This is a genomic window from Halobacillus sp. B23F22_5, assembly GCF_043497085.1.
Lineage (GTDB): Bacteria > Bacillota > Bacilli > Bacillales > Halobacillaceae > Thalassobacillus.
In genome coordinates, this window is the sequence record NZ_JBIEKI010000016.1 from 1 (window position 1) to 57,671 (window position 57,671).

Annotated in this window: 61 protein-coding genes (1 of these 61 running past the window's edge); 17 read left to right on the forward strand and 44 right to left on the reverse strand. The window is 42.7% G+C overall.

Annotated elements, in window-relative coordinates; translation table 11 throughout:
- Positions 1-563: 563 nt before the first annotated feature.
- Complete coding sequence (locus ACGTN9_RS16645; RefSeq protein WP_093046601.1) at positions 564-839, reverse strand: YlbG family protein; 276 nt, start codon at positions 837-839, stop codon at positions 564-566.
- A gap of 148 nt (positions 840-987) precedes the next feature.
- On the opposite strand from ACGTN9_RS16645, the gene ACGTN9_RS16650 reads away from it, so the two are divergent.
- Positions 988-1,317 carry a hypothetical protein gene (locus tag ACGTN9_RS16650; RefSeq protein WP_499594798.1) on the forward strand — a complete coding sequence of 110 codons (330 nt, stop codon included), beginning with the start codon at positions 988-990 and terminating at the stop codon, positions 1,315-1,317.
- Between the two features lies 1 nt (position 1,318).
- Here ACGTN9_RS16650 and ACGTN9_RS16655 read toward each other — a convergent pair whose 3' ends face one another.
- From ACGTN9_RS16655 to ylbD, 3 genes are read right to left on the reverse strand one after another with little or no spacing between them, the layout of a single operon-like run.
- Complete coding sequence (locus ACGTN9_RS16655; RefSeq protein WP_499594800.1) at positions 1,319-1,756, reverse strand: YlbF/YmcA family competence regulator; 438 nt, start codon at positions 1,754-1,756, stop codon at positions 1,319-1,321.
- 58 nt (positions 1,757-1,814) lie between these two features.
- A complete protein-coding gene (locus ACGTN9_RS16660) occupies positions 1,815-2,051 on the reverse strand; it encodes a YlbE-like family protein (protein ID WP_499594803.1) in 237 nt (78 codons plus the stop codon).
- Positions 2,052-2,057: 6 nt separating this feature from the next.
- Positions 2,058-2,447 (reverse strand): spore coat protein YlbD, encoded by a 390-nt coding sequence (gene ylbD, locus ACGTN9_RS16665; protein WP_499594806.1) that lies wholly within the window; start codon positions 2,445-2,447, stop codon positions 2,058-2,060.
- An 85-nt stretch (positions 2,448-2,532) separates the two neighbouring features.
- Between ylbD and ACGTN9_RS16670 the strand changes: the two genes are divergently transcribed.
- The gene (locus ACGTN9_RS16670) at positions 2,533-2,901 is read left to right on the forward strand and encodes a hypothetical protein (protein WP_499594809.1); all 369 of its coding nucleotides are present in this window, start codon (positions 2,533-2,535) and stop codon (positions 2,899-2,901) included.
- Here ACGTN9_RS16670 and ACGTN9_RS16675 read toward each other — a convergent pair.
- Together ACGTN9_RS16675 and ACGTN9_RS16680 are read right to left on the reverse strand one after the other, a co-directional pair.
- Positions 2,887-3,969 carry a CAP domain-containing protein gene (locus ACGTN9_RS16675; protein ID WP_499594812.1) on the reverse strand — a complete coding sequence of 361 codons (1,083 nt, stop codon included), beginning with the start codon at positions 3,967-3,969 and terminating at the stop codon, positions 2,887-2,889. The genes ACGTN9_RS16670 and ACGTN9_RS16675 overlap by 15 nt on opposite strands.
- Positions 3,970-4,156: 187 nt before the next feature.
- The gene (locus ACGTN9_RS16680) at positions 4,157-4,585 is read right to left on the reverse strand and encodes a CBS domain-containing protein (RefSeq protein WP_499594814.1); all 429 of its coding nucleotides are present in this window, start codon (positions 4,583-4,585) and stop codon (positions 4,157-4,159) included.
- 184 nt (positions 4,586-4,769) lie between these two features.
- On the opposite strand from ACGTN9_RS16680, the gene ACGTN9_RS16685 reads away from it, so the two are divergent.
- Positions 4,770-5,141, forward strand: coding sequence for a YugN family protein (locus ACGTN9_RS16685; RefSeq protein ID WP_499594816.1), 372 nt, complete (start codon positions 4,770-4,772; stop codon positions 5,139-5,141).
- A 137-nt stretch (positions 5,142-5,278) separates the two neighbouring features.
- Positions 5,279-6,337: a sporulation integral membrane protein YtvI gene (gene ytvI, locus ACGTN9_RS16690; protein WP_499594818.1), complete on the forward strand. Its 1,059-nt coding sequence runs from the start codon at positions 5,279-5,281 to the stop codon at positions 6,335-6,337.
- Positions 6,338-6,393: 56 nt separating this feature from the next.
- Here the strand turns inward: ytvI and ACGTN9_RS16695 are convergent, their stop codons facing one another.
- The 14 genes from ACGTN9_RS16695 to glsA all read right to left on the reverse strand — a co-directional run bounded on the left by ACGTN9_RS16695 (position 6,394) and on the right by glsA (position 22,474).
- Positions 6,394-6,777, reverse strand: coding sequence for a hypothetical protein (locus tag ACGTN9_RS16695; protein WP_499594821.1), 384 nt, complete (start codon positions 6,775-6,777; stop codon positions 6,394-6,396).
- Positions 6,778-7,533: 756 nt separating this feature from the next.
- A complete protein-coding gene (locus ACGTN9_RS16700; RefSeq protein WP_499594824.1) occupies positions 7,534-8,700 on the reverse strand; it encodes a GNAT family N-acetyltransferase in 1,167 nt (388 codons plus the stop codon).
- A gap of 1 nt (position 8,701) precedes the next feature.
- Positions 8,702-9,202, reverse strand: a complete 501-nt coding sequence (locus ACGTN9_RS16705) for a GNAT family N-acetyltransferase (RefSeq protein WP_499594827.1) — start codon at positions 9,200-9,202, stop codon at positions 8,702-8,704.
- Between the two features lie 78 nt (positions 9,203-9,280).
- Positions 9,281-9,736 (reverse strand): DUF420 domain-containing protein, encoded by a 456-nt coding sequence (locus ACGTN9_RS16710; RefSeq protein ID WP_499594830.1) that lies wholly within the window; start codon positions 9,734-9,736, stop codon positions 9,281-9,283.
- A gap of 124 nt (positions 9,737-9,860) precedes the next feature.
- Positions 9,861-10,769, reverse strand: a complete 909-nt coding sequence (gene ctaG, locus ACGTN9_RS16715; protein ID WP_499594832.1) for a cytochrome c oxidase assembly factor CtaG — start codon at positions 10,767-10,769, stop codon at positions 9,861-9,863.
- 167 nt (positions 10,770-10,936) lie between these two features.
- Complete coding sequence (ctaF, locus tag ACGTN9_RS16720) at positions 10,937-11,260, reverse strand: cytochrome c oxidase subunit IVB (protein ID WP_499594834.1); 324 nt, start codon at positions 11,258-11,260, stop codon at positions 10,937-10,939.
- A gap of 3 nt (positions 11,261-11,263) precedes the next feature.
- Positions 11,264-11,887, reverse strand: a complete 624-nt coding sequence (locus ACGTN9_RS16725; RefSeq protein WP_093046212.1) for a cytochrome (ubi)quinol oxidase subunit III — start codon at positions 11,885-11,887, stop codon at positions 11,264-11,266.
- The gene (ctaD, locus tag ACGTN9_RS16730; protein ID WP_499594838.1) at positions 11,884-13,743 is read right to left on the reverse strand and encodes a cytochrome c oxidase subunit I; all 1,860 of its coding nucleotides are present in this window, start codon (positions 13,741-13,743) and stop codon (positions 11,884-11,886) included. Before ctaD ends, ACGTN9_RS16725 begins: the two co-directional genes overlap by 4 nt.
- Positions 13,744-13,791: 48 nt before the next feature.
- Complete coding sequence (gene coxB, locus ACGTN9_RS16735) at positions 13,792-14,835, reverse strand: cytochrome c oxidase subunit II (RefSeq protein WP_499594840.1); 1,044 nt, start codon at positions 14,833-14,835, stop codon at positions 13,792-13,794.
- Between the two features lie 82 nt (positions 14,836-14,917).
- Positions 14,918-15,850: a heme o synthase gene (gene cyoE / locus ACGTN9_RS16740; protein ID WP_499594843.1), complete on the reverse strand. Its 933-nt coding sequence runs from the start codon at positions 15,848-15,850 to the stop codon at positions 14,918-14,920.
- Positions 15,851-16,351: 501 nt separating this feature from the next.
- Positions 16,352-19,795 carry a pyruvate carboxylase gene (pyc, locus tag ACGTN9_RS16745; protein WP_499594846.1) on the reverse strand — a complete coding sequence of 1,148 codons (3,444 nt, stop codon included), beginning with the start codon at positions 19,793-19,795 and terminating at the stop codon, positions 16,352-16,354.
- Positions 19,792-20,991 carry a putative lipid II flippase FtsW gene (gene ftsW, locus ACGTN9_RS16750; RefSeq protein WP_499594849.1) on the reverse strand — a complete coding sequence of 400 codons (1,200 nt, stop codon included), beginning with the start codon at positions 20,989-20,991 and terminating at the stop codon, positions 19,792-19,794. The genes pyc and ftsW overlap by 4 nt, the downstream gene beginning before the upstream one ends.
- 153 nt (positions 20,992-21,144) lie before the next feature.
- A complete protein-coding gene (locus ACGTN9_RS16755; RefSeq protein ID WP_499594851.1) occupies positions 21,145-21,426 on the reverse strand; it encodes an Fpa/YlaN family protein in 282 nt (93 codons plus the stop codon).
- 115 nt (positions 21,427-21,541) lie between these two features.
- Positions 21,542-22,474 (reverse strand): glutaminase A, encoded by a 933-nt coding sequence (gene glsA / locus ACGTN9_RS16760; protein ID WP_499594853.1) that lies wholly within the window; start codon positions 22,472-22,474, stop codon positions 21,542-21,544.
- A gap of 86 nt (positions 22,475-22,560) precedes the next feature.
- Between glsA and ACGTN9_RS16765 the strand changes: the two genes are divergently transcribed.
- Entirely contained in the window at positions 22,561-23,049 is a 489-nt protein-coding gene (locus ACGTN9_RS16765; protein WP_499594855.1) for a hypothetical protein, read from the forward strand.
- 276 nt (positions 23,050-23,325) lie between these two features.
- Here ACGTN9_RS16765 and ACGTN9_RS16770 read toward each other — a convergent pair whose 3' ends face one another.
- Positions 23,326-24,648 carry a PhoH family protein gene (locus ACGTN9_RS16770; RefSeq protein ID WP_499594858.1) on the reverse strand — a complete coding sequence of 441 codons (1,323 nt, stop codon included), beginning with the start codon at positions 24,646-24,648 and terminating at the stop codon, positions 23,326-23,328.
- 119 nt (positions 24,649-24,767) lie between these two features.
- Between ACGTN9_RS16770 and ACGTN9_RS16775 the strand changes: the two genes are divergently transcribed.
- A complete protein-coding gene (locus tag ACGTN9_RS16775; RefSeq protein WP_499594860.1) occupies positions 24,768-25,379 on the forward strand; it encodes a YhcN/YlaJ family sporulation lipoprotein in 612 nt (203 codons plus the stop codon).
- 14 nt (positions 25,380-25,393) lie between these two features.
- Here ACGTN9_RS16775 and ACGTN9_RS16780 read toward each other — a convergent pair whose 3' ends face one another.
- Both ACGTN9_RS16780 and ACGTN9_RS16785 read right to left on the reverse strand, forming a co-directional pair.
- Complete coding sequence (locus ACGTN9_RS16780; protein WP_499594862.1) at positions 25,394-25,675, reverse strand: YbyB family protein; 282 nt, start codon at positions 25,673-25,675, stop codon at positions 25,394-25,396.
- Between the two features lie 73 nt (positions 25,676-25,748).
- On the reverse strand, positions 25,749-26,201 hold the full coding sequence (locus ACGTN9_RS16785; RefSeq protein WP_499594865.1) for a pyridoxamine 5'-phosphate oxidase family protein: 453 nt from the start codon (positions 26,199-26,201) through the stop codon (positions 25,749-25,751).
- A gap of 128 nt (positions 26,202-26,329) precedes the next feature.
- Between ACGTN9_RS16785 and ACGTN9_RS16790 the strand changes: the two genes are divergently transcribed.
- Positions 26,330-26,533 carry a YlaI family protein gene (locus ACGTN9_RS16790; protein WP_499594868.1) on the forward strand — a complete coding sequence of 68 codons (204 nt, stop codon included), beginning with the start codon at positions 26,330-26,332 and terminating at the stop codon, positions 26,531-26,533.
- A gap of 59 nt (positions 26,534-26,592) precedes the next feature.
- Here the strand turns inward: ACGTN9_RS16790 and ACGTN9_RS16795 are convergent, their stop codons facing one another.
- Positions 26,593-26,877, reverse strand: coding sequence for a hypothetical protein (locus tag ACGTN9_RS16795; protein WP_499594871.1), 285 nt, complete (start codon positions 26,875-26,877; stop codon positions 26,593-26,595).
- An 18-nt stretch (positions 26,878-26,895) separates the two neighbouring features.
- Positions 26,896-27,270 carry a YlaH-like family protein gene (locus tag ACGTN9_RS16800; protein ID WP_499594874.1) on the reverse strand — a complete coding sequence of 125 codons (375 nt, stop codon included), beginning with the start codon at positions 27,268-27,270 and terminating at the stop codon, positions 26,896-26,898.
- Between the two features lie 154 nt (positions 27,271-27,424).
- Here ACGTN9_RS16800 and ACGTN9_RS16805 point away from each other — a divergent pair, with 154 nt between their 5' ends.
- A complete protein-coding gene (locus ACGTN9_RS16805) occupies positions 27,425-27,595 on the forward strand; it encodes a DUF5325 family protein (protein WP_499594877.1) in 171 nt (56 codons plus the stop codon).
- A gap of 723 nt (positions 27,596-28,318) precedes the next feature.
- Here the strand turns inward: ACGTN9_RS16805 and ACGTN9_RS16810 are convergent.
- Positions 28,319-29,125, reverse strand: coding sequence for an inositol monophosphatase family protein (locus ACGTN9_RS16810; RefSeq protein ID WP_499594879.1), 807 nt, complete (start codon positions 29,123-29,125; stop codon positions 28,319-28,321).
- A 146-nt stretch (positions 29,126-29,271) separates the two neighbouring features.
- Positions 29,272-29,460: a YkzI domain-containing protein gene (locus ACGTN9_RS16815; protein ID WP_499594882.1), complete on the reverse strand. Its 189-nt coding sequence runs from the start codon at positions 29,458-29,460 to the stop codon at positions 29,272-29,274.
- A gap of 191 nt (positions 29,461-29,651) precedes the next feature.
- On the opposite strand from ACGTN9_RS16815, the gene ACGTN9_RS16820 reads away from it, so the two are divergent.
- Positions 29,652-30,284, forward strand: a complete 633-nt coding sequence (locus ACGTN9_RS16820; RefSeq protein ID WP_499594885.1) for a YktB family protein — start codon at positions 29,652-29,654, stop codon at positions 30,282-30,284.
- Positions 30,285-30,546: 262 nt separating this feature from the next.
- Here the strand turns inward: ACGTN9_RS16820 and ACGTN9_RS16825 are convergent, their stop codons facing one another.
- Together ACGTN9_RS16825 and ACGTN9_RS16830 are read right to left on the reverse strand one after the other, a co-directional pair.
- Positions 30,547-30,816: a UPF0223 family protein gene (locus tag ACGTN9_RS16825; protein ID WP_499594887.1), complete on the reverse strand. Its 270-nt coding sequence runs from the start codon at positions 30,814-30,816 to the stop codon at positions 30,547-30,549.
- A gap of 18 nt (positions 30,817-30,834) precedes the next feature.
- Positions 30,835-31,794 (reverse strand): NAD(P)H-dependent flavin oxidoreductase, encoded by a 960-nt coding sequence (locus tag ACGTN9_RS16830; protein ID WP_499594890.1) that lies wholly within the window; start codon positions 31,792-31,794, stop codon positions 30,835-30,837.
- 144 nt (positions 31,795-31,938) lie between these two features.
- Between ACGTN9_RS16830 and ACGTN9_RS16835 the strand changes: the two genes are divergently transcribed.
- On the forward strand, positions 31,939-33,408 hold the full coding sequence (locus ACGTN9_RS16835; RefSeq protein ID WP_499594892.1) for an aminotransferase class I/II-fold pyridoxal phosphate-dependent enzyme: 1,470 nt from the start codon (positions 31,939-31,941) through the stop codon (positions 33,406-33,408).
- Between the two features lie 62 nt (positions 33,409-33,470).
- On the opposite strand, the gene ACGTN9_RS16840 is transcribed toward ACGTN9_RS16835, so the two are convergent.
- Positions 33,471-33,584: a GapA-binding peptide SR1P gene (locus ACGTN9_RS16840; RefSeq protein WP_084315628.1), complete on the reverse strand. Its 114-nt coding sequence runs from the start codon at positions 33,582-33,584 to the stop codon at positions 33,471-33,473.
- A gap of 155 nt (positions 33,585-33,739) precedes the next feature.
- Positions 33,740-34,039: a DUF3055 domain-containing protein gene (locus ACGTN9_RS16845; RefSeq protein ID WP_499594895.1), complete on the reverse strand. Its 300-nt coding sequence runs from the start codon at positions 34,037-34,039 to the stop codon at positions 33,740-33,742.
- 135 nt (positions 34,040-34,174) lie between these two features.
- On the opposite strand from ACGTN9_RS16845, the gene ACGTN9_RS16850 reads away from it, so the two are divergent.
- Positions 34,175-34,606, forward strand: coding sequence for a DUF1885 family protein (locus ACGTN9_RS16850; protein ID WP_499594898.1), 432 nt, complete (start codon positions 34,175-34,177; stop codon positions 34,604-34,606).
- Between the two features lie 180 nt (positions 34,607-34,786).
- Here the strand turns inward: ACGTN9_RS16850 and ACGTN9_RS16855 are convergent, their stop codons facing one another.
- Complete coding sequence (locus ACGTN9_RS16855) at positions 34,787-35,665, reverse strand: polysaccharide deacetylase family protein (RefSeq protein WP_499594900.1); 879 nt, start codon at positions 35,663-35,665, stop codon at positions 34,787-34,789.
- Between the two features lie 150 nt (positions 35,666-35,815).
- Here ACGTN9_RS16855 and ACGTN9_RS16860 point away from each other — a divergent pair, with 150 nt between their 5' ends.
- The 3 genes from ACGTN9_RS16860 to ACGTN9_RS16870 all read left to right on the forward strand — a co-directional run bounded on the left by ACGTN9_RS16860 (position 35,816) and on the right by ACGTN9_RS16870 (position 39,038).
- Complete coding sequence (locus ACGTN9_RS16860; protein WP_499594903.1) at positions 35,816-36,901, forward strand: FUSC family protein; 1,086 nt, start codon at positions 35,816-35,818, stop codon at positions 36,899-36,901.
- Between the two features lie 43 nt (positions 36,902-36,944).
- Positions 36,945-38,474, forward strand: coding sequence for a glycine betaine uptake BCCT transporter (locus tag ACGTN9_RS16865; RefSeq protein ID WP_499594906.1), 1,530 nt, complete (start codon positions 36,945-36,947; stop codon positions 38,472-38,474).
- A gap of 201 nt (positions 38,475-38,675) precedes the next feature.
- Entirely contained in the window at positions 38,676-39,038 is a 363-nt protein-coding gene (locus tag ACGTN9_RS16870; protein WP_499594908.1) for a hypothetical protein, read from the forward strand.
- Positions 39,039-39,365: 327 nt separating this feature from the next.
- Here ACGTN9_RS16870 and lpdA read toward each other — a convergent pair whose 3' ends face one another.
- From lpdA to ACGTN9_RS16895, 5 genes are all read right to left on the reverse strand, one after another.
- Entirely contained in the window at positions 39,366-40,772 is a 1,407-nt protein-coding gene (gene lpdA / locus ACGTN9_RS16875) for a dihydrolipoyl dehydrogenase (RefSeq protein ID WP_499594911.1), read from the reverse strand.
- 3 nt (positions 40,773-40,775) lie between these two features.
- Positions 40,776-42,101, reverse strand: a complete 1,326-nt coding sequence (locus ACGTN9_RS16880; RefSeq protein WP_499594913.1) for a dihydrolipoamide acetyltransferase family protein — start codon at positions 42,099-42,101, stop codon at positions 40,776-40,778.
- 29 nt (positions 42,102-42,130) lie between these two features.
- Positions 42,131-43,108, reverse strand: a complete 978-nt coding sequence (locus tag ACGTN9_RS16885; protein WP_499594914.1) for an alpha-ketoacid dehydrogenase subunit beta — start codon at positions 43,106-43,108, stop codon at positions 42,131-42,133.
- Between the two features lie 3 nt (positions 43,109-43,111).
- Complete coding sequence (gene pdhA, locus ACGTN9_RS16890; RefSeq protein WP_499594916.1) at positions 43,112-44,194, reverse strand: pyruvate dehydrogenase (acetyl-transferring) E1 component subunit alpha; 1,083 nt, start codon at positions 44,192-44,194, stop codon at positions 43,112-43,114.
- A gap of 379 nt (positions 44,195-44,573) precedes the next feature.
- Positions 44,574-45,326, reverse strand: a complete 753-nt coding sequence (locus ACGTN9_RS16895) for a YkyA family protein (protein WP_499594919.1) — start codon at positions 45,324-45,326, stop codon at positions 44,574-44,576.
- A gap of 199 nt (positions 45,327-45,525) precedes the next feature.
- Between ACGTN9_RS16895 and def the strand changes: the two genes are divergently transcribed.
- A complete protein-coding gene (def, locus tag ACGTN9_RS16900; protein WP_499594921.1) occupies positions 45,526-46,080 on the forward strand; it encodes a peptide deformylase in 555 nt (184 codons plus the stop codon).
- An 83-nt stretch (positions 46,081-46,163) separates the two neighbouring features.
- Here the strand turns inward: def and ACGTN9_RS16905 are convergent, their stop codons facing one another.
- Positions 46,164-46,943 carry a Cof-type HAD-IIB family hydrolase gene (locus ACGTN9_RS16905; RefSeq protein ID WP_499594924.1) on the reverse strand — a complete coding sequence of 260 codons (780 nt, stop codon included), beginning with the start codon at positions 46,941-46,943 and terminating at the stop codon, positions 46,164-46,166.
- Positions 46,944-47,425: 482 nt separating this feature from the next.
- Here ACGTN9_RS16905 and ACGTN9_RS16910 point away from each other — a divergent pair, with 482 nt between their 5' ends.
- Both ACGTN9_RS16910 and rnjA read left to right on the forward strand, forming a co-directional pair.
- The gene (locus ACGTN9_RS16910; protein WP_499594927.1) at positions 47,426-47,638 is read left to right on the forward strand and encodes a DNA-dependent RNA polymerase subunit epsilon; all 213 of its coding nucleotides are present in this window, start codon (positions 47,426-47,428) and stop codon (positions 47,636-47,638) included.
- A gap of 2 nt (positions 47,639-47,640) precedes the next feature.
- Positions 47,641-49,308 (forward strand): ribonuclease J1, encoded by a 1,668-nt coding sequence (gene rnjA, locus ACGTN9_RS16915; protein ID WP_028782615.1) that lies wholly within the window; start codon positions 47,641-47,643, stop codon positions 49,306-49,308.
- Positions 49,309-49,496: 188 nt separating this feature from the next.
- Here the strand turns inward: rnjA and ACGTN9_RS16920 are convergent, their stop codons facing one another.
- The 6 genes from ACGTN9_RS16920 to ACGTN9_RS16945 form a co-directional block, all read right to left on the reverse strand.
- Positions 49,497-51,218: a pyruvate oxidase gene (locus tag ACGTN9_RS16920; RefSeq protein WP_499595008.1), complete on the reverse strand. Its 1,722-nt coding sequence runs from the start codon at positions 51,216-51,218 to the stop codon at positions 49,497-49,499.
- A 316-nt stretch (positions 51,219-51,534) separates the two neighbouring features.
- Complete coding sequence (locus tag ACGTN9_RS16925; RefSeq protein WP_093046178.1) at positions 51,535-52,203, reverse strand: potassium channel family protein; 669 nt, start codon at positions 52,201-52,203, stop codon at positions 51,535-51,537.
- Positions 52,204-52,381: 178 nt separating this feature from the next.
- Positions 52,382-53,395 (reverse strand): cytochrome d ubiquinol oxidase subunit II, encoded by a 1,014-nt coding sequence (locus ACGTN9_RS16930; RefSeq protein WP_499594930.1) that lies wholly within the window; start codon positions 53,393-53,395, stop codon positions 52,382-52,384.
- A complete protein-coding gene (locus ACGTN9_RS16935) occupies positions 53,395-54,750 on the reverse strand; it encodes a cytochrome ubiquinol oxidase subunit I (RefSeq protein ID WP_499594932.1) in 1,356 nt (451 codons plus the stop codon). Before ACGTN9_RS16935 ends, ACGTN9_RS16930 begins: the two co-directional genes overlap by 1 nt.
- A 360-nt stretch (positions 54,751-55,110) precedes the next feature.
- Positions 55,111-56,955 carry an ABC transporter ATP-binding protein gene (locus ACGTN9_RS16940; protein ID WP_499594934.1) on the reverse strand — a complete coding sequence of 615 codons (1,845 nt, stop codon included), beginning with the start codon at positions 56,953-56,955 and terminating at the stop codon, positions 55,111-55,113.
- Between the two features lie 22 nt (positions 56,956-56,977).
- On the reverse strand, positions 56,978-57,671 hold the end of the coding sequence (locus ACGTN9_RS16945; protein ID WP_499594936.1) for an ABC transporter ATP-binding protein. Its footprint extends 1,061 nt past the window's final position; 694 of the gene's 1,755 nt are visible here — the last part of the coding sequence; the start codon falls outside the window, past its right edge; it ends in the stop codon at positions 56,978-56,980.

Consider the following 57,671-nt stretch of genomic DNA (forward strand, 5'->3'; position numbering starts at 1 on the left):
TGAGCCATGGACCGAATGTGTTTCATTAGTTTCATAAAATCATCCTTCCTTAGAAAATTCTTGAAGGAAGGATAACGTATATAAGGGGAGATACAAAAATTTTAGAGCTTAGCTTGACGGCTATGCACCGTTTCCCCGCCACCCTATCCTTTTTTTGATGAACGAACCCTACGTTGTAAGAAGATATCTTCCACATTCACTGCATGACAAGGTTGAATAAATCAGGAAGCAAGCCCTCTTTGTAGCTGTTACTATGGTTGAATGATTCTACCTACCCATGTTTCCGTTTCTCTTATAAACGCAAGGAGGGCCGGGAAATTGCGAGACTCCAATGGGAGGATAGTACATGGTGAGATCCCGCAGGGCTTTAGCCCGAGGAAGCTCACCGTACGCCCATGGAAAGCGAGTGATTTCCCGGACCTCCAAACGCTCACAACCGTAACGGACACAGTTTCTCTCGAAACTGTGTCTTCAAGTAAAGGGAGCTTAACTGTAAGATCAAAACTAAGATTTTAACAGAACCAAAATAAAAAGAAGCCAGTCCGTCTTTGGACTGGCTTCTTTCATATTCCCATTTTATAGTCGTATTGCTTTGCTTTATCCGGTTTTGCGTTTTCGTAGTCTGTTTTGACTTCTGGTTTATAGGAAGGGACGACTTTCGAGACGAATGGGAACCGCTCGAGTTTTTCCATTGTTTCCTCATGCCGCTCCTTGTCTACATAAAGGATCGCATACTTGCTTTTTTTTGAGGCATAGATTAAATGGCCATGCTTTTTTATTTGTCTTAAATTTTTCATGTGCTGAAAATAAATGACCATACCTTGTCGTTGCACGTTCATATTTGCTTCCTCGCTTTTATAGGCATTTACAGCAAGTGTATCAGAATTATAATTTTCAGGCAATTGTTCTAAATATCTGCTCTCCATTGAAAATGTCTCTACAGAGAGATAGGATAGAATAAAAGTGGCTATCCAGAGGAGGGACGGTATGACAGATCATGAACGAGCATGGGAGAAATTCATCGCATTTATGGAACAGGCAGAAATCATTGAAAAATTTACCGTAAAAACTTATACCGGTCTCCCATTTGTATATATAAAGCCTCTGAAAGAGACTTCCCGCCTCGAAATCGAAGACCTTTTGAAACGGGCTGCAGCATCTGCCATGAAAGGAAAACGCCTGACCCTTGCGATGAGTTACGTTCGCAAAAGCCAGGCGCTCTATGTGTATAGGGTCCGTTTTTTGGTCCCTCAGCGTAAAATGTTCTGTTGCGGGAATCTATGTGATGACTGTATAAGGTTCACAGATCCTTTTTGAATCAGGAAGCGCACCCACAACCGCCGCCAGTACCACAGCCACAGCCACTGTCAGTCAGGGCCATGCCATCACGAGGTACTTTGATATTTTCGGAAACACTGAAGGCCACATGTTGACTCACTTCATCAAGAAGTTTTTGAAGATCCCGCTCTCTTAATTTGAAGGCGGCAACCTTTTCATTCATGTCCATTTCCCGTTTAACGGAACGAACTTCTTTCATTATCCGATAATAGTCAGGATGGTAACGGCCAAACCGCTGTACATCTTCGTATTGATCTTTGATTTTCTGGAAATCACGGATCAAGCGTTGTGCCTCTTCATCTTCTTCCAACTGCTTCTTAGCAGTTTGATACGCATCCATGACATCAGATTGTAATATCATTTGCCCGATATGTTCAGATGAATCCAACACATCGACAATTTCTATCGTGGCCAGCATTTGTTTCACCTCCACCTTTATCATAACAAATGTGGAAAGATAAAGAAATGCACGATGATTATTCTTCTTTCATCACCTTGGCCATTTGAATCAGCATATTTACCATTTGCAGCTGGTTTCCGACTTTTTCCATACGCTGGATCGGCGTTTTACCAAAGAAACGTTTCATTTCTTTATCGAACTGTACTTGCTGACCGGGTTCACGGGCAAGTTTCCGATACCATTCCGGGTTAAGCCGTATGAAAGCCAGCCGCTCTTCATTAGCTTTTAAAAATTGATAATTTTCAGGTTGCATGGTTCCTCAGTCCTTTAAAAACGGAAAATTATTGGAATGATTGCCTTTCGAAGAGCTTTTCATTTCCTGGAATTGCTTCACCAGTGTCTGCAGGTTTCCCAGCGCACCGTTCAAGTGGTGAATATGGCCATTGATATTATCCCAGTTGACTTGATCGACCATTTGCACAAATTGGTTCATCCATTCTTTTTTATCGGTACTTTTTGTTTCCCTTTGTTGATCATCATCAGTTCGATAATCATCAAAAATCGGATCGTCTTCACCAAGTAAAAGCCATTTTTCATAATACTCCTGAAGCTTCTTTCTGTCATTGCGCAACTCACTTTTCAATTTCGGATGGTCATTGACAAAGTTACGGAACTGTTCAACACTTGGATGAAGCTTGTTTCTATCCATATGCTGCACCCCTTTACTTCAAGTATTCCCCGGTATTAGCCTATGCCCGGGTAGTGAATTTGTGCCTAAAGCAAGGAGGAATTTCATGTTCATCGCATCGATCGTCATCCCTATCCTGATCTTCTATTTCTACCACCGTACAAAAAAAGAACGGCAAAGCTATTATAATGAATGGGTTGATATGGGAAAGACTAATGAATCAGCCGTGCTGGAAGGTACAGTAGTCCGTGCAGCGGTATATCAAGAAAAACACTATCAGGATCTTTACTTATCAGTTACTGAACTATGGGTGGATAGTAAAAGAGGCAGAATAAAAGCAATAAAAAAAGAACCCGCCTGCCCAACTCATGAGCAAGCGAAGTTCGAAACTGGTCAATATGCCCGGCTTTCCGGCGAATGGCATCACTCGATTTTTTATTTTTCCTGCATCCTGGAGTCATCACCTGGGCACTAGGAAATTCTGCGTGTAATAATCCTTATACACCCCTACACCAAGGTGGGAATAACGATCATGCAGTAATGCCTCCCTGTGTCCTTCACTATTGAGCCATCCTTCCATGGCAGCAGCAGCATCCGGGTATTGAGCCGCTATATTTTCACCCGCGCTTGAATAGGTGACTCCATCTGCTTTCAGCCGTTCCTGGAGACCAATGCCTTCTGGCGTATAATGGGAAAAATAATTATTTTCTCGCATATCTTTACTATGCTTGAAGGCTACCTCGGCAACTGGCTGATACCATTCCAGCCGCTCTTTACCGAAGCGGATTCTGTAGCGGTTGGTAATATCCAATATTTGTTTTTCTCTCGCCGTTTCGATCGCTTCCCACTCTTCTTCTATAACTGCAGACTTCGGCAGCTTTCCTCGATAAGAAACCTGATAAGGCTGTTGTTTTAACAACACTTCATAATTCATTACCCTGATAGAGGAAAGCCGATCTGTAAATGTATCAAAATACAACTGGGCATAGACGCTGTCACTCAATTGAACTAAAGGTCTCGATGCAAGGTCGTCCTCTGACAAGATAAATGTATAGTGTTCAATACCCTTTTTATAAGTGACCTCTTTCGTAAAATCATGCTGTGATTTTACCGTTTGATAATCATCTCCAATGGTAAGGGGATCCGCTTCAGCGGCAGCACCGGTTAAAAACCAGGTAGAAATCTTTCCGTCTTCTATGCCGAACTGAAGGTATTTTTCCGGATCCGTATTATACACCCACCACGTATAGCCATAGGCGCTCGGATCTTTTCGCTGTGGTTGCCCATAAGTATCAAGGAGTGCTTGTTTATCTTTGCCGATCCATTTATACATATCCCCTTCCAATGATAAACTTTCTTCTTTGGTCATATCATCAGGGGGAGGTGCCTCTTCTTCCTGTTCAAGCATTTCTGCTATTTTCCCGGCTGCATCCATCCCTTTTTCCAGGCCTTCCTCCAACGTGTTGTCAGCGAAATCCCCTGTTATAACCAGGTAGACACCAGCAGCCAACATAATCAGTACAATGAAGCGAATAAAGTTCATGGCTTCTCTCCCTTATTTAATATCGTGCTGTTTCTAGTCGATGCTACTCTATTTTTATCATCAGTATAGTCTAAGCCGCAACTATTTATGACTATGTAATACGAGCATAAGGGGCTTTCTGCGTCAGGGGATTGGATTGAAACAGAAGAAAAACGATCCTGCCGTAGCAGAACCGTTTTCACTTGTACTAGTGCAATTCCGGACGTTCAGATATTTCTTCCAAAGCTCTTCCTGCTGCTTCATCAGACATATCTTCTACAGATAGATCTCCTAGTGAAAGGATGCCAACAAGCTTGCCTTGTTCGACGACTGGAAGACGACGAACCTGGTGTTCAGCCATCACATTACTAGCTTCCTGCAAAGTTGCATCAGGAGCTACGTGATAGAGCTTGTCACTCATTACCTCCTGGATTGGAGTAGAGCCTGGCTTTTTATTCGCGTATCCACGGATAACCAAATCACGGTCTGTCACCATTCCGAGTAATTCCTGGTTGCTTCCGCATACCGGCACAGCACCAACATTTCTTTCCTTCATCATTGTGGCAGCATCGAATAAATGATCATCCGTTGTACAGGCAGAAACCTCTCCAGTCATGATCTCACGTACTGTTTTCATTATTGTGTACCCTCCTTTATACTTAAAAAAGACAGACAATCCTGTCCATTCAACAGGTAGTTTATCCAAAAAGGGAGAAAGTTTGCATGCAACAGGTGAGGATTTATAGTATAATAAATTGCATCATGCTTGATTTCATACTATGATAAGCTTAACTACATACAATTTTTGCGAGGTGTTTGAAATGAAACTGGAAGCTACAGGGATTGAAGGATTAGTCATCAAACAAAAGCCGCTCCATCATATTTTGAACAAAGCGGGATTCATCCGTGGAGGCCAATGGGACTATGAGCGCGTTACTTACGATTACAAAATCGGCTCACCTGAAAAGAACATTACTTATTATGTACGTATCCAGGGGTATGCGATCGAAGGGGAAGTTGATTCTGGTACAGGTGTCTTCAAAATGCTTCCTCCCCTTCTAGGACGTCATTATTATCCACACGGAGTTGAATATGGCGAACAGGAAGGTTTCTCTCAAAACCTGATCGATCGTGCCAATAAATTAGTCGCAAAAGCTGCAGAAGACATCAAAAAGCATCAGGAAGTAGTCTGAACCTCTGCCGCTGCCGCATCCTAGTTGATAGGTTGCGGTTTTTTATTACATTCTAACCTGCATGACTGTTCAAAAGGCCTCTGTTTTGCTATATTTTGAAGTATAGGTGTTATTAGGAAAGGAGATACATAACTAAATTGTTCCGCTACCTTACAAAACGACAATGGATTCTGATTATTATATCTGTACTATTTATTATTGCGGCTTATTTTCTGCTGCCCGTATCCGTTCCTTTGATCGCAGCTTTCGTTACAGCATTATTTCTTAACCCAGCAATTCGTATGCTGCAATTTCGATTTCGGATGAAACGAAAACTTTCCGTTATCATAACCTTTTTACTTTTTTTGCTGCTTATCAGCATACTGGGTACATTCATCATCACAAAAACCGTCACACAAGTGGCTCATTTGACGGAAAATGCTCCTACTTACGTGAAAGAAATAAATCTAATCGTGCAGGATTGGGAAGAAAGCATCGATCGATATGCCCAGGATCTTCCGGATGAATTTGTGACAGAGATTACAGCAGGAATGCAAAGTAATGTGAAGAACCTGAGCGAAACGATCACGAATAATTTAACGATCGAAAACATTACGAAAGTGTTTGCTAAAATCCCGGAATATTTGGTCAGCTTTTTAGTATACTTGATCGCACTTTTTCTATTTATGCTGGAAATGCCACGCTTGAAAGAAAACGCATATGATCATATGACGGAGGAAACTTCAGAAAAAGTCAAGTTCATGAATGCCCGTTTGTCTTATGTCGTATTCGGATTTTTAAAAGCGCAATTCCTGGTAAGTATCATCATTTTCATTGTAACCTTGATCGGTTTGCTGTTCATATCACCTGAAGTTGCGGTGATCATGTCATTGATCATCTGGGCGATAGACTTCATCCCTATCATCGGATCAATCGTCATTTTAGCTCCCTGGTCGTTATATATGTACCTGGCGGGTGATATTGTAACTGGAACAAAATTAGCGATTTTAGCAGTCCTTCTCCTTGCTATCCGCCGTACTGTGGAGCCGAAAGTGATGGGACGACATATCGGACTTTCTCCGCTGGCAACTTTGATTGCGATGTTCCTCGGATTGCAATTAATGGGTATCATGGGATTTATTTTAGGGCCTTTGATCTTAATCGCCTTCAATTCCGCTAAAGAAGCAGGAATCATCCGATGGAACTACAAAATTTAATAGGATTAAAAAAGCTCAGAGTATTTAGCTCTGAGCTTTTCTTTCCTTCAGGGGTTTCAGTGACTAAAGTTTTTAACGAAAAACGCTTCCATAGCTCTGATGTCATTAGTACGATAGGTTATCCCTTCGGTGTCAAAAACAATAAATTCAGGTAACTGAGTGATATTCAATGCTTGTCCATAATGATAAGGTTCGGTTGGAATCTCTTCTAAAATTTCAAACGAATTAATGGTAGCTTCCCATACCTCTTCTTGTTCTATGGTAAAGGTTTCATTGATAAGTGACTGGAACGCTTCAGGTGGCATATCATCTTTAAATGCAACCACATTATATTTTCCTTCTACATTTGACTTCAGCTCATTCACAAGCTTCTCTTCCTCAGAAGTACAACCGGCCAGCAAAATACTAAATAAAACCGCTGTCAAAAGGACTTTTCTCATCATACTCCCCCTGTTATATATAATAATGTTGATTTACAGTTAAAGCTCCCTTTAATTGAGGACTCAGTTTCAAGATAGTTGGGGCCGTTACCATGAAAAAAATGAGATGGTCCGGGAAACGACTCGCTTTCCTGCGGGGGACCTGGCAAGCTTCCTCGGGCTAAAAGCCCTGCGGGATCTCGCCTAGCCCCTTCTCCCGCGGGAGTCTCGCCGTTTCCCTTCCCATCCAGCCAGTATTGTAATAAACGGACCCTTCAAAAAGAGAATAGTGCTCAACTAAAAACTTCATCCGAAAGCATTTATAGAGGATATAAAGGGCAGAAGTCTTCTTTCAAAAATCATGGGCTGTATTCCCCACAAGTGTGATTTCCAGAACTTCCTATGGCAAAGGGCGTAGGGGAACTGCGAGACTCCTCGAAAATGCTACGCATTTCCTTCGTGCGTGGGTTAAGTCAAGGTGAAAATTCAAAGTCCTGTGGGAAATGCGTGTTAGCTGAGACCCCACAGAGCGTCAGCTCGAGGAGGCTCATCACTCGCCCACGGAAAGCGAGTTGTTCCCCAACGCCCTTCCTCTCTTACAATATCTCGAAATCAAGTCTGCGACTTTTCGGCTCTATACTTGAATAAGCAGGATATACTCTAATCATACTTATCAACATTGATTTTTATCTCTAATCTTAACAAAACAAACGCCCAGGCAGGAAAGCCTGGACGTTTTTAATGTCTTACTTATTCGTTATTCTATTAATCAGCAGACTAGAAAAAGTCAAGAAATGCCGGTTGATTATTCGGTATCCATCCAGATAAGCGTGTGAGGCTGCTTGGATCTCCCGTTAATTTTTGCATTAAGATAGCTTTCTCTATTGTCAGGCTGCCTAAAAGGAGAGCTGATAGTGTCTTTACATCGGTTTCTATATCTGCCTCATCACTTGTCTGCTTAACCACCATACCTTCATTTGTCGGGCTACATTGCCATACCCCATCATTCCATGTCGCATATTTATCGAATACCTTTATGTTCAAGGGTGCATTGTCTAATGAATCAGCAAAAGGATATAGCTTGAAGAAGTTTTCAATATCCACGATTCTTGCCATGAAATAAGGCTGTTTTACTTCTTTGAATCTTGGGTTCGCAAAATGGAAGGCATCTAAATCGCCTGGCAGCATGGAAATCTCGATTTGTTCAGTCATAGAATCATGATTCTTCATCCATTGAAGCAAAGCCTGGAATGCCGGTTTGCTGTGATAAATAAATTCCTCAACGACCAAACGGTCTTTTTTCATTTCAGCCAATATATAGCCTTCTATATGGCCTTGTGATTCATAAGCGATGATTTGGGTATCATCGGAAAGGACACGCCGTTCCCACCACCAGGGTTCCCTTGCCAGCATTAACGTATAAGCGGAAGCTGCTTTTTCATAGACATCATTCAGAAGGGCTGGTGCCTCCTCTTTATTTACCCGCACCAGCTTCCCGTCAAAGAAAGGGTGCTCGACTATTAAATTGGAAATGCTGCCCTGATAAGTATACGTGTACTGGGTGAGCTCATATCCATAGTTGCGATAAAATGGAATGGAGAATGGATGAAGTAATGATAAGGAATCACCCTTTTCACGCATCCTCTTCAATGCTTCCTTCATCAGTTGTCCTACATAGCCTTTCCTGCGATGCTCAGGCCATGTCGCTACCCCGGCTATGCCTCCCATATCGATTTTCGTGTCATTCAAAAATACCTGCAGTGGAAGGAGATGGAGTTTTGCCGCCATTTTATCATCTTCAAACACCGCAAATATATCCTGCTTGTCCATCTGCCATTTTCTATCTTTGATTTGTTGTTCAGTAAGCTTGTAATTAAAAGCATTTTCACCCAATTTCAAACAAGCATCATATTCCCGGGCGGTAATTTTTTTCACATCACTCATTTCAGTTCCTCTCTTTCTTGAACAATAAAATAGTCCCTTCTTTTCCGTGAACACTGTATCCGCATTTTTTTAATACTTGAAGGGAGGGTGTGTTAAATTGATCACACTGAGCGGTAACCAGGGAAATACGGTGGTTAAAGGCCCAGGCTGTAAGAGCGCTTACTGCTTCCTGCGCATACCCTTTTCCCCGTTTAGATGGTACTACTGAATAACTTATCTCCCTTTGTCCTTTATGAATGGATACAGGTTTGAAGCCGACATCCCCTACTAATGTAAAGCTGGAACGCTCTATCATATACCAGGGCCCGAAACCAAGTTCCTGATTGTCCGCCTCTAATGACTCCACATATAAAGGAAGCCAGGCAAGGAGGCCATAGTTTGGCCATCCTTCTGTAAAATTTATTTTGTTTTCTAAAAAAAACCTGCTTTTATTTTTCATCACTAGCTGAGCATCCTGCAGCGTAAATGCCTGGATATGTAATCTTTCCGTTTCAATGAACACCGAATCCCTCCACTCCTGGTTTCCCAGTTAGTTAAAAAAATCGCATGAAATCGGTAATGACTTCATGCGACCTCCTGTTTAGAATCCGAAAATAGCTCGAAAAACGTTTGTCGTCTCTCCAGGTTCGTAGATGATATATAAAAGGAAATAAACAATGACACCTGTGACAGCTGAAAAAAACCAAATCACACTGGTTATAGGTCCTATCTTCCGATGTTTGGCGATTTTCCGTTTCAGCGCAAGCCTTAAGGTAACTATACCGAATATGGCTCCTGTAGTAGCGAGGATAATATGAAAAATCATATAGATGGTGTAGTATGATTCTACATTTTCAGGTCCTCCGAAGCTTGTATTTCCCACCAGGATCGTTCTGGTCAAATAAATGATAAAAAATAAGAGCGCACTGATAGCCGCAGTAAGCATCACTTGTCTGTGACGGCGGCGATGCCCTTTTACAATCAACACCCAACCGATTGCCACAAGTGTCCCGCTAAGCGCAATAAAAAAAGTGCTGATCGTAGGTAACAAAAGCATGGACGGTCATTCCCTTCAAGCAATATCCTAATTCTCTTTCATACTAATAAAGATATCTAATTTAAACAAGCACCTTATTTAAAATAAAAGCTTTCCTGACAAGTCAGGAAAGCTCATATGGCCATCAAGAATCTTGTGGAGCATTAGCTGGCAACGGATCAATAATATCACGCTCTTTATTGAACCAAGTAAAGAATATTTTAGCGATAATTGTACCGAATATGATCTCCTGTGCCACTTTCATGATGATCCCGGCAGTCTGCTGATCATCTAAAAGAGAAAGTGGGGAGAATAATTCCGGACCACTCATCCGAAGCCCGGACATACCGTTCAACACGTCCTGTGGGACACAAAGGCTCAAAGCCTGAACCCATGGCCCACCTTCTGTAAACGTTGCATACATCGGTGCCTCAGCAAAAATAATCAATGCACAAGCTGGTGTAATTAGCACGCCATTGGCAAAGATATAGCCAATCTTCATGATTTCACTTAGACGGTCCAATTCTTCCAACGGAGGAAAAACAGATATCCACATTAAGAATGCTGTTATTAAGATGACGATGGTAATCCCAGCGTGTACAAACTCACCTGTTTTAGCATAATCGAATACGGACGGCAGGTGATACAGCGAAAACAAACCGTTGAATAACAATATAGCAATCAAGGGTTTAGTCAATAGTAATAATATCGGGCGTACTACCGGCAGATTAAACAGTTTCTTCCACATCCACTTTGGTATTCCCTTTAGGATCAAAATTGGGAACAGCAAGTAGTAAAGAGCCATTTGTGTCATATGAGCTGTAAATACAATATGGGCTAACAAATCAATCGGAGAGCCTTTAATGATATATAACACAAGTAATCCTATATAGAACATGGCTTGTTGTTTTCCTGACGGACGCCTTTCCTTCGTGAACCTATGACGGCCAGGACCAGTCAAATAGAAATATATACCCGCCACGAGCAATAAAAACAAGAAGTAATAGGGACTCCACATCGCCCGGAATCCGAAAATCTGCAATTCTAACCACATAAAAGTTCACTCCATATTGGTCGTTATATAACCTATTTTAACTTAAAGTGTCGAAATTCTCGACTTTTAAATCCTAACCACATAAAAGTTCACAAAAGCGACAAAATTTCCTGTTAATTGAAGAAAGAGATCGGAACAAATGCTCCGATCTCTCTTCTACATGAATTTTACCACCAAATGATTGTAGTGAACGTAAGAATCGTCATGAACGCGACCGCGATCCCGCCATAAATCATTAATGCAGGTGTCTCATGACCTTTATTTTTCATATGCATGAAATAATAAAGCTGGAAAATGACTTGCACGACCGCTAACAATAAGATAATCGGAATAGCGAAGTATTTCCCAATGGCATCGGTAGCCACTACCGCAAAAGCAGCAATTGTAAAAATGATCATCATACCGAAACTGATCACCTGATGTTTCATTTCTTCTTTGTGTTCTGCTTTTTCAAATTCATTATGAGGTGTGGAATTGGTGTCTTTTGTCATGGATTAACCCACCTTTCCCATTAGGTAGACAACTGTAAAGATGAATACCCATACTACGTCAATAAAGTGCCAATACAAGCTGGCAACATAAAATTTAGGTGCATTATATAGGTTTAAACCACGCTTAGCATTTCGCGCCATCAGGGTGACTATCCATAGCAGACCGAAAAGCACGTGTCCTCCGTGGAAACCAACCAGTGTGTAGAACGCTGAACCTAACGCAGAAGAACGGAAGGTAAATTCGTATTCATGAATGTAATGATAAAACTCGTAAAGCTCGAAACCTAAGAAGCTGAAACCTAAGGCGACTGTGACGCCAAGCCATACCATCATTTTTGAGAAGTTATTGTTCTTCATATGATACATGGCATACACACTTGTCAAGGAGCTTGTTAGAAGGAGCATCGTCATTACGAATACAAGTTCAAGACCGAATAGCTCTTCTGTACCTGGCCCGCCTGCTGTTGAGTCCTTTAAGGCCAGGAAAGTACCGAACAGACTGGCGAATAATACGGTTTCTCCCCCAAGGAAGAACCAGAAACCAAGGAATTTATTTTTACCTTCAAGGGTGGCTTTTTCTGGTTCATGAGGCATTTGTTTCGGATTCAAAATGTCTTCGTTACTCATAGCTGGCCATCCCCCTTTTCTAAATCTTCTTTATGGATATGATAGCCAAGATCATCTTTGACAGAACGTACAAACATGGCACCTAGCGTAATACCCATACCGATGAATACAAGAGATAACCAGACAGGATTATCGACTTGATAGATAAAGCCGAATCCGGCAATGAACAGTCCCAGTGACATGACAAACGGTAAGATAGAACCGTAAGGCATATGGATATCTCCGAGTGGTTCAGCTGGCGTCATAGCCTTCTTACCTTCTGATTTTTCGATCCATAGTGCATCTAAACCACGTACCAATGGCGTCTGTTTAAAGTTATAGAATGGCGGTGGTGACGGGATGGACCATTCCAGCGTACGTCCATCAAATGGATCTGCAGATGCTTTTGGTTCTTTAACTGCTGTATAGATGACATTCCATAGAAAGATGATGACACCAAGCGCCATGAAGAAAGCACCGATCGTACTGATCAAGTTACCTGTATCAAGCCCTTGCCCTTCAAGGAACTTCCAGTAACGTCTAGGCATTCCCATCAGACCCAGGAAGTGCTGGATAAAGAATGTCAGATGGAAACCGATGAAAAATGGCCAGAACGCCCATTTCCCAAGCTTTTCGTTCAATACTTTACCGAACATCTTCGGCCACCAGTAATGCAGGGCAGCGAAGATACCGAATACTACACCACCAACGATGACGTAGTGGAAGTGGGCTACTACGAAATAAGTATCATGGTATTGATAGTCAGCTGCTGCTACTGCAAGCATGACACCAGTCATACCACCGATCGTGAATGTTGGAATGAATGCGACCGACCAAAGCATCGCTGTCGTCATTTTGATGGCTCCACCCCACATGGTGAACAGCCAGTTGAAAATCTTGATACCTGTTGGTACGGCGATCGCCATTGTAGTAACTGCGAAAATCGAGTTGGCTACTGGTCCCATGCCTGTTGTGAACATGTGGTGAGCCCATACCATGAAACCTAAGAAACCGATCAATACGGTCGCGAAAACCATGGCAGAGTAACCGAAAAGACGTTTTTTTGAAAACGTAGAGATAACTTCACTAAAGACACCGAATACAGGAAGAATCAAAATATATACTTCCGGGTGTCCGAAAATCCAGAATAAATGCTCCCAGATAATGACGTTACCACCTGCTGCGACATCAAAGAAGACAGAACCGAACATGCGGTCGAACATCATTAGGAACAAACCGACAGTCAATGCCGGGAATGCAAACAAAATCAACGTACTAGTTACAAATACTGTCCAGGTGAACAGTGGCATACGCATATAACTCATACCTGGTGCACGCATGTTAACGATGGTTACCAAAAAGTTGATACCACCAATTAAGGTACCGGCACCGGAAATCTGTAACCCCATGACGTAGAAGTCTACCCCATGTCCTGGAGATGTTGTTGATAACGGAGCATAAGCTGTCCAACCAGCATCAGGAGCTCCACCCATAAACCAAGAAAAGTTAAGGATCAGGCCACCAAAAAAGAACAGCCAGAAACCTAAAGAGTTAAGAAACGGGAATGCTACGTCCCGAGCACCAATTTGTAATGGTACGACGGCATTCATTAAAGCAAATAACAATGGCATGGCTGCCAGGAAGATCATAGTTGTACCATGCATCGTAATCATTTCGTTGTAAAGACCGGCACTGATGAACTCGTTGTCCGGTTTCATCAATTGGATCCGGATAATCATTGCTTCTAGACCGCCCATTAGGAAAAACAAGCCGCCGGCGACGAGATAAAGATGTGCGATTTTCTTATGGTCGACGGTAGTCAGGTAATCCCAGATAAAAGCGCCGAAGCCTTTCTTTTGCGCTACTGCAGTACTCACGCTTTTAACCTCCCTCTAAACTTCATACATATCTCACATAGCTTTTACTTATTGTGCACTTTCAGGTGTAATTTCTGAAGGCTTCAATTGCATCAAATATTCAGCAACCTTGCCAGCTTCTTCTTTATTGACCAGGTTTGGCGGCATCGTGTTGCCAGGTTTATATTCATTCGGATTCAGAATCCAGTTCACGATGTTTTCTTTAGTAGGTTCCAAAATACCAGCAACTTTTGCACGGTCACCAAAGTTGGTCAAGTTAGGACCTACGCCTTTAGGCTGTGCACCAATTGCGTGACAGCTCATGCAATTGTTTTGGAAGATTTCCTTTCCTTCTTGAGCCACTTGTGTTTCCGGTTCAGCTTCAGGGTCCGCATTTTTCATGTCCTTCACCCATTGATCATACTCTTCTGGGCTGACGACCACTACGCGGAAGTCCATCAGTGAATGGGAAGGACCGCACAATTCAGTACATTGTCCCCAGTAAACGCCTTCTTCATTGGCTTCAAGGTACATCGTGTTTTCGTTATCTCCTGGGTTGGTATCGATTTTACCTGCAATCGATGGTACCCAGAAGGAATGGATGACGTCAGCTGACTTCATCGTTAAGTATACGCGTTCCCCTTTAGGGATATAAAGATCCTGACTGGTAGAAATCTCTTCACCAGCATAATCAAACTGCCACCAGAACTGAGCTGAAGTTACATCGATTCTGATATCGGCTTCATCTGAAGATGTTTCAGCCAAATCGAAGACAGCCTGAACTGTTGGTACTGCTAACACTAACAATAGGATAATCGGAATGACTGTCCAGATGATTTCAAGAACTTTGTTACCTTCTGTTTGTTTAGGAATAAAATCCTCCTGGCCTTTTTTCCGACGGTAACGAATCAGAACAAAAGTATAAATGGCCATTACGACGATGAATACAAAGATCATGATTGCAATACTAAGTATCATCAAATCGTATAATAGTTCCGCTCCATATCCATCAGGTTTAAGCGCGCTTAATTTATCAACCCCGCAGCCTGATAGAATCAAGGAGAGCGATCCGAGCAAGAACAGAGCACGGAATTTTCCCATCCATCCTTTCATGAATACTACCTCTCTTTCTCTTTTTAGCTTTACTTTTATTTCATAATCGGATGAAGGCGGTTAAAGCCCGCATCCGATTAGATTAATATGGTAAGGTGACAATGACCATCAATGGGAAGATAATTGTCAGGTATAACAAGGAATAAAGGAACATCCATGTTGCCCATTTGATATCGTTCTTCATTTTAAAACCTGCGAGTGCGAGTACTAACCAGCCTGCGGTCAGCAATCCGCTCACTATCATGAAAATGGCTCCTAAAGAAGCTAGATAGATTGGTAATGGCAAGAGACACGCCACATAGACAACCATCTGACGCTTGGTAATTCCGAAGCCATGTACAACAGGTAGCATCGGAATATTAGCTGCCTTGTATTCTTCCTTTTTCTTCATAGCCAAAGCCAGGAAGTGTGGAGGCTGCCAAATGAACATGATCAAAAACAGGATAAGAGCTTCTAAGCGAAGACCAGGTTCAATAGCTGCCCAGCCAATGAGCGGAGGAACCGCTCCTGAGAAACTTCCGATCACCGTGTTGATCGTATACCTTCGTTTTGACCACATCGTGTAAAGGAATACATATACAAACCATCCGAAGGCACCAAGAAGTGCTGCTTCGATAGTGGTAAATAACAATAGGATAAAACCAATAGCGGAAACTACGATTCCCATTGTCTTAATGTGCGACAGTGAGATAGAACCAGTTACCGTAGGACGTGTTTTCGTCCGGGTCATAATTGGATCGATATCCCGATCATACCAGTTATTGAGGATACAACCGCCCGCTATGATTGCAGCCGACCCGACCATCGTAAACAAAAATGTCGGCCATTGAGCTAAGAAGGATGACCCGGTAAAGTGGATGGCCAACCAAAATCCAGCGAATGTCGTAATCAAATTGGAATTGATGATTCCGATTTTGATCAGACTCATGATATCAGCCCAAAGTGATGATTTGCTGACAGTCGAATTGTTAATGACCTGTGACGATGCAGCTTCGACTGTTCTTGTATTATTCATCAGTTTATCTTCCTCCTTCTACCTCCCTCATAAAACAATTGTTCGACATTTATGGAAGCTGTGTTTTTTTCGGGTGGTGGATCAAAAAGGTCTATACAGGCAATAAAGCCTTTACATAGCCCGTGGGGCATCAACGCCATTGTATCATGGAATTTATTTTCAATCTATTTAATCACACTTTTTTATATGAAATGTGACAAATTTGTGAAAATACCCTCCATAATAAAATAAAAGGCAGATAAGCCTTTCTCATCTTCTGCCTAATTTTGCTGAAAATGCCTATGCAATAAGGGTTTTGCGAATTTATTACAATAATTATCCCCTATATATTTCTAGCAAACAACAGCTTCATTTGCAAGTGTTTTTTACATTTCAATGCTGTTAATACTACAAATTAAACGAAATTGTAACAACCATGTTTCTTCTTTTTTACTGGCTGCCTTATTTCCATAATTGAGGCTGGCCATTATATACGTAGCGGCCAGCCCTTATTGTTACCAATTATTCGAATTCAATTAGTAAATCCCCAACGTGGATTGCTTCATTGTTTTTGACGTAAATATCTTTGATTTGTCCAGCGAATGGGGCCTGGACAGTCGTTTCCATCTTCATCGCCTCTGTAATCATCAAGTGGTCGCCTTTTTCAACCTTCTCCCCTTTTTCAGAAAGCACTTTGATGACCGTACCAGGCATGCTCGCTCCGATATGCTTTTCATTGGTTTTATCAGCTTTCGGGCGTTCCTGGATTGTTGACTTGATGCTGTTGTCTTTGACAACCACTTCACGCGGCTGACCATTCAATTCAAAGTAGACGGTCCGTGTTCCATCTGCCTGAGCTTCACCGATGGATACAAGCTTCACAATCAATGTCTTCCCCTGCTCGATTTCCACCTCGATTTCTTCTCCCAGACGCATGCCATAGAAGAATGTTGGCGTATCAAGCACAGACATGTCACCGTATTGCTCATAGAAACGATGATGATCCATGAAAACCTTAGGATAAAGCGCATAGGTGATCATATCGAAGCTGGTGACTTGACGATCGAGTGAGTGGAACAACGTATCGCGCAATTCCTTGAAATCTACTGGAGGCAATAATTCACCAGGACGTACCTCAATCGGTTTTTTGCCTTTCAGTACGATACGCTGAAGTTCAGAAGGAAAACCTTGATATGGCTGCCCTAGATACCCCTCAAAGAACTCGACGACTGAGTCAGGGAATGCCAGTGAATCCCCCTGGTCGTACACATCATCTTCAGTCAAATCATTTTGTACCATGAAGAGCGCCATATCTCCGACAACCTTGGAGGAAGGTGTTACTTTTACAATGTCTCCAAACATGTCATTGACCTTTCGATACATCTTCTTGACTTCATCCCAGCGGTCGCCAAGTCCAACTGCTTTCGCCTGCTGCTGCAGGTTACTGTATTGGCCGCCTGGCATTTCATGCTCATATACTTCTGTATGCGGAGCCATCATGCCGCTTTCGAAATCGAAATAATATTTTCGGATGTCTTCCCAGTAATGACCTAACTCCTCGTATGCTTTAATATCGACATTCGGCTTACGATCATTGCCTTCCAGTGCATAATATAGACTGTTTGCACTTGGCTGGGAGGTCAGGCCTGCCATTGCACCAGTTGCCACATCTACAACATCCACTCCAGCTTCCACAGCACGGGCGTAGGTGAAAATACCATTGCCGCTCGTGTCATGTGTATGAAGGTGAATCGGTATATCGATCGAATCTTTCAGGCTTGAAACAAGCTGATATGCAGCTTCCGGTTTCAACAGCCCTGCCATATCTTTGATTCCCAGGATATGAGCTCCGGCACTTTGTAATTCCTTCGCCATACGGACGTAATAATCCAAATCATATTTCGGGCGGGATGAATCCAAAATATCCCCAGTGTAACAAAGAGCCGCTTCCGCAACTTTTTCATTTTCACGGACGGAATCGATCGCAAGTTTCATTCCATCGATCCAGTTGAGACTGTCAAAGATCCGGAAGACATCGATGCCTGCTGTCGCACTCTTTTCAACGAACTCACGGATCAGGTTATCCGGATAATTTTTATAACCGACTGCGTTGCTGGCACGCAAAAGCATCTGGAACAATACGTTCGGCATCTTTTCCCGGAGTTTCAACAAACGTTGCCATGGGTCTTCCTTCAAGAAACGGGATGCTACATCAAATGTAGCTCCGCCCCACATCTCTACAGAAAACAAGTCAGGCAATAGACGTGCGGTCGGTTCTGCAATCATATCCAAATCCTTGGTACGTACCCTTGTAGCCAATAACGACTGGTGGGCATCCCGGAACGTCGTATCTGTAAGCAGTACTTCGTTTCGATCTTTCAGCCATTTCGCCAATCCTTCCGGTCCCTGCTGATCCAAAATCTGTTTGGTTCCTTCAGGTACTGGCTCTGAATGTCTGACTTTTGGAATCCTCGGCTTATCAAATACTGGCTTCTTTTTATTTTCCATTCCTTCAAAACCGTTGACGGTTCTGTCCGCGATATAATTAAGCATTTTCGTACCACGGTCTTTCCGCTTCGGAAACACGAACAATTCAGGGGAACGATCGATGAATGTCGTATCATACTCTCCCGATAAGAACTGGTTATGCTGGATGACATTCTCTAAGAATGGGATATTTGTTTTGATACCCCTTATTCGGAATTCTCTCAAGTTCCGGACCATCTTGTTAGCTGCCTGATCAAAGGTCAACGCCCAGGTCGACACTTTGACAAGCAAAGAGTCATAGTAAGGAGAAATGACAGCACCCTGGAATCCGTTCCCAGCATCCAGCCGGACACCGAAACCGCCTCCGGAGCGGTAAGCCATGATTTTACCTGTATCCGGCATGAAATTATTTAATGGATCCTCTGTAGTTACACGAGACTGGATGGCATATCCATGGGTGCGGATTTCTGATTGTTCAGGAATACCTACGTAGTCATCATGCAGCGAATAACCTTCTGCTATTTTGAGCTGGGTTTGTACAATATCTACACCGGTAATCAATTCCGTAATGGTATGCTCTACCTGAACCCGTGGATTAACTTCGATAAAGAAGTATTCATTATCTGTTACAAGAAATTCAACAGTCCCTGCGTTGATATAGTCAACGTTCTTCATCAATTTCACTGCAGCATCACAGATTTCTTCCCGTAACTGATCAGTCAATGAAACACTGGGCGCTACTTCAACCACTTTTTGGTGACGGCGCTGAACTGAACAGTCCCGTTCATATAAATGGATGATGTTTTTATCGACATCTCCCAAAATTTGAACTTCGATATGCTTCGGTTCTTCTATCAACCGCTCGACATAGACATCATCATTGCCGAAAGCAGCTTTTGCTTCTGATTTGGCACGGTCATAGGCTTCGTGCACATTGTCAGCATTACGGACGATCCGCATACCGCGGCCGCCGCCTCCTAACGCTGCTTTAATAATGATCGGATAGCCGTGCTTCTCCCCGAACTCTTTTACTTCATCAAAGCTTGAAACCGGGCCGTCGCTCCCCGGAATGACAGGAATTCCAGCTCGTACCGCCTGCTCACGGGCTTTGACTTTATCCCCGAACATATTCAAATGCTCACTGCTGGGTCCGATGAATATGATGCCTTCTTCCTCACAACGGCGTGCAAAATGAATGTTCTCTGATAAAAATCCATACCCAGGGTGAATAGCATCAACCCCGACACTTTTTGCTATTTCAATAATCCCTTCAATGTCTAAATACGCATCAATCGGCTTTTTACCCTCACCGACAAGATATGCTTCATCCGCTTTGTAACGGTGGAATGCACCGGTATCTTCTTTCGAATAAACAGCCACGGTACGAATGTTCAATTCCGTACAGGCACGAAAAACCCGAATAGCGATTTCACCGCGATTAGCTACTAAAACTTTGTTAATTTTCTTTGTTTCAGTCATGATCTCACTCCTTGTCGTTCTAGTTGATTGCTGGTATTTTGATTACTATTATTGACTGGCAATGGCTGCCGGTCTTTTGTTGCCTGCTCTTCTTTCACCCGGACCGTAAGTGCGACGTTATTTAAAATTCCGACAGACATCATCATAATTAATAAGGAGGAACCGCCATAGCTGATGAATGGTAATGGAACACCTGTAATCGGAAGCATTCCTGACATGGCTCCCAGATTGATGAAAGCCTGGATGCCAATCATTGCGGAAATACCGAGGGCCAATAAGGCGCCAAAAGTATCTTTGCAACGTCTGGATATGTATAACCCCCGTAATACTAACGCTCCCATCATCCCAACGACAATGAGCACCCCTATGAATCCAAGTTCCTCAGCGATGACAGCCATGATGAAGTCGGTATGAGGCTCAGGCAGATACCCGAGCTTCTGGACGCCCTGTCCCAGCCCTTCTCCCAACAGACCGCCAGTTCCAATGGCCACATAGGATTGGATCAGGTGATAACCATCTCCATCTGGTGTTTCAAATGGGTTGAAAGCTCCGGAGAAACGAGATAATCGTTCGTCGGTCACCATCTGAGGTGCAGCCACTAAAACAAATGCAAGCGTTACACCAATCAACAATCCGATGTGCTTCCCTTTGATCCCAGAACTTGCGATGACTGTACTTGCAATCAAACCGATGATAGCTGCAGTTCCGAGGTCAGGCTGTAACACAATCATCCCCAGTATCAAGCTGGTCAGAATCAACGGCGGGATGACCGCACGTCCAAATTCATTGATATATTGTTGTTTTTTAGCATAGACCGATGAGAGATAAATAATTAATCCGATTTTTACGAATTCTGCCGGCTGAAAACTCATCACTTTCAAATCATACCAGGAAACAGCATTGTTCACATTTTTCCCAAAAACGAACAGCCCCGCAAGCATCATGACCATCAATAAGACGATGAACTTTGTCATACGTTGCAGATGACGATATGGGAAGATAGTAAAAAATAATAACAGTCCGATCCCTAACGTGCCCCACATGATCTGTTTTTTCAAGAAATGAAAACTGGAGGTTTCCAGCACTACCGGGGCATAGACCATGCTGGCACTGTAAATCATTACAGCACCAAAGCCCGTCAAAAGAATTGGTATGATAAATAAAGTAAAGTCGATATTTTTCAATTTATGTCGCATCACGTTTCATCCCTCTATAATATTTTACTAGATTTGTCGTTAAAATCCTTCTTTACACCATAAGTATTTTTGCTTTCGTTATGTCACGGTGACTATGGATGATATAAAAAAACCCAAATTACAACATTAGCTGTCGCAATTTGAGCTTATATATCAAGATTTCTGTGCAGCTTCATGCAATACATTCAACTGTTGTTCCAAGTTATCAAGCAAGGCCTTTCCTTCTTCCTCGGTAACTAGATCAAGACGAACCGCGAAATCGATTTCACGGGACAATCCGAACATTTGTGTATCTAAAACTTCTTCATATAATGGACACTGTGGCATGGTCAAATTATCCATTTGAACCTTGATTAATTTTAAGATCTTATCTGCATCAGCCTTGAGAAGGGCATAGGCTTTTTCGCGATGATCCACAGCCAGATCAGATAACATCAACATCCCCTCCAATACCAGACTTCTATTTATTATATTATCGTCTGTCCCGGCAAATTGCAACATAAGATATATGTCAACCTTCTAAATTAATAATGTTTAATGGTATTTCATATTAGAAAATCGATAAATCATAGCGGTTGGCGAGGAGTTCCAAAAGTTTTAGACCGACTACACTGTTACCTTTTTCATCAAGGGCTGCTCCGTACACGGCGATGCCTCCATATCCATTGACTGCGCCAACTACTGCCCCAGATACCCCACTCTTTGCAGGTATACCTACGCGTATGGCAAACGAACCGGATGCATCATACATGCCACAAGTGACCATGAAGGTTTTGCAAATACGCGCTAAATGCCTCGGAAGAATCTGCCTGCCGGAATCCAGATCCTTTCCCTCGTTAGCAAATATAGCCCCTATTCGTGCCAGGTGCTGGATATTGACTTCAATGGCACATTGTTTCGTATAGGCATCCAATGTGTCTTCTACACTGCCTTCGATTACTCCGTGCTGCTTCATGTAATAACTAAGCGACCGGTTCAGGTAAGCGGTTTTGAATTCTGAGTCGGCAACTTCTTCGTTGTAACGGATCGACTGATCATCCGTCATATCATGGATAAAGCTCAGTAGTCTGCCTACTTTTTCATCCGGGGTAATTCCATGGATCATGTTTGTTACAGCCAGGGCTCCGGCATTTATCATCGGATTTAAAGGTTTCGATGGTGCATGCTGCTCCAGGCGATAAATCGAATGGAAAGGATCTCCTGTCGGTTCCATCCCGACTCGGTCAAACACAAATTCTTCCCCATTGTCCATTAACGCTAATGCAAGAGATAGCACCTTGGAAATGCTTTGTAACGTGAAACAGCATTCCAGGTTGCCTGCGCTGATACACTCTCCGTCAAGATCATACACCGCTACAGCTAACTCCTCTGGGTCCTGTTTGGCAAGCGCAGGAATATAGTCAGCTACTTTCCCGTCATGTGCCAGCGGTCTTACGTTATCTAACCAATCTTCCAACGTCTCTTTCGTCAAATTCTTTGCCACTTAAATGACCTCCTTCGGGTGCAATGATTGCATTTTTTTGCTATTCTGAATTATGGTGATTAATTTATTGAAAGGTGGCCCATGCCATGATTGTTCAAATAGCAGGAAATGTAAAATATCCAATCACACTTGATCCGACCGTTTGGATTTTTGATGATCGCAAAGTGACCTATGATGAAGCATTCGGTACAGGCGAAAAAGAACAAGAAGAAGAGGATGAGCTTCAGAAAGCTTCCATGCGGTGGGATCGTGAGATTTACCAACAAAAAATTGATCCGCCAGTTAATAGAAGTATTTCCCGTTTTGAGAGAGAAAAAATCCTAAAAGAGACATATTTAATGGATTTAAAGCCTTTCATCTTAACAAGCGAGCCTGCAAATGACCTCAGCGGCGTGACATTGGAGACCAATGATGGTGATGTGGAAGTAACTGTAGAAAAGATGCAGCAGGCCCTGGCATTATTTTCAGTAGAAGGCCGGCCTTTAAAAGAGGATGGCCCGCTTCATCTATATTGGGAAGACGGCAGTAATAAAGATGAACCGATCAAAGGCGTTAAAAAAATCGTTTTTAAATAAGAAAAGCGCAAGCGCCCTGAAAGACACGACACGCATAAGCAAAACGGCTGGAGGAAGGCGTCCTTACCTTTCGCGAGACGGATTGCTAATGTCGCGAGTGTCTGGGCGCTGAAGCTAGCCAATACCTCGCAGAAATGTATACTTTCTTATCTTTGAACAAAACGCCGTACTTTGTCAGTAGTGACGTTTGACTAAACATTCATCGTATGACCGTGTAAAAAAAGCTGGCTGGGCAGGAATGCTTAACATCCTCCCAGTCAGCTTTTTTGTAACTCTTTACAAATAATCCGCTGCCAGTTGTGCCAGTGCCGAGCGTTCGCCCTTGATCAGCTTCACGTGGCCGCTTAAAGCATGGTGTTTGAACTTTTCAACCACATGCATGAGACCATTATTGTATTCATCCAAATAAGGATGGTCGATTTGCTGGGTATCCCCCAGAAGTACGATCTTACTACCTTCACCAATCCTCGTCAGTATCGTTTTCACTTCATGTCTGGTGAGATTCTGCGCCTCATCAATCAATATCAACTGATCCGGTATGCTTCTCCCACGGATGTAGGTAAGGGCTTCGACCTGAATAGATCCGAGCCCGGACAAAATACCATCCAATTCCCCTGGCTTTTTCACGTTGAAGAGATGTTCCAAATTGTCATAAATCGGCTGAACCCATGGTCTCAATTTCTCATCTTTCTCTCCCGGCAAATATCCGAGGTCTTTACCAAGCGGTACAATCGGCCGCGCAACCAGCATTTTTTTATAAAGCCCGAGATCCTCGATTTGCATCAACCCGGCTGCTAGTGCCAGCAAGGTTTTTCCTGTCCCTGCTTTCCCTGTTAATGTTACCAGAGGTATGTCCCTTCTTAATAACAGTTCGAGCGCCATCACCTGTTGGGCATTCCTGGGCTTTATCCCCCACACATGTTCATTTGAAAATTTGCATGGCTTGAGCACTCCGTTGTGATCGACAATTCCCATCGCTGACTGGGAAGGATTAGCACGGTTTTTGATGATAAAAAATTGATTAGGATAGTACGTGAGCGTCAATTCCTGAATAGCCAGTTGACCTTCCTTATAAAAACGATCCAGTGTTTCCTTACTGGCAGACAATTCTTCGAATCCTGCATATATTTCATCTTTATGAATCGCCCGCTCATTCAGATAATCTTCGGCAGGAATCCCCATAGCGTCCGCTTTTACCCGCATTAACATATCCTTCGACACTAAGATGACCTGTTTTCCATTTTTCTTTTGTTTTTCTTCCTCGTGTAAATTATGGGCCACCGCTAATATCCTGTTATCATTTGTTTTTTCCACAAAAATTTCCTCCATCTTTTGATAAGAGCGATGGTTCAGTTCTATTTTCAATTTTCCCCCATTACGAAGCAGAATCCCTTTGTGCAGTTCACCTTTCCCACGAAGCCTATCGATGATTCGGGATACCTGCCTTGCATTTCGTCCAATTTCTTCCATAATTCTTTTTTTCGTGTCTACTTCTTCTAAAACCACAGCTGGTATGATCACTTCATTATCTTCGAAAGTGTAAATCGCGTTTGGATCCTGCAGCAAAACATTGGTATCCAAGACATAGATTTTTTTCAAAAGGTACGCCTCCTATATTAGGATGAATGGTTCCAAGGGTTCTTAACTCATTTATATGTTTCGATGCATAAGGATAGACGACCTGACAAACGCTAGTAAAAAAAGTAGGTGAACTTACGATGCAAAAACCCATCCTCAACACGTTTTTGTTAATCGCTTTACTAATGATTACTGCCTGTCAGGGAGAGGATCCCGAGACGCTGCAGCAAGAAGGAGAAGGATCCGAACCTTTAATGGTAAAAGATTCTGATCCAATTGAAAAAGAAGATAAAACAAATCAGCAAGCTGCTGAGCATCTCGCTAAATTGGCGACAGAAGTTCCGAATGTCCATGATGCTACGGCAATCGTTCTAGGCCCGTATGTGGTTGTAGGTATTGATGTAGATAAAGAACTGGACCGTTCACGTGTTGGAACCATCAAATACTCTGTCGGTGAATCCTTGAAACACGATCCATTCGGTAAACGGGCGGTAGTTGTTGCCGATGCTGACGGCGCTGAAAGAATCCGGCAGTTGAGCAACAAGCTGCGTGAAGGTCATCCAATCCAGGCAGTAACGGAAGAGTTAAGTGCCATTGTAGGGCGTTACATGCCTGAGATGCCGATCGATGACGACCGTGCAGAAGAACCTGATCAAAATAAAGAGTCTGTTCCAGAGCAAGAAGAACAAAAGCTTGATGAAATTGAAGAAGAACAATCCAATGAACATTTAAACCGAAAAAAGAACAGCTAAATCCTTTTCAGGATTTAGCTGTTTGCTTTTTCAAGTATTTCTCGTTCTTTTTCTGTCAGTTCATTATAATACTGTACTCCAAATTGGGAGCCTTCGGAAACCATTTTCGTGTTTTCGTGATTGTCTTCCTGCGGATTGCCAGCAGCTTCGACCGGCAGATCGCTTCCTTCGGATTTGGAGAAAAGCGACTGTGCTTTTCCTTTCCATTGTCCTCGGCGTTCTTCATCCTTCATCATATAAGCTATAGTGCCGGCGCCTAGTGCACCAACCGTTGAAAAAATCCATCTTTTCTTCAAAGAAATCATCCTTTCTTGGTCTTCTGTAGATACACTTCCCTTATTGAATTTATTTGAAACAGAATTTTATTGGTTATTTTTGTAATGCAGACATGACTTGACGGTCTAATTTGGCAGCTGCCTGCTTATCATAGGTTTTGTCATAATCAGGACCTTTGGAAATTTTCGCCCCATAAAACATGACATCCCTCACCTCTTCAATGTCCACTTCGATTTTGGCCAGTTTCAAGGGGATATCTCCAATCCGCTCTGTCAGAATTCGAGCCTTCCCCTTAATGGAATATGTCGACTCGGCATCTATTAGTGTCAGTACGACGTTTGGTGAGGTAGTGATGTTCCTGACAATAACCGATCGATTATCAACAGCGAACAATAGCGATTGTTTATCTTTCGCATATACCCAGCTGATGGCATTCACCATGGGTGATTGATTTTCTTGACTATAAGTAGACAACAACATAAAAGTTTCCTCTTGCAGCAGTTCATATTGCGTATCATTCAACAGGTGCTCTACTTGGTTTGCCATACGGACTCCTCCTTTTCAAAATACAGGAACTCGGAATTATAATGGAAACGATATGGAAAAATGCGTCATGCCATGGATTATGTTATACTTTTTATATTATAGCTATTACTATTATCTGAGGTGAAACTATGCGTGTCCAATGCGTAATATGCGATGAAATAAACAGCATTGACAGTAATTGTCTGCAAGCGAAGCGGCTAAGAAACCGCCGTCTTACCACCTACATGTGTCCAAGCTGTCATCAACGTATTGGGGAAAAGACGAAAAAAAGACTGGCAACCGGCGATTTTCGCATCTACAAAGAGCGAAAAAGTGAACAATATTTATCTTAACCCAATACGTATTACAAAGAGGCTGACCAGATAATAAAGGTCAGCCTTTTGTTATTTCTTTAGCTGTAGTTTTTGAATTTATGAGGTTCGTCCTTAATTTGGACGAGCATCAATTCAATTAGCTCGACAGGGAAGCGAAGCTTACGCACTTCTTCTGAGGTGTGGCAGGTGACTTGATATAACTCACCTTCACGATTGACCTCGATTTCTTTTACCTGATGATCACTTTGCAGCATCTCATAAAAGAAATCAGCTGTTTCATTTGCAGAAGCATCATCCGGACGATAATCTGCTACGACCTTGATCGTTAACCAATTATATACAGCATCTTGTAATGAGCGCATACGCTTCCCCACTCCTTTTTATGAACTTTCATTTCTCGACTCCCGTTCCTTGTGCAGGCGGATACGATAAATACCCAGTACAATCGCGGAAGCAAGCAAACTTTCAGCGATTGGCAGGTTCAGACCTAAAATTAGAGTTAAAAAGAAAGTACCAATCACCAATACGCCATATACGATCAGGTTCTGCAACAAAGGCAGTTTTCTGGCAAAACCAAGTTTGAAGGTAATAATAGCCAGAGTGACTACTGTTAAATACAATAAAAAGAAGCCGCGGAATAACAAGGCCACTTCATCTTCATTATTCATATTCACTTCTGTACCCAGTCCCTGGAAGAACATATCTGCAATTGGCCACAGATCATTGGGTACGTTCAAAACATTTTCCTCGTTCATGATGTTCCCCCTTGTTCTCTCTTGTCTCCATGATACTAAACAATAAGGAATGGCGCTACAAGAAAATATCAGGATATCATTGTTTATTCGCCCGTTTTCAACAAAGGAAATGTCCGCTATACTGGATAGGTACATATAAAAGAGGTGATTGGAAATGAATAAAATAGACTGGAAAAGGATGTTCGTCGCTTTTTTAGCTATCCTTTGTTTCGTGTTTGTCGGATTTGCATTAGGAATGAGGAGCTTTTGGCTGGCCGGGTTTTTTCTGCTTCTCGGTTTTGCCGTCATGGGGTTTGGTATTGCCGGAAAAAGAAAACGATCGTGACTTCTTCTTTGAAAACTTAAAAATAAAGAAAAGCTCAGAGGCATTGGGGACTCCCCTTAAGGTAGACAGTTTAAAAACAAAACTGTTTATCTTAAGGATCCTTCCGAATTAGCCCTGAGCTTTTTTTCTTGGCTTTGTTAAATCTCAGTGTTGATTTAAAGTTAAGCTCCCTTTACTTGAAGACTCAGCTTCGAGATAGTTGTGTCCGTTACCAAGGTGGAGTTGGGATGGGCTGGGAAACGACTCGCTTTCCTGCGGGGGATCTGGCAAGCTTCCTCGGGCTAAAGCCCTGTGGGATCTCGCCTACCCCCTTTTCCCGCGGGAGTCTCGCCGTTTCCCTGCCCATCCAGCCAATTTAGTAATAAACGGCCCCTTCAAAATAAGAAAAAATGCAGCTGAAACTTTCCTAATTTACATATTTAAAACTGGTATAAAGGCGGCAAAGTCTTCTTTCTATTATCATGGGCGGTTACCACAAGGGTGATTTCGAGTGCTTTTTATGGCAAAGGGCGTAGGGAAACGGTGAGACTCCTGTGGGAGCTGAGTGATAGGTGAGGCCCCGGAAGGCGAAGCCTGAGGAGACTCAGCACACGCCCACGGAAAGCGAATCGTTTCCCGAAGCCCCTAAACTCCAATAATATCTCGAAATCAAGTCTTCAACTTTTCGTCCCTGTTATTGAATAAGCCTTAAAGTAATCCACAACATTCAACCGAGCCTTCAGCTTAAATTTTTAATTCCACATATTCACTGACAATTTCCTGATGGATATCGCGGTGCGAGGTCAAAATAGAATTCTTCTCCAGCATATTGACCGGCTGGCCATTTGCCTGCGTGGTGATACCTCCGACTTCTTCAACGATGACAATCCCCGCTGCGATATCCCACGGCATCAGACTCATCGTCAAATACCCATCGATAATTCCTTCAGCGACGAAGGCGAATTCCAGGGCAGCGGAGCCAAAGGACCGGGTACCTCTTACCTTCTCCACCAATCGATGGATCCCTTCTTCACCTACTCGTTTATTACGGAGCGCCCAAAACGAATTGATAGCAAGAATCGATTTATCTAATTCCTGAGACTCATCAAGTCTTTCTAGAGGCTTACCATTTTTGAACGCGCCTTCGCCCCTGATGGCTGTATAAAGAACATCAGCCATGACATCATATATCAGCCCGATTTCTCCGATGCCATCGTAATATATACCAATAGAAATAGCGAAGTTCCTTTTTTGATGAACGAAATTCATCGTTCCATCGATCGGATCGACAATCCACACGGTACCGTCGAGGGTTTTGATATCATCACCGAAGCCTTCTTCCCCGAATAACTGGTGTTCAGGATAATGGTTGCGTATTTTTTCTACAAAAAACTTTTCTGTCTCCTTATCCAATTCTGTAACGAGATCATTCGGGTTTGATTTCGTTTCAATTTTAAATGGCTGTTCCATCCGCTTTCTGATTTGTTCACCTGCTTCAAGCACCCACGCTTTTGCCTGCTCGAATATTTGCTGTCTTGCTTGTTTTTCCATGACAAGAACCCCTTTTACATAAATACATAGTTGTTGTTTAGTTTCAGCCTAACAAAGTTTGACTGTTTTCACACTCTTTTAACTAGTCAAAGCAATGCTTCCGTTTCATTATATACAAAAAAAGAGCAACTTATCAGCTGCTCTGTTCATGCCATCCATTGGATAAGTTCGGTACGTAACTCATTTAAGCGTTGTTTACTGTTGATTATTTGTTCTTCATCTTCCTCCATCATCGCATCATATAACGTCATCAATTCGTAATCTATCTCCAACCGGATGACGGGGAGTTTTTCTTCAGCTTCACGTCGCCTTAACGCTTCCATTACACGCTTCATTTAGTTTTCCCTCCCTTATATAAACCCTCGTTTGTCTATTTATATGAGCAGTTTGCTTGATCGGTATGTGTTTTTATTACTTTTATTTAACCAAAATTACAGAGTTTCAAACCAAAAGAACGTATTATTTAGAAGATGGATCATACTATGGTAAACTTTCTACTAGCAGAATGTTTAGGAGTTGATGGTTAATGGAGCAATTCAATGGTTTTACAGAGAAAGACTTTGAGGTCTTTAACATTCCTGGTCTGGATGAACGCATGGAGGTACTGAAAGCTCAGGTTTCTCCAAAGCTCGAAGCGATTGCTACAGAACTCGCTCCCGACCTTACCGCGTTGACTGGAGATGAAATGTTCGTACATGTCGCGAAGCATGCAAGGCGTACAAAAAATCCGCCTAATGACACATGGGCCGCTCTCGCCAACAGCAACCGTGGTTATAAGAAACTTCCCCATTTTCAAATTGGCCTATGGGAAACGCATGTGTTCGTCTGGTTTGCCGTCATTTATGAAAGCCCGGTAAAACAGGACTTCGCAAAAGCAATCAAGAAAGAAGACAACCAGATTCGAAAAGAGATACCAGAAGACTTCGTCTGGTCGATTGATCATATGAAACCGGAAGCTATTCCGCAAAAGGATTTGACGGAAGAAAAATTCAGCGAGATGGTCGACCGCCTGGAAAATGTAAAAAAAGCTGAGCTGCTTTGCGGGCTTAACATAGACCGGAACGATCCTATCTTGAAAGATGCTGATAAATTTCTTGCTCGATGCAAAGGCGCATTCGAAACTCTGGAACCCCTTTACCGTATGGCAAAACAAGCCTGATTCCATTTCTCTTCAGAGAGAATCGGGTTAAATAAAAAACTTGTCTTCCTAGAACAAAAGCTCAAGCGCCTTGCTAACCCCCGACAAGCTTAAGACAAGCCTCGCCGTGACGTTTCCTGTCACAGAGAGGATTGAATTAAGACTTCGAGGGGGGTAGGCGCTAGAGCTGGATGACACCCACTACCTGAAAATTTTATAATTTCCTAACCCACAAAAAAAGTCTGCTCCTCGCCATAAGTGGCAAGGGGCAGACTTTTTCAAATTACATACTCACTTTATTTCCGTTTTCCATTTCTTTCGCTTTTTTTACGGTCCGGTAGCAGGAGTAGCCGGATTCTTTCTCGAACTTGCCGCATAATTGTTTTTCTTCACTTTTGGAAGGCACAATCTGCTTGAACCTGGTATAGGCCAGCATCAACTCATCCCGCTTCACACTTTTTTCATACGCCTGTTCTACTAATGAATAAAAATTGACCACATCGATGATTTCTTGTTTCGACCACGTTTCGTCGATTGGATAGGTATAATTCATATTCATGACTCCTTTCGTTCATTTGCTCCACTTGTTCCGGATATCTTCTGCTTCCGTAATCATGCTTGTAAATAAAGCTTGCACGGAAGGCACATCCTTTATTCTGCCTGCAACCTGGCCAGCCCAGGCAAAGCCACTATCTGTTTCGCCTTGATAAATATATCGTTTATTAGCTTCCCCGCTGATAAAAGACTTCAAACCTTCATAGCCCGGGTTACCGGTCTCTAAGTGAAGAATTTCATCGGTCCATTTATTTTTTAGTGCTCTCGCGGGAGCTTTCAATGATTTTTTTATCACGGTGGTACTCATTTCATCTGCTTGCACCAATGCTTGTTTATACTTTTCGTGGGCATGGATACATTCTTTCGTCGCAATGAACCTGGTGCCCATTTCAATTCCTTCCGCTCCAAGGCTTAAAGCAGCCATCAGGCCGCGGCCATCACCAATGCCTCCGGAAGCAATGACAGGAATGTTTACGGCATCGACTACTTGCGGGGTAAGTACGAACGTTCCGATGTCATCCCGGCCGATATGTCCTCCTCCTTCATGCCCTACGACCATGACGGCATCCGCACCGAGTTCTTCCGCTTTCTCTGCCTGTCTTCTGGCGGCGACGAGCACTAATTTTTTTATAGGGCTGCCCTCGACCATCTCAAGTACTGGTTTAGGATTGCCTCCTGTTACAGAAATAACCGGTACTTCTTCCTGGATAGCAGCTTCAACCATATGCTCAAATGGTCTCCCGTGCTGACCAATGGCAAAATTGACCCCAAAAGGTTTATCGGTCATGGTTTTAACACGCCTGATTTCCTTTGTTAGCTGTTCTGGTCCATCCATGCTCATAGCAGTGATCTGACCCAGGCCGCCTGCTTCTGAAACAGCTGCAGCAAGATCGGCGTATGCTAGATGAGCCAAGCCGCCCTGGATAATCGGATATGTAATTCCCAGCAAATCTGTTACTCTTGTTTCCCAATTCATTTTTCCTTCCTCCTTTTTTACATTCTATCATGATAGTTCGATACAGCTTCAACTAATAACCTTACCTGCAAAAATGCTAGCCACAATTGCCCGCATCTGCTATAATTCATATGTTTTATACGATTTCATGAAGAGGTGTAGCGATTGTCTCAACACAAAACTCCATTGTTTTCGGGTTTGTTAGCGCACATGGAAAAGAACCCGATTCAATTTCATATTCCCGGCCATAAAAAAGGAAAAGGAATGGATGAAGAATTCCGTCACTTTATCGGTGACAATGCTCTATCAATCGACCTGATCAATATCGAGCCATTGGATGATCTTCACCATCCGCACGGTATCATTAAAGAAGCCCAGGATCTTGCTGCAGAAGCTTTTGGGGCTGATTATACATTTTTCTCTGTACAAGGAACCAGCGGGGCAATCATGACCATGGTGATGAGTGTCTGCCACCCCGGAGATAAAATTATAGTACCAAGAAATGTCCATAAGTCGGTCACAACTGCTATCATTTTTTCAGGAGCGACTCCGGTATTTATCCACCCCGAGCTGGATGAACAGTTAGGTATTTCTCACGGTATCACCCCAGAAGCGGTCAACAGGGCGCTGGAAGCTCATCCTGACGCTAAAGGTGTACTCGTTATCAATCCTACTTATTTTGGGATTGCTGCTGATTTAAAGAAAATTGTCGAGGTCGCACATAATTATGACGTGCCTGTGTTAGTTGATGAGGCACATGGGGTCCACATTCATTTTCATGATAAACTTCCATTATCGGCCATGCAGGCAGGAGCGGACCTGGCGGCAACAAGTGTTCATAAGCTCGGCGGTTCGATGACACAGAGTTCCGTCTTGAATTTAAAAGAAGGTCTGGTTTCCCATGAACGTGTCCAGGCGGTATTATCGATGCTGACGACGACATCGACCTCCTACCTGTTGCTCGCTTCCCTTGATACTGCCCGGAGACAATTAGCCATAAAAGGAAAAGATATGATTGATACGACGATTGTTCTGGCTGAAAAAACACGCAAGGCAATCAATCAACTTCCAGGCCTATACTGTGTAGGAAAAGAAATTATCGGCAGCGACGCCACCTTCGATTATGACCCTACAAAACTGATTATTTCGGTCAAAGACCTAGGACTGACAGGCTACGATGTGGAAGTTTGGTTGCGACAGCATTACAACATCGAAGTAGAATTATCTGATTTATATAACATTCTCTGTCTTGTAACACCAGGAGATACAATAGAAGAAACTGGTTTGCTGGTTCATGCTTTGAAAGAGTTGGCATCAAGCAGGCCTGTGCTGGAAGGGAATGAAGAGATTCAGGTCAAAGTCCCAGAAATTCCATTGCTTGCTTTATCGCCGAGGGAAGCATTTTATTCGGAGACTGAAGTCGTTGCTCTTGACGAAGGTATCGGCCGGATCAGCGCGGAATCGCTGATGATCTACCCACCAGGCATCCCGATCTTTATTCCAGGTGAAATCATTACAAAAGAAAATGTAGCTTATATACGCGAAAATCTGGAAGCAGGCCTGCCCGTACAGGGACCTGAAGATGAATCGCTTGAAACCATCCGTGTCATTAAAGAACATCGAGCCTTCAAATAAGTACACATAACAAATTAAACCCCACCAGATATTTTGGTGGGGTTCATTATGTCACACTAATTTTATTTTTTCTCTTTCGGATTGCATGACGGACAAGTACTATAAAGTGTAGAAACCTTCTCATCCTCATAATGTTCAATAATTCTCTGGCAATCTTGACATACAATTGTACCCATCTGTACATCCAGCTCCTTTACAAGATTTTTTGTAATCGTTTTCAGGTTATGTTCTTATTTTAATATGACACATTTGAAAAATCAAGCCTAAAAAGTATGTCACATTAATATTTTTCTACCCAATATATTCATCCTGTAAACGAACCGGGAGTATTTTACTCGTAAGAAGCTTCCATTAATTCTGCCGGAGGTACAACTTCGTCAAGAAAGTCTGCTAAATCTACAGCTACGCCCTGGTTAGGAAGCCTGAATTTCTTTTGCAGAAAGTCTAAATCTTTAACATCCGCACTATCGAACAAAGCGGATTGTCCGGTCTGCATGCACACAATTAACGGTTTCCCAAAAAACTGACTGGTATAGATGATGCCAAAATCATACCTTCCTTCCTGTGTGGTAAATCCGACAAACCTGACATTAGACTGTTCCATTTCATCATACAATTTTTCCATATACATAGTTTACCTCCTTTTATTTTTAAGCCTTATCGGCTTTTTTACATCATTAATGCTTTGAACGTGACAAATGTTATTGAGCAGGGAACCATGAAAGTGCTAACATGAAAGTAGAAACTAATGACAGGAGTTGGAAAAATGGGAAAAAGCGCATTCATTCATCTTGTAAAAGAAAGTGTCCAACAGTCGATTTCGTTGAAAGAAGTTCAGGATTTGCTTAACTATTATCAGGAAATAACGTCAAAAACCGGCGAGCAACTGGATTGGAGCTATAGCGGTCATGCTTTTCCTTATTTGGTTACGAAAAAGAAAGATGACAACGGCAACTACCTGCATTTGAAGGGAAAAGACCCTAATTATCAACATTTACTAATTGGAGTAGGAAGTACAATGGGAGCAACAGAAGATGATGAGCAATACTTCATTCAGATCACATTACCTGAAGCTTCAACACATGGAGATAAAAACAAAGGAAATGAGTTGGCTAAATTCTTTGCGAAGAAATTAGAAGGAAAATTACAATTATTCAACGAGCGTATTATGTATTATTATAAACGAAAACTCTCATAAATAGAATAAAAATGCATTAGGTGGTATCCGATTGAACCTTAATACTCAGTGAAAAAGCTCTGGTACAAATCATTTCGAGCTGAAATTTTGCCAAATAGAGGATTAGCTTAAAAGCTAACTTCCTAAATTATAATAAAAATACCATCACGCAAGCTTCTCTGCTTGGTGATGGTATTTTTATTATGGCCGCTTGATCAAAGCTGGATCTAACAATTCATATCCTTTTTCTTTAAGCCCGGTTACAATGTCTTCCAATCCATTTGCTGTCCATTCACGATCATGCATCAGCAGGTTGGCTCCGTCACTCAACAATGGGGTTTCCACCATGATTTTTGCTATTGCTGAGGCGCTCTGATAATCTTTCTCCCAGTCATAGCCATACGTCCAGTTCATCAAAAGCATTCCTTCTTCTTCCGCCAGCTGCTTTGTATACTCGGTGTTTTGACCAAAGGGCGCCCGGAAGAATTCTGGTCTCTCCCCGATGATTTCTTCCACCCGATCATTCAGCCCAACAATTTCTTCATATTGCTGCTCTTTAGTCAGAGAAGGCAAAGAAGAATGACTGTAGGTATGGTTTCCGATAGGGAATCCCAGTTCATGAATCTGCTTTAACTTTTCTTCTTCTTCGGGAGTATCTAAGAAGTGACCATTAACAAAAAATATCGCTGGTGCTCCTAATTCATTCAATGTTTTTGCCATTTCTACACTATATTTATCCGGCGCATCATCAATGGTAAGCAAGGCTACTTTCTCGTTAGCCTGATCATCCATCGGTTGAAAAGCCCAGTTTCCTGATAATTCGTACATAGGCTCGGTTACAACCTCTTCTGCTTCTTTCTCTAAGTCACCTGAATCCTCTGTCTCAGATTCTTTTGCTTCTTCACTTGAACTTTGACTTCCGGCTTCTTTCGACTCCCCCTCTTCTGTCTTTGGAGCTTCTGTTCCTTCTTTTGATTCTGCTTTGACTGTCTCGTCCTGGGACACATTTTCGCTCGTACTGCAGGCACCTAAAACAATAATCATTACTATCGCCAATAAAAATACAAAATATCTTTTCATGAAAAGACCCCCGGATGTTATTTTTTTCTATGTATTTCCAACAATTACATTATATACGATTTATTATAGTTTTTACTATGGTTTCCCGTTAATTTATACTATAATTAGAAATCGTGGCTGGAGCCGACAGAAAATGCAGGGTGATTCAAGATGATGGAACGTCTGTTGCAATTTAAACTTTTTGGAAGCAGGACACTTAAAACCGGTATCTCCGTCTTTATAACCGCACTGATTTGCGGTTATTTTGGTTGGCCGGTTATTTTTGCGGTGATTACAGCGATTGTCACTATTGAACATACCGCGGCAGATTCTATCCGGAAAGCAGCGGTAAGGTTTCCCGCTTCTGCCATTGGAGCGTTAATCGCCACTTCTTTATATGGGGTGTTTGGAAAAGGTGCACTTACTTATGCGCTCGTGGCTATATTGACGATTGCTGTTTGCCATAAACTCAACTTACAGGATGGCATACTGGTCGCTACGATAACCGCAACAGCAATGATTCCTGATTTCCAGGAAAATTACATTGTTTCGTTCTTTATTAGATTGGGTACAACATCTATTGGTATAGTAGTTTCTTCCCTAGTCAATTTTTTCCTGTTGCCGCCAAATTATTTTAGCAATATCCAACGCAATATTGATCGATTATTTTCACAGTCTGCTGACCTGCTGGAGTTGACTTTAAAAAATGTCATTGGAGAAAAACATGAAAAAAGAGCACTTATTAATAAAAAATACCGTGAACTGACACAAAGTATCGAAAGGACCCATCAACTTTCCCATTACCAGCGGGAAGAATGGTCCTATCATAAGCATACGAACATTGATATGCGCGCATTCCAATATACCCAAAAGCGCCTTGATCTATTGCAGCAGATCATCTACCACTTAGGAAACTTGCAGTATATTCAAACGGATAGTGGGGATTTCAATCACAGGGAAAAACATTTACTGGGAAGAATGATTCCGTCATTTGTGGCAATATTAAAAGCACCAAGACATCACATACCTGAAAAGCATTTCCAGCATATCAATGAACTGGATCATGTTTTTTGGGAATGGAAGCATGAACATATCGAACAAGAAACTCGCTACCGGCACCATTTGCCACCTCAAACGGTATTATTATATGAGCTGCTCTGTTTACATGACGTAATAGAAGAACTTAGTCAACTTTCCAACTCAAAGCATGCAGACATTTATTATCGTTATCTTAACGAACAGGAACACGTAAACTGACCGTCGATCAATCACTACAGAATTCATAGAAAGGATGATGAGATTGAAACAAATCACAAAAGTTTTTTACATCTCGGTCGTGATTGCCTTTCTCTTTATCGGATGGGGAATCATACCGGAATCAACATTAGGGACATGGAGCCTGAGTAACGTCACAACAAACATTCAAAGTTTTATAACCGACAAATTTGGATGGTTCTACTTACTTTCTGCAACAGGATTCTTGGCATTTGCTATCTTCTTAATCTTTTCTAGGTACGGAAAAATCAAACTGGGTAAACCTGACGATGAACCGGAATATCCTTACATCACCTGGTTTGCGATGCTATTCAGTGCTGGTATGGGTATTGGGTTAGTTTTCTGGGGTGCTGCGGAACCACTTTCACACTTCCACACCCCACCTACTGCGGAACCTGGCACACAGCAGGCAGCTAGAGAAGCGATGCGCTACAGCTTTTTCCACTGGGGCTTGCACCCATGGGCTATCTACGCCGTAATCGCATTGGCTCTTGCTTATTTCAAGTTCCGTAAAGATGCTCCAGGTGTTTTTAGCGCAGCATTAGTGCCATTGCTTGGTGAAGAACGAATTAAGGGACCAATTGGAACTATAGTCGATTCCATTGCCGTATTCGCAACAATTTTCGGTGTGGCGACTTCTCTTGGTTTCGGAGCCTTGCAAATCTCGAGTGGTCTTGCTTATTTGGTTCCAGGGTTGAATGATAATTTCACCCTTCAGTTATCGATTATAGCCGCTGTTACCGTCTTGTTTATGCTTTCGGCCATGACTGGTTTGAATAAAGGGATTAAATATTTGAGTAATACGAATATCGTATTAGCCCTGTTATTAATGTTCTTCCTGCTATTCGCAGGACCGACTAACTTTATCATGGATTACTTTACAACAACGTTTGGGTCTTACATTTCAAACCTGCCACAAATGAGTTTGCGTATGACTCCATTCTCGGAAGAAAGTAACACCTGGGTTCAGGGCTGGACAATCTTCTATTGGGCCTGGTGGATTTCATGGGGACCATTCGTCGGAACGTTTATCGCTCGTGTATCCCGCGGCCGTACCGTCCGTGAATTCATTCTTGGTGTCCTGCTGGTACCGACCATATTCGGGGCTCTTTGGTTCTCTGTGTTCGGCGGTACAACGATTCACCTTGAATTCTTCCAGGGCATGGATATCCAGTCTGCGGTTTCTGAACTAGGGACAGAAGTTGCCCTATTTGCAATGTTAGAAAATGTCCCGCTTGGCATGGTGATGTCAATCATCGGACTGTTGTTGATCAGTACGTTCTTTATCACATCGGCTGACTCAGCAACCTTCGTACTTGGAATGCAGACGACAGGCGGCAGCTTAAACCCTCGTAACCCGGTTAAGTTTACATGGGGAATTATCCAGTCTGGTGCAGCAGCTGTGCTGCTATGGATGGGTGGCTTAGAATCTCTTCAGACTGCAGCCATCATAGCCGCCTTCCCGTTCACGTTTATTATGATTATGTTATGCTTCTCGTTATTACGAACATTTGCTGAAGAGGATAAAAAAATAGGATTAAAAAAGAAACAATAAGTCATGATTAGAAACCTGCCCTTCATTGGGCAGGTTTTTTAATGACTTTTTATCTCCCCGTCTTACCTTCTATTTCACACTTTTCATTTAAACTTCGACGTTTTTTCACTTCCGTGACATTTCGATAACATTCGATTCATTTCAATCTTTATTTGTTAGAATGAAATCAGCTTCCAAGAAAAGAAAGAGAGTGGTATTCCATTGACTAAAACAGTACTACCAATCGGAATAATTTTCTTGTTATTTACGGGGTGTTTCCCAGAACAGAAAAAAATAGAAGTCATTAGTGCCAAGCCGAGTGGTTATGAAATACAGCTGGTCACTGAAGAAAGAGAACTTGAGACGGAAAAAGCCTACATGGATGCGTTTATTGCGTTTAAAAATCAATACCAGGAACAGCCACTGGAGTTTTTTAAAAGCTCTTCCTCTTTATACAGCATTGAAGACAAAATAACCCAGCTTCCTACCTTATTGATTAGGAAAGAGGGTAAAACTATCGCCAAAATCTCTGGTAAGCGTAATAGTCACGAAATTGTCGATCAATTAAAGAATACGATTAAATAAACATAGAAATCGTTTTAAAATAGCTCCCTTTACATGAAGACTCAGTTTCGAGAGAAACTGTTTCCGTTACGGTTGAGAATCTCTGGAGGTCCGGGAAATCACTCGCTTTCCATGGGAGTACGGCCAGGTCCCCCGCAGGAAAGCGAGTAGTTTCCTAGCCACCACTAACGCTTTTATGGTAAAGAACCTTGAAACTGAGTCTTCCATAATACGGCCCTTTAATTGAATAGGAGTCTTATTAAGAATCAACTGCCCGTTTAACAGAAGCTCTTTAATAGGAAATAAAAAAATCCTGAACCATTGCGGTTCAGGATTTTTTGAATCGTATTATTTAATGTGAATTGGAGTTCCTAGTGCCACTTCAGCTGTTTCCATCGTAATTTCACCTAGGGATGGATGCGCATGAATGGTCAATGCAAGGTCTTCCGCTGTCATGCCAGTTTCGATAGCCAAACCTAATTCAGCAATCATGTCGCTGGCATTGGCACCGGCAACTTGCGCACCGATGACAAGACCGTCATCTTTACGTGTGACCATTTTGACAAAACCGTCTGTATCATTCAAGGAAAGTGCACGTCCATTAGCTGCGAACGGGAACTTAGAAGCCTTGACATCATAGCCGGCATCTTTTGCTTCTTTTTCCGTGTAACCGACAGAAGCAAGTTCCGGATCAGAGAATACAACCATTGGAATGCCAAGATAGTCGATTTCTGATTTTTCACCAGCAATGACTTCTGCTGCAATTTTACCTTCATAAGAAGCTTTGTGAGCTAGTGGAGGTCCTTCCACGATGTCACCGATAGCAAAAATATTGTCCACATTCGTACGGCACTGTTTATCGATTTTGATAAGACCTTTATCATCCATCTCAATACCAACTTGCTCAAGACCAAGTTCTTCGGTATTTGGCTTACGGCCGACAGTGACAAGCAGGTAATCTGCTTCGATGGTCTTCTCTTCACCTTTTACTTCATAAGTGACCTTCACACCATCTTTAGTCTCTTCAACACCTTGTGCCATTGCGTTGGTAACTACATCGACGCCTTTTTTCTTGAGACGTTTTTTAACAAGCTGAGTCATTTGTTTTTCAAAACCGCCAAGAATGTCTTTCGTTCCTTCCAGGATGGTTACTTCTGTATCGAAGTCAGCGTAAGCTGTACCAAGCTCAGTGCCGATATAGCCTCCACCGATAACAACCATCTTTTTAGGGATTTCTTTCAAGTTCAATGCGCCAGTAGAATCCAGTACACGCTCAGAATACTTGAATTTAGGAAGTTCAATCGGGCTGGACCCTGTAGCAATAATACAGTTATTGAACGTGTAAGTCTGAGAGTTCTTATCATCCATGACACGGACAGTGTTTTTGTCTACAAAGTAAACTTCACCCTTTACGATGTCTACTTTGTTACCTTTCAACAATCCTTCAACACCGCCAGTCAATTTATCAACGACTTTACCTTTCCATTCCTGTACTTTAGAAAAGTCGACAGTTGTGTTTTCGGATTTGATGCCCATGTCTTCGGCGCCTTTTGCATGCGCAAAACGGTGGCCAGCCTGGATCAAAGCTTTAGACGGGATACAACCGACGTTCAGACAGACGCCACCAAGCACGCCTTTGTCTACGATCGTTACTTTTTGTCCAGTTTGTGCGGCACGGATGGCAGCTACATAGCCGCCAGGACCCGCACCTACTACTAACGTATCAAGTTCAATTGGAAAATCTCCTACTACCATACTTTACGCCTCCATCATAATTAGTTGTGGATCGTTCAGTAAACGCTTGATGTGGTTCATTGCATGCTGAGCTGTAGCACCATCGATAATACGGTGGTCAAAGCTCAAGGACACTGCAAGAACTGGAGCGACTACGATTTCGCCGTCACGTACAACAGGTTTTTCAGCAATACGGCCAATACCTAAGATAGCTACTTCCGGATGATTGATAACCGGTGTGAACCATTGTCCACCTGCTGAACCGATATTAGTGATCGTAGTGGAACCGCCCTTCATTTCTTCGGATGATAGTTTACCGTCACGAGCTTTCACAGCAAGTTCATTGATCTCGCTTGAGATAGCGAATACGGATTTGCGATCAGCATCTTTTACGACTGGTACAAGCAATCCTTTGTCAGTATCTGCTGCGATACCAATATTATAGTAGTGTTTCTGAATAATTTCATCCGTTTCGTCATCAACTTGCGTATTTAGGACAGGATATTTTCTTAGAGCAGATACTAATGACTTCACTACATATGGCAGATAAGTCAGCTTGATATCCTGCTCAGCAGCTACAGCTTTGAACTTCTTACGATGTGCAACAAGTTCTGTCACGTCTACTTCGTCCATCAATGTTACGTGAGGAGCAGTATGCTTCGAATTAGTCATCGCTTTAGCGATTGCTTTACGGATGCCGCTCATCTTCTCACGTGTTTCTGGATATTGGCCTTCCAGTACAGGCTGTTGTTTTTCACTGGAAGCAGCAGCTTGCTGATCTTGTGCTTCTTCTTTTGCTTCTCCTGCATCAGCTGCTGGTTTCTGATCGCCGCTCAAGTATGCATCAACATCTTCTTTAGTCACGCGGCCATTTTTGCCAGACCCTTGAACTTTACGGATGTCTACATCATTATCACGGGCATGCTTACGTACAGATGGCATAGCGATGACACGCTTGCTTTCATCTACTTCTTCATCGTCTGCAGCAGGAGCTTCTTCTTTCGCTGCACCTTTGTCTTCTGCAGCCGGCTCTTCTGATTTCTTTTCTTCTTGTTTTTCTTCTTTTGGAGCTTCTTCCTGCTTGTCGTCTCCGCTGTCATCAGACTCATAGCCTTCCGCGTCGAATGTGATGATGGTAGTACCGACAGTAGTGGTTGTACCTTCTTCGACTAATACCTCTTTAACGGTACCTTCAACAGGAGAAGGGATTTCTACGACAGCTTTATCATTTTGTACTTCACAAAGAACATCGTCTTCTTTTACTTCGTCACCGGCTTTGACAAACCACTTTACAATTTCGCCTTCATGGATGCCCTCACCGATGTCCGGTAGTTTAAATTCGAAAGCCACGAATATTGCCTCCCTTTTCTAGGTTTCAATTAAAAGTTCATTACTTTATTGACTTTCTCTACAACGTCATTATGGTTTGGAAGCCATACTGTTTCCGCTTGAGAGAATGGATAAACTGTATCTGGAGCAGCTACACGCAGTACTGGCGCTTCCAGATGCAGAATCGCTTTTTCCTGAATTTCAGAAACGACAGCAGCAGCGATACCAGCTTGCTTTTGTGCTTCCTGAAGTACGACAGCGCGATTCGTCTTCTTGACGGATTCCAGAATCGTTTCATAATCAACCGGAGCAACCGTACGTAAGTCGATCACTTCTGCAGAAACTCCGTTTTCTTCCAGTTCGTCGGCAGCTTTCAATGCAGTATGGACCATCGCACCGTAAGCAACCAAAGTAACATCTTTACCTTCACGTTTCACTTCCGCTTTGCCTAGTTCGATGGCATATTCCTCTTCTGGAACTTCTTCACGGAAGGAACGATAAAGCTTCATATGTTCAAGGAAGATAACCGGATCATTATCACGGATAGATTGAATCAACAATCCTTTTGCATCATAAGGGTTAGAAGGAATGACTACCTTCAGACCTGGCTGCTGTGCCATCAACCCTTCCAGGCTGTCCGCGTGAAGTTCTGGTGTGTGTACACCGCCACCGAATGGGGAACGAACAGTGATCGGCATGGTACGGGTACCACCGGAACGATAACGATAACGAGCCATTTGCCCGCTGATTGCATCCATTGTTTCAAAAACGAAACCGAAGAACTGGATTTCAGGTACTGGACGGAATCCTTGAAGAGCAAGTCCGATTGACATGCCGCCGATTCCAGATTCAGCTAGTGGTGTATCAAATACACGTTCTTCACCGAATTCTTTTTGTAAGCCTTCAGTTGCTCGGAAAACACCGCCGTTTTGGCCGACGTCTTCACCGAAGACTAGCACATTTTCATCATTTTTTAATTCTGTGCGCATCGCATCAGTGATGGCTTGGATCATTGTCATTTGTGCCATGGTTTACTTCGACTCCTTTGCCTCGTATTCTTCCCTTTGCTCTTTCAGGCTGGCAGGAAGTTCTTCATACATGATGTCCATAAGTTCAGTGACTTTCTGTTTTGGCTGCTCGTCCGCTTTCTTGATCGCAGCTTTGACATCTTCTTTCGCCTGTTCAATCACTTCATTTTCTTCTTCTTCAGACCATAGGCCTTTATTTTCAAGGAACGTACGGAAACGGACAATCGGGTCTTTCGCTTCCCACTCGTTGTCAGTTTCTTCTGTACGGTAACGGGTCGGATCGTCCCCGGCCATTGTGTGTGGACCATAGCGGTAAGTAAGTGTCTCGATCAATGTCGGACCTTCACCGTTGATAGCACGTTCACGCGCATCTTTTGTAGCAGCATAAACAGCTAATACGTCCATACCATCCACCTGGACTCCTTCGATACCAGCAGCAACTGCTTTTTGCGCAATTGTTTGTGCTGCAGATTGCTTTTCGACTGGTACGGAAATCGCATAACGGTTGTTTTGGACAACGAATACTGCTTGAGCGTTAAATGCACCAGCAAAGTTGATTCCTTCGTAGAAATCACCTTGAGAGGCACCGCCATCTCCAGTGTAAGTAATTGCAATAGCGTCTTTACCACGTTTCTTCATTCCGATTCCAACACCAGCAGCTTGCGTGATCTGTGCACCAATGATGATTTGCGGGCTGACAGCATTCACACCTTCTGGCATTTGGTTACCATGGAAATGACCACGGGAGAAAAGGAACGCCTGATACAATGGAAGACCATGCCAGATCAATTGTGGTACATCACGATATCCTGGCAGGATAAAATCCTCTTTTTCAAGTGCAAAATGGCTTCCTAGCTGGGAAGCTTCTTGTCCTGCTGTTGGAGCATAGAATCCCAAACGGCCTTGACGATTCAAGGCAATCGAACGTTGGTCTAAAATACGGGTGTAAACCATGCGGCGCATAATTTCTTTCAAATCATCGTCTGAAAGTTCTGGCATCGCATCTTCGTTTACTACTTCGCCTTTTTCATTCAGAATTTGAAACATTTCGAACTGATTTTCAATGTTTTCAAGTGAGCGTTTCAAACTGATTCACCTCTTCCTTCCTATTAAAAAAATGGTTACTTTCCTTAGCTTTCCCAAAAGCTGCAAAAACCTGTACCGATTTGCTCTTATTCTTTTACCCTTTAGCCATTTATATTAATCATAAGCCTTATACAACGGAAACTGTTACAATAAGAACACAAAAACAATTGGTACAATGAAATGTTCTGTATGTAGTTTAGCTCAAGTTACTAGGTAACGTCAAACAGTTTGTATTAATTTAAATTACCCTTTTAGAAAAACAGCTAGCAAAGCATGGGTGGAACAGGTTGGTGACCTGATTACGCCGCACCCCCTGTTTCAGATTTTCCTATCAGCTGTATCATATAGAAAGACAAAAAAACCGCCGATGGCGGTTTTTCTATTCTTCATTATTTTGTTCGTCGTTCTCCGCATTCTCTTCTTTCTTTGAATCATTCGATTCTGAGCCGGAAACGTCTTTATCCTCTTCACTATATTCGACATTCAAGTCTGTCGCTTCATAGAAAGCTTTTTTCTGTTCATTGTATTCTTCGGTATACTTATTGAAAGTTTCGTTCGACTTAATCACCTTATCATAACTATCATTGATCTTTTCGATGTGCTTCTGTAAAGCTTCTTCTTCTAATTCTTTTTTCTGTAATAATTGATATAACTCTTTATCCAGCCCAATGGCTGCCTGGTAATCTTCATATAGTTGCTGATATGCATCATAGCGATTGTTCATCGTTTCGACCAGAGCCTTTGCTTTTTCTTTGGCTCCTGCCTGTTCTTCTTCATCTAAATCATCGATAAGGGGCTCGATTTTATCAAACTCCTGTTTAGCAGCATCAATGCTCTCTTTCTCCAGCTCGATTTTTTGCTGACGCTCTTCCACTAATCCAGCTGCCTCCTGGGAGTATTCTTTAATTTGATCAAACTCTTCCATACTTAGGTTGATGATTTTGTTATACAGTTCCTGCTCTTTACGCTCCAGCTCTACGATAGGCTGTTGTTGTTTACGGAACTCTTCCTCTAATGATACGGCTTTTTCCAGGTGTTCATAAATCTGTTCTTCCGGGGCTGGACCATTATTACAGGCTGCCAACACTACTAAGATGAGGGTTAATGGTATGTATAGCTTTCTTAATGACACAAAACTTCCTCCTTAAGGCGTATGGATAATTCCATACTTTTCATCATAGTTTTAATAGTATAATAAATGATTTTAAATTGGAAGGATATTTTATCCAATCCATTTAAACACGACTGTATCATCATTTAACCTTTCCAATGTTATCTATGTTAAACTATATGAAGATATTCGAAGATAGAGAGAAAGGATGGACTTTGGAATGATTACTATGAAGGATATTATCCGCGAGGGGGACCCGATCCTGAGAGAGGTTGCGAGTGAAGTTGACCTTCCCCCGTCTGAAGGAGATAAAGAAACGTTAGGAGAAATGCTGCAATATTTAAGAAACAGCCAGGATGAGCAAATTTGCGATCGATATAACCTCCGGCCTGGCGTAGGGTTGGCAGCTCCTCAAATCGGTTTGTCCAAGCGTATGCTTGCTGTCCATTTTACTGACTTCAATGAAAAATTATATAGTTATGGCTTATTCAACCCCAGAATCGTCAGCCATTCAGTTGAGAAAGCTTATCTCACCAGCGGAGAAGGCTGTCTTTCTGTGGATCGGGAAGTCCCAGGGTATGTCCCACGCTATGCACGTGTTACTATCAAGGCGACTGACCTGGAAGGAAATGAAGTGAAGTTACGACTCCGGGACTTTGCAGCAATTGTCTTCCAGCATGAAATCGATCATTTGAATGGAGTAATGTTCTACGATCATATCGATCCTGATAATCCATTCAAAGAACCGGAAAATGCGAAACCGCTGGATCATTAAAAGACAACACCTTCATTTAAAAAAAGTGAGTAACCAAAAAGCTTAGAGTAACTACGAGACTCTAAGCTTTTTTATACAGATATTTAGTTTTTCAGAAGGCCGACTTCCTGGATAGCTTTGACTAATCCGCCTTCATCCACGTCATCAGTTACGTAATCAGCAAGTGATTTCAGTTCCGGAATGGAGTTGCCCATTGCTACTGCTGTGCCGACCACTTCCATCATTTCCTTATCATTCGGTCCGTCACCGAAACCATAGGAATCTTCGATGCGGAGCCCTGCGGCTTCTATCATTTTCTTGATTCCTTCTGCTTTCGAACCTCCACCTGGCAGCACGTCACAGGCTTTTGGGTGCCAACGGATAAAATCAAAAGAATCATGTTCCCCACGATATTCCTCTATCTCATCCCCTTCACAGAATAACAGGGATTGATAAATATTTTTATCCTCATAAAATGCATCATCAATATCCGGATATTCAAAGTGCAAAGACCCCATACTCTCAGAAATATGCCCGTGATCAGGTTCAGTCGCTTTCATCTCTTCGTGATTCATGAAGACCATCGGGTGTCCTGTGCGATTAGCATGCTCGAACAATGTCGTCAATTCTTCAGTAGCAAGCGGGTTTTCATAGATGACTTCCCCTTCGAAGACTACATATTGACCGTTGAAGCTTACGAAAGATTCGATCCCGAGTGTTTTTCTGATATCTTCAAACATAAAGGGAGCCCGGCCTGTGGCAATCGCACAGTATACTCCCTCTTCTTGCAGCCGCTTAATAGCCAGCACCGTTTCTTCCGGCAGCTGTTTATTGTGATCAAGCAAGGTACCATCGATATCAAAAAATGCAATTTTTTTATTCATATATTTCATCCTCCTGCTGCGATCCTATCACTCTGTATTTGTCATTTTTCAACAATGAATACACAATAGCATGACTGAAACAAGATGAGAAGGGAAAAACTATAAGTAACTACAGCTTTCGAAAGCCCCAATATTGGGCTCTGATGGATAATAAATCCTTTATATCAATAGTTCTTTGTTTCATTATTCATCAAACCGTATTATACTATTAGTAACGGGATTGGGTCGGTTGAACGTTTTGCTTGTTTTCTTCATCACCTTGAAAGGAGATGAGTGCTATGCTGAAGCGCTTAAGAAGAAAGCTCAAGAAACGTTGGAAAGATTTTTGGAAGCGGAAAACATTAGCCTGAGACGGTCTTCTCCTACGATTTAGGAGCAGAAACAATAATCGATTAGAAATACCATCCGATAAAAAAACATGCTATCATTGTTGCTAGGACAAGAATGTGGAAATTACTAGTAGTTAGGAGAGATATTAGAAAATGGTATATAAAGTTTTATACCAGGAGCTTCCATACGAAGTTCCTGTTCGAGAACGTACAAAAGCAATGTACGTTGAAGCAGAAACAGAAAGAAAAGTACGTGAACAACTGTCCGATCGTGGGATCAATATTGAATTCATTCAGGTGTTAGATGAGGACCACCTGAATTATGAACAACAGACTAAAGATGATTTCGAAGTGGAGAACAGCTGATCATGAAGTTTGTTAAAAACGATCAAACCGCTGTTTTTGCACTGGGCGGTTTAGGTGAAATCGGGAAGAACACATACGGAGTCCAATTCCAGGATGAAATCATTCTGATTGATGCGGGTATCAAATTCCCGGAAGATGAATTGCTTGGAATCGACTATGTCATTCCTGATTATACCTATTTAGTGCAAAACCAGGATAAAATCAAAGGTCTTATCATCACCCACGGACATGAAGACCATATTGGCGGCATTCCTTATCTTCTACGTGAAATCAATGTGCCAATTTATGCTGGAAAATTAGCGATCGGACTTATCAAGAATAAATTAGATGAACACGGATTATTGCGTAATGCAAAGTTGAACATCATTCAGGAAGACGATGTCATCAAATTCCGCAAGACATCCGTATCCTTTTTCCGGACAACACACAGTATCCCGGATTCATTCGGAGTAGTAGTCAAAACTCCTCCAGGGAACATTGTGCATACCGGTGATTTCAAATTTGATTTCACCCCGGTTGGAGAGCCAGCTGACCTAGCAAAAATGGCTGAAATCGGAAAAGAAGGCGTTTTAGCATTATTATCGGATAGTACGAATAGTGAAGTCCCAGGTTTTACAAAGTCTGAGAGTGTCGTCGGACAAAGCATCCAGGATATTTTCAGCCGTGTTAACGGACGTGTGATTTTTGCGACATTCGCTTCAAATATCTACCGTTTGCAGCAAGCGGTAGAAGCAGCGGTTAAGCATAACCGCAAAGTTGCCGTTTTTGGGCGCAGCATGGAATCGTCCATCCGTATCGGGCAAGAGCTTGGCTATATCCAGGCTCCTAAGGATACTTTCATTGATGCGCACCAAATCAACCGTCTTCCAGCACATGAAGTTATGATTCTGTGTACCGGTTCCCAAGGGGAGCCGATGGCAGCTCTATCCCGTATTGCCAATGGTACACACCGTCAAATTCAAATCATGCCTGGAGATACGGTCGTGTTCTCGTCTTCCCCAATCCCTGGGAACACGCTCAGTGTATCTAAAACAATCAATATGCTTTACCGTAACGGAGCAGATGTCATTCACGGCCCATTGAATGATATTCATACTTCCGGACATGGAAGTCAGGAAGAAATGAAATTGATGCTTCGTCTGATTCAGCCGAAATACTTTATGCCGATCCACGGTGAATACCGTATGTTGAAAGAACATACGAAGTTGGCACAGCAATGTAATTTGGATCCAAGTGACTGCTTCGTTATGGATAATGGTGATGTCCTTGCACTCGGTAAAGACAATGCCATGATTGCCGGCAAGATTCCATCCGGCTCCGTCTACGTGGATGGAAGTGGTATTGGTGACATCGGAAATATCGTATTACGTGACCGCCGTATCCTTTCTGAAGAAGGTCTGGTTATTGTGGTCGTAAGCATTAATATGAAAGAGTTCAAGATCGCTTCCGGTCCAGACATCATTTCACGCGGTTTCGTCTATATGCGTGAATCCGAGGATCTTATCAAAGAAGCTCAGAAGCTTGTCTCTAATCATGTGGAAAAAGTAATGGAACGTCGTACCACTCAATGGTCCGAGATTAAAAATGAAATCACGGATACCATCGCACCGTTCTTATTCGACAAAACCAAACGCCGTCCAATGATCCTTCCGATCATCATGGAGGTTTAATGAAAAAGCCCGGACTTAACTGTCCGGGCTTTATTATATGTTATAGAAAAGGAGCCAGCTTCATGAGCTGAGCTCCTTTTCTATAGTTAAAAGTATCAGGCAGATAAACTTCTTCCCTAACTGTAGAATAGGGATAATTCACCAGTAGATTTATCTCCATCTAAGCTCGTACTAAACGTTCGCTATCGTTAGGATAGACGATCAATAGTTTTCTTCATATCAGGCAGCTCGATTTTCCCACTGTCGAAGAATTCTTTTATCAAAAATTTGCTGTAATTGACAGCCTGAGTGTAATTGATATGGCCTGGCAACGGCGCCTGCTCTTCAATGACAACATCAATGATGGCAGGTTTGTTACTGGCAAAGGCTCGACTCATACTGCTTTCCAAGTCTTCATACTTCTCTACGCGGTATCCTTCTCCACCGCATGATTCTGCAAACTTGGCAAAGTCCATTTCCCCAAGATCTGTTTGATACGTCTGGTGCCCCATTTGCTGCTGCTCATATTTAATCATACCAATTGATTTGTTGTTCAAGATAATCACTTTGACTGGCAGATCATATTTTACAGCTGTGACAAAGTCTTGAGAAACCATGGTAAAGCCGCCATCACCGCAAATGGCAATCGCCTGTCTGTCTGGATACGCAAGCTGAGCCGCAATAGCTCCTGGCAGACCGCTCCCCATGGTAGCCAGCCAGCCGGATATGATGAAGTCCTGTTGTAATAAGGGTAAAAATCGTGTCACCCATACCGTTACATTTCCTACATCACAAGAAATGACCGCGTTCTTTTCCATTACTTGTTCCAGCTGGTACATGACTTGCGGGGCATGCATTGGATTTTGTTCCAGCTTTTTTTCTTCAAGCAGCTTGGTATGCCATTCTTTCATTTTTCCTTGATACTCTTTTAAAAAGGAATCGTCCTTCTTTTCACTCATATGGGAAGTCAGGTAAGCAAGTGTTTCCTTTGCATCCCCTGCCAGCCCTACCTCAACTGGATACATTTTTCCAAGATTTTCAGGCTTATTATCAATCTGAATCGCTTTTACGCCATCCGGTAGAAAATCGCGGTATGGGAACTGCGTACCGATCAAAACAATTAAATCCGCGTCCATCATAGCGTGATAAGCTGGCTTGGTGCCGATTTGTCCGTGCTGCCCAAGACAAAGCGGATGTTGATCCGGGATGACACCTTTAGCTAACAAGCTGAGAATGATTGGTGCTTTGATATGTTCGGCAAATGACACCAGCTCCTCACTTGCATTCTTCACACCTTTTCCTGCTAAAATAATTGGCTTTTTCGCATCATCAAGTAGTGACCTTGCTTCTTTCAATGATTTTTCTGAAGGGAAAACTTCAGGACGGTAATAACCTTGTGAAGTAAGTCTGCTATCATTATTGAATTTTTTCGCGAAGAGGTCATCCGGCACAATCAGTACAGAAACCCCTTTTTTCACATAAGCTTCCCGGATCGCTTGATTCAACAGGTCAGGGAGCTGTGCTTCAGTTGCTGCACGTTTGTTAAAGACGGCGACATCATCAAACATACGCTCTAAATTGATTTCCTGAAAGGCATCCGTTCCGATTTCTTCGCTGTGCACCTGTCCTACAATCGCCAGTACAGGAGCTCTGTCTGCTTTGGCGTCATAAAGACCATTCATCAGATGGACTGCACCGGGTCCTGCAATTGACATACATACACCAATCTTCCCGGTGAGCTTCGCATAGGAAGCTGCTGCAAGAGCCCCTACTTCTTCATGACGAACCTGTATGAATTTCAACTTCTCTTCCTGCTTTCTTAGATCGTCGATCAATTCATTGATCGAATCGCCGGGCATTCCGTAAACATGGTTTATACCCCAATCTAATAACATCTCGGTCATTACGGTACCTGTTCGTTTCTCTAACAATGCCATCATCCTTCCTCTTGAAAATCTCTCATACAATGGAGTATTTCCCTAAACAAGAAAAGCAAACCTAAGGTTATAATTTCCCTGAAACGAACAAAAGCGCAAGCGCCTTGCTCACCCCCGACAAGCTTAAGACAAGCCTCGGCGTGACGTTTTTTTGTCACAGAGAGGATTGACTTAAGACCTCGAGGGGGTAGGCGCTGGAGCTGGATGACACCCACTACCGAAAGTTATCCTCAAAAAGAAAACTTTATAATTTCCTAGCCAAACAAAAAAAGAACAGCTGAGCTTCATGCTCAGCTGTTCGATAATTTAATCAATCATCTTCTACCACAAGATTTTTCTCGAAGCGGGAGATGTCTTTGTCTGCGCCGATGACAATCAAGATGTCGCCCTCCTGGATCATTTCGGTAGCCATTGGAGAAACGATGACATCTTTCTGACGCTTGATGGCGACCACGTTACATCCATACTGGGCACGGATGTCGAGATCGACGAGTGATTGTCCGCTCATCTTACTTCCTGCTTTAACCTCGACCACACTGTGATCGTCGGAGAGCTCAATGTAATCTAATATATTATTGGACATGATATTGTGAGCAATTCGTTTACCCATGTCACGTTCGGGATGGATGACATGGTCTGCACCGATTTTGCTTAGTATTTTTTCATGGTAATCATTTTGAGCTTTCACGGTTATTTTTTTAATTCCGAGCTCTTCTAATATGACAGTGGTCAACAGACTCGCCTGGATATTGTCACCAATGGCAACGATGACATGATCGATGTTCCGAATTCCAAGTTCCCTTAACACTGTTTCGTCCGTGGAGTCGGCAATAACAGCATGAGAAGCGATTTCTTTGTACTCATTGACCTTATCTTCATCCAGGTCGATCGCTAATACCTCCAGCCCCTCCTGGCTCAATTCCCGGCAGATACTTCCGCCAAAACGGCCCAAACCTATGACTGCATATTCCTTTTTCATCTTAAATCCTCCATTTTTGCTGACATCAGATAGATGTAATTTTATCATAATTCCGCCTTACGTACGACATAAAACAAAAGCGCAAGCGCTGGTGCTGAATGCAGCCCGCTATACAGCATCATTTCAGGTTATATACATTAAAAAACAGCCCCCCGCTTGTTTGGGAGGCTGTACGTGTTTATTTTTTTCCTTTTACATAATCGGCATCAAACAGGAACATCCTCATCAACAATACAAGCGATGGGATAAGAAGGAACAATCCTGCAATGAAGGCGATGACCAGCGCAAGCCCCATGGCGTCATTGACCACACCTTCTGACAGGGTCACATAAGGATAAAGCAGGTAAGGTAAATGGGAAGCTCCATAACCGAAAAAGGCAGTCAGGAATTGAAACATAACCGCTATGAAAGCCCAACCATAGTACTTCCCTTGATAGATTAAATAGATAGCGATCATGAAAAACCCTACAGACAGCCCGAATACCCACCATAATTCCATCATGCGATTAAAGTGCTCCTGGTTATGCTGACTCATCGCAATGAATGTCGTCAAACTCGCAATGATCGTGGGTGAACTCCAAAATAATGCGTATTTCCGAACTAAATCCAATGCTCCCCTGTCATCAGCACGGTGTGCGTAAAAGCTTAAGAATGCCGAGCTGATATAGAGTACAGATACGATCGCTAGAAATACGACACTCCAGGAATAAGGGCTTTTCAATAGTGCCCCGGTAAGGAGATGGACTCCCTCTGACGTTTCCTCAATGAAGCCTCCCTCGGAAATAGTAAGTGCAGTGGACAACGAAGCAGGGATCAGCAAGCCGGTCGCACCATACAGAAACAAGTACACACTGCTTTGTTTTGAACCGTAATTTTCAAAAGCGTAAAAGGAGCCACGGATAGCAATCAATACGATTGCGATACTTCCCGGCACCAGCAAGGTTTGCCCGAAATAATAAGCCGAATCCGGGAAGAAACCAACCAGACCGACGAAGAAGAAGACGAAAAAGACATTAGTCACTTCCCAAACCGGTGACAAATAACGAGATATCAATTTGTTAACCAAGTGGTCTTTTTTCGTGACTTTTGCATAATAAGCAAAGAATCCTGCCCCGAAGTCGATAGAGGCTACGATTAAATACCCGTATAAAAAGATCCACAAGACAGTTATTCCTATCAGTTCGTATGCCATCAGCGCTCCTCCCCTTCAGTTTTAAAATCTGGATAGTGCCGTTCCAGTTCTGATTCCGCCGGGTTGTTCTTAAATAATTTGCGCAGCACAGTGATGACACCTATTCCTAAAACAGTATACAAGAGAATGAATAACAACAGCATCCAGCCGACATTAGGAGATGTCGTGGCGCCTTCTGCCACTTTCATGTATCCCCGCAGAATCCATGGCTGCCGGCCTACCTCAGCATAGATCCAGCCGAATTCGATCGCCAGCATCGCCAAGGGTCCATTGAGGAAAATCAGCCACAGCAGAAATTTATTGTTTTCATTCCATTTTTTTATTTTAGCAACGATTAAATACAATAATGAAACGCCCAAGGAGTAAAAACCGATCAGAACCATCAGGTCGAACATATAGTGGACCCAAAATGGTGCGATTTCATCTTCAGGAAACTGATCCAAACCGACTACTTCTCCATTAAAATCACCCGTAGCTAAAAAACTTAACGCGTTGGGCAGCCGGAGGGCATTTTCCACTTCATTCACTTCATTCAGACGGCCGAACAGAATCAGGTCAGCCCCCTCTTCCGTTTCAAAGTGCCATTCGGCAACGGCCAGTTTTTCCGGCTGCTCATGAGCCAGGAATTTAGCGGATAAGTCACCGGCCACCGCTGTCAGCAAGGCGAAAATGAAAATCGAACCTACCGTGAGTTTTAGTGCCTTCTTATGGTAATCGCTATTTTTATTTCTGATGATATAAAAAGCTGTAATCGCAGCGAGAATAGCTGCGGAAGTTAAATGAGCAGTGGAAAGCACATGGAATACTTTTGTAGGTGTCGCCGGGTTGAACATGGCGACAAGCGGCTGGACATTAACGAGCGCCCCATCCTTGACTTCGAATCCTTGCGGCGTATTCATGAATGCATTCACTGTAGTGATGAAAAATGCGGACATCCCGGCTCCGATAACCACCGGAATCGATAATAACCAGTGATAAATCGGATTTTTGAATCTGTCCCAGGTATATAAGTATGCACCTAAAAAGATTGCTTCAAAAAAGAATGCGAATGTTTCCAGGAACAACGGCAAACTGATGACATTTCCCGCCACTTGCATGAAGCTTGGCCATAATAAAGATAATTGCAATCCAATAGCCGTACCCGTCACAACCCCGACTGCAACAAGGATGATGAATCCTCTCGTCCATCGACGGGCCAATAATGTATAGTTGGGATCTTTCTTTTTAATTCCCATAAACTCCGCGATGGATATCATCAATGGGACCCCTACTCCAATAGTGGCAAAAATGATGTGAAATCCAAGCGTCAACGAAGTCAATAACCTGCTTAGCATAACATTATCTAATTCAAACAAACATGTTCCCTCCCCATGTAACAATAAGTACCTTTCTATGGTTACTCTACCCTAAAAATACTAAGACTAGTATAATACGTGAAATCGTTTTAATTTCATTAAAATAACGACTATTTTGTGACAAACTTCACATACTTGCTGGTAATTTTATCTTATAATAAATAATTAGTGTTTGTCTAAAGAAAAACTTCAGACATAGAAATTAGTGGGGTTATTAAATGTCCAAGTTAAGATAGCCTAGATGTTATTCCATAAAATAAAAAGAAACAAAACCAATGTTCCACAAACGGTGCTTTATTTTAACAAGACCATGCAAAAAAAACGCCTGGATATCAAGATCCAAGCGTTTTTTAGCTATTACTATATGGCGTCGAGCATCTGGAATTGTGTCTTCACTAAGTCGTAATATTCCCCTTTTTGTTCCATCAGTTCATCATGACTTCCTTGTTCCAGAATTTTACCATGCTCAAGAACGATGATGTTATCCGCTTCCCGAATCGTAGAAAGACGGTGTGCGATGATGATCGCCGTCCTTCCTTTCAACAACCTGCGAAGTGCCGACTGAATTTTTACCTCGGTTTCTGTGTCGATGCTTGCTGTTGCTTCATCTAAGATAAGAATTCGAGGATCTGCAAGCAAGGCGCGTGCGAATGACAGCAATTGCCGTTCTCCTGCTGAAAGGACGTTCCCCCGCTCTTCCACTTCGGTTTGATAGCCCTCGGAAAGCCTTTGAATAAATTCATCTGCACCAACAACCTTCGCCGCTTCAATGACGTCCTCATCGCTCGCATCCGGACGGCCGAACCGGATATTCTCCATGATGGTGCCGGAAAAAATGAAGGTATCCTGAAGGACGACACTGATTTGCTGACGGACACTGTCAATGGTCACATCACGTAAATCGGTTCCATCGATTTTCACAGCACCTTTGGTAGGGTCATAGAAACGACTGATAAGGTTAGCAATTGTGGACTTACCTGAACCAGTATGACCGACCAGTGCAACTGTCTGCCCTTGCTTCATCTCCAGTGATATTTCATGTAGCGCAATCCTTTTTTCATCATAAGAAAACTGAACGCGATCGAATTCAATATGGCCTTTGATTTGCTCTAAACGTTTCGCATCAGGCTTCTCAGCCACGTTCGGCTGCTCGTCGAGAAATTCGAAAATTCGCTCCGATGCCGCCATGGCCATCAATAGCTGGTTATACATCTGTCCGAGACGTGATATCGGCTCCCAGAACATTCCCAGGAAAAATGCAAAGGAGACGAAGGTACCAATTTCAATTCCTCCATTCGCAGGGCCCTGAATAATCAGCCACGCACCATAAGAGATAAGGATGACCGTACCGATTGCATTACTCATCTCAACAAATGGACGGAACATGGCACTTTTTTTCGTAGCATTCCTCCACGCTTCAAAACTATCGGTATTGACGCCATCAAAGAACTCAGCGTTTTCTTTTTCCTGTGAAAACGACTGGGTGATACGAATGCCCTGGATGCTTTCATTCAAATGGGAATTCAAGCGGGATTGCTGGATCCTTACCCGCTGCCAGGAACGGCGGATATTCCGACGAAGTTTAGTAGAAATATAGAACATGATCGGCAGGATGACCATGATGGCCAGTGCAAGCTTTGGACTAAGCACAAACAAAATGATGATGATGCCCAGTAAGGTCACGATGTCCATCAACAGATTGATGATTCCATTCGTGAACAGCTCCTGCAAAGAATTGATGTCATTCATGATTCGGACTAAAATCGAACCGGCTGACCGTGAGTCAAAAAACCGGTGGGATAGTCGCTGGACATGGGAAAATAAATGCTGACGCAGATCATAAATGACATTCTGCCCCAGGATATTCACCCATTTGATCCGGAACACGTTGCCGAGATAACTGAATAAGTAAAGGATGCCGATCCCAACAACCAGTTGGATCAGCATATTGACATCCTGATTGGCGATGGCAATATCGATGGCTACTTTACCGATTAAGATCGGTACCACCAACCGGATAATTGTCGATACCAGCATAGCGATGATTGCTGCCGGCAGTAATGTTTTTGAGTATGGTTTCAAATACTTCAATAACCGGACCATCTGTTCCCAGTTGAACGGTTTCTCGATCGCCTGATCAATGGTGTAATGGAACCGGTTTAAGTGTTTATTCTCTTGAGGCTTCGTTTTTTGCCTGCGTGCCAAGATGACTCCCCCCTTTTTTATTTCAAATATTGGATGCGTTCATAATTTGTTCTTTATCCTGGTATTGAATATCATATATCCGCTGATATGGACCGCCATTGGAAAGCAGGAAGTCGTGTGTTCCACGCTCTTTCACTTCCCCGTCTTCCAATACCAGAATTTCATCGGCATGTTTCAAGGAAGAAATTCGGTGAGCGATGATGAAAGTTGTTCTGCCTTCCATCACTTCTTTCAATGCTTTCTGGATTTTGAATTCTGTTTCCATATCGACTGCAGAAGTCGCATCATCCAATACAAGGATGCTCGGATCGATGAGAATCGCCCGTGCAATGGCAATCCGCTGCTTCTGTCCACCGGATAGTCCCATTCCGCGCTCCCCGAGCAACGTATCATAACCATCCGGCATATCCATGATGAAGTCATGCGCCTGTGCCCGCTTGGCAGCATCGATCACTTCTTCCAGGGTAGCATCCGGGTTTCCATAAGCGATATTTTCCTTGATCGTTGTCGAAAACAGGAACGACTCTTGCAAAACGAATCCGATATTGCGTCTCAATGTTTTTAAAGAATAATGATCAACCGGCTTGCTATCGATCAGGACTTCTCCTTGTTCCGGTTCATAGAAACGGGTGATCAATTGAGTGATACTCGTTTTACCGGAACCGGTCGCTCCGATCAAACCGATGACCTTGCCTGGTGGTGCGTCAAAACTGATA

What these genes read in the sequence shown, in the direction of transcription:
- ACGTN9_RS16645 (WP_093046601.1), bottom strand. Translation starts at nt 839, where the DNA reads ATGAACGTGCAACGACAAGGTATGGTCATTTATTTTCAGCACATGAAA.
- ACGTN9_RS16650 (WP_499594798.1), top strand. Translation starts at nt 988, where the DNA reads ATGACAGATCATGAACGAGCATGGGAGAAATTCATCGCATTTATGGAA.
- ACGTN9_RS16655 (WP_499594800.1), bottom strand. Translation starts at nt 1,756, where the DNA reads ATGCTGGCCACGATAGAAATTGTCGATGTGTTGGATTCATCTGAACAT.
- ACGTN9_RS16660 (WP_499594803.1), bottom strand. Translation starts at nt 2,051, where the DNA reads ATGCAACCTGAAAATTATCAATTTTTAAAAGCTAATGAAGAGCGGCTG.
- ylbD (WP_499594806.1), bottom strand. Translation starts at nt 2,447, where the DNA reads ATGGATAGAAACAAGCTTCATCCAAGTGTTGAACAGTTCCGTAACTTT.
- ACGTN9_RS16670 (WP_499594809.1), top strand. Translation starts at nt 2,533, where the DNA reads ATGTTCATCGCATCGATCGTCATCCCTATCCTGATCTTCTATTTCTAC.
- ACGTN9_RS16675 (WP_499594812.1), bottom strand. Translation starts at nt 3,969, where the DNA reads ATGAACTTTATTCGCTTCATTGTACTGATTATGTTGGCTGCTGGTGTC.
- ACGTN9_RS16680 (WP_499594814.1), bottom strand. Translation starts at nt 4,585, where the DNA reads ATGAAAACAGTACGTGAGATCATGACTGGAGAGGTTTCTGCCTGTACA.
- ACGTN9_RS16685 (WP_499594816.1), top strand. Translation starts at nt 4,770, where the DNA reads ATGAAACTGGAAGCTACAGGGATTGAAGGATTAGTCATCAAACAAAAG.
- ACGTN9_RS16695 (WP_499594821.1), bottom strand. Translation starts at nt 6,777, where the DNA reads ATGAGAAAAGTCCTTTTGACAGCGGTTTTATTTAGTATTTTGCTGGCC.
- ACGTN9_RS16700 (WP_499594824.1), bottom strand. Translation starts at nt 8,700, where the DNA reads ATGAGTGATGTGAAAAAAATTACCGCCCGGGAATATGATGCTTGTTTG.
- ACGTN9_RS16710 (WP_499594830.1), bottom strand. Translation starts at nt 9,736, where the DNA reads ATGCTTTTGTTACCTACGATCAGCACTTTTTTTATTGCGCTTAGCGGG.
- ctaG (WP_499594832.1), bottom strand. Translation starts at nt 10,769, where the DNA reads ATGTGGTTAGAATTGCAGATTTTCGGATTCCGGGCGATGTGGAGTCCC.
- ctaF (WP_499594834.1), bottom strand. Translation starts at nt 11,260, where the DNA reads ATGACAAAAGACACCAATTCCACACCTCATAATGAATTTGAAAAAGCA.
- ACGTN9_RS16725 (WP_093046212.1), bottom strand. Translation starts at nt 11,887, where the DNA reads ATGAGTAACGAAGACATTTTGAATCCGAAACAAATGCCTCATGAACCA.
- coxB (WP_499594840.1), bottom strand. Translation starts at nt 14,835, where the DNA reads ATGAAAGGATGGATGGGAAAATTCCGTGCTCTGTTCTTGCTCGGATCG.
- cyoE (WP_499594843.1), bottom strand. Translation starts at nt 15,850, where the DNA reads ATGAATAATACAAGAACAGTCGAAGCTGCATCGTCACAGGTCATTAAC.
- pyc (WP_499594846.1), bottom strand. Translation starts at nt 19,795, where the DNA reads ATGACTGAAACAAAGAAAATTAACAAAGTTTTAGTAGCTAATCGCGGT.
- ftsW (WP_499594849.1), bottom strand. Translation starts at nt 20,991, where the DNA reads ATGCGACATAAATTGAAAAATATCGACTTTACTTTATTTATCATACCA.
- ACGTN9_RS16755 (WP_499594851.1), bottom strand. Translation starts at nt 21,426, where the DNA reads ATGTTATCTGATCTGGCTGTGGATCATCGCGAAAAAGCCTATGCCCTT.
- ACGTN9_RS16765 (WP_499594855.1), top strand. Translation starts at nt 22,561, where the DNA reads ATGATTGTTCAAATAGCAGGAAATGTAAAATATCCAATCACACTTGAT.
- ACGTN9_RS16775 (WP_499594860.1), top strand. Translation starts at nt 24,768, where the DNA reads ATGCAAAAACCCATCCTCAACACGTTTTTGTTAATCGCTTTACTAATG.
- ACGTN9_RS16785 (WP_499594865.1), bottom strand. Translation starts at nt 26,201, where the DNA reads ATGGCAAACCAAGTAGAGCACCTGTTGAATGATACGCAATATGAACTG.
- ACGTN9_RS16790 (WP_499594868.1), top strand. Translation starts at nt 26,330, where the DNA reads ATGCGTGTCCAATGCGTAATATGCGATGAAATAAACAGCATTGACAGT.
- ACGTN9_RS16795 (WP_499594871.1), bottom strand. Translation starts at nt 26,877, where the DNA reads ATGCGCTCATTACAAGATGCTGTATATAATTGGTTAACGATCAAGGTC.
- ACGTN9_RS16800 (WP_499594874.1), bottom strand. Translation starts at nt 27,270, where the DNA reads ATGAACGAGGAAAATGTTTTGAACGTACCCAATGATCTGTGGCCAATT.
- ACGTN9_RS16805 (WP_499594877.1), top strand. Translation starts at nt 27,425, where the DNA reads ATGAATAAAATAGACTGGAAAAGGATGTTCGTCGCTTTTTTAGCTATC.
- ACGTN9_RS16810 (WP_499594879.1), bottom strand. Translation starts at nt 29,125, where the DNA reads ATGGAAAAACAAGCAAGACAGCAAATATTCGAGCAGGCAAAAGCGTGG.
- ACGTN9_RS16815 (WP_499594882.1), bottom strand. Translation starts at nt 29,460, where the DNA reads ATGAAGCGTGTAATGGAAGCGTTAAGGCGACGTGAAGCTGAAGAAAAA.
- ACGTN9_RS16820 (WP_499594885.1), top strand. Translation starts at nt 29,652, where the DNA reads ATGGAGCAATTCAATGGTTTTACAGAGAAAGACTTTGAGGTCTTTAAC.
- ACGTN9_RS16825 (WP_499594887.1), bottom strand. Translation starts at nt 30,816, where the DNA reads ATGAATTATACCTATCCAATCGACGAAACGTGGTCGAAACAAGAAATC.
- ACGTN9_RS16830 (WP_499594890.1), bottom strand. Translation starts at nt 31,794, where the DNA reads ATGAATTGGGAAACAAGAGTAACAGATTTGCTGGGAATTACATATCCG.
- ACGTN9_RS16840 (WP_084315628.1), bottom strand. Translation starts at nt 33,584, where the DNA reads ATGGGTACAATTGTATGTCAAGATTGCCAGAGAATTATTGAACATTAT.
- ACGTN9_RS16845 (WP_499594895.1), bottom strand. Translation starts at nt 34,039, where the DNA reads ATGTATATGGAAAAATTGTATGATGAAATGGAACAGTCTAATGTCAGG.
- ACGTN9_RS16850 (WP_499594898.1), top strand. Translation starts at nt 34,175, where the DNA reads ATGGGAAAAAGCGCATTCATTCATCTTGTAAAAGAAAGTGTCCAACAG.
- ACGTN9_RS16855 (WP_499594900.1), bottom strand. Translation starts at nt 35,665, where the DNA reads ATGAAAAGATATTTTGTATTTTTATTGGCGATAGTAATGATTATTGTT.
- ACGTN9_RS16860 (WP_499594903.1), top strand. Translation starts at nt 35,816, where the DNA reads ATGATGGAACGTCTGTTGCAATTTAAACTTTTTGGAAGCAGGACACTT.
- lpdA (WP_499594911.1), bottom strand. Translation starts at nt 40,772, where the DNA reads ATGGTAGTAGGAGATTTTCCAATTGAACTTGATACGTTAGTAGTAGGT.
- ACGTN9_RS16885 (WP_499594914.1), bottom strand. Translation starts at nt 43,108, where the DNA reads ATGGCACAAATGACAATGATCCAAGCCATCACTGATGCGATGCGCACA.
- def (WP_499594921.1), top strand. Translation starts at nt 45,526, where the DNA reads ATGATTACTATGAAGGATATTATCCGCGAGGGGGACCCGATCCTGAGA.
- ACGTN9_RS16905 (WP_499594924.1), bottom strand. Translation starts at nt 46,943, where the DNA reads ATGAATAAAAAAATTGCATTTTTTGATATCGATGGTACCTTGCTTGAT.
- ACGTN9_RS16910 (WP_499594927.1), top strand. Translation starts at nt 47,426, where the DNA reads ATGGTATATAAAGTTTTATACCAGGAGCTTCCATACGAAGTTCCTGTT.
- rnjA (WP_028782615.1), top strand. Translation starts at nt 47,641, where the DNA reads ATGAAGTTTGTTAAAAACGATCAAACCGCTGTTTTTGCACTGGGCGGT.
- ACGTN9_RS16925 (WP_093046178.1), bottom strand. Translation starts at nt 52,203, where the DNA reads ATGAAAAAGGAATATGCAGTCATAGGTTTGGGCCGTTTTGGCGGAAGT.
- ACGTN9_RS16930 (WP_499594930.1), bottom strand. Translation starts at nt 53,395, where the DNA reads ATGGCATACGAACTGATAGGAATAACTGTCTTGTGGATCTTTTTATAC.